The sequence below is a fragment of the Streptomyces albicerus genome (genome assembly GCF_008905045.1).
Classification (GTDB): Bacteria; Actinomycetota; Actinomycetes; order Streptomycetales; family Streptomycetaceae; genus Streptomyces; species Streptomyces albicerus.
The window spans coordinates 57,672-107,313 of sequence record NZ_VWMY01000038.1 but is presented as its reverse complement, the minus strand read 5'-3'; the positions used below and the strand labels follow the sequence as shown (position 1 = coordinate 107,313).

44 protein-coding genes and 1 pseudogene (1 of these 45 running past the window's edge) are annotated in these 49,642 nt (G+C 70.4%); 17 read left to right on the top strand and 28 right to left on the bottom strand.

What is annotated here, in order from left to right; all coding sequences use genetic code 11:
• Positions 1-151: 151 nt before the first annotated feature.
• From GAS53_RS31875 to GAS53_RS31860, 4 genes are all read right to left on the bottom strand, one after another.
• Positions 152-1,114: a hypothetical protein gene (locus GAS53_RS31875; protein WP_151481200.1), complete on the bottom strand. Its 963-nt coding sequence runs from the start codon at positions 1,112-1,114 to the stop codon at positions 152-154.
• An 11-nt stretch (positions 1,115-1,125) separates the two neighbouring features.
• Positions 1,126-2,607 carry an APC family permease gene (locus GAS53_RS31870; RefSeq protein WP_151481199.1) on the bottom strand — a complete coding sequence of 494 codons (1,482 nt, stop codon included), beginning with the start codon at positions 2,605-2,607 and terminating at the stop codon, positions 1,126-1,128.
• Positions 2,608-3,012: 405 nt separating this feature from the next.
• Complete coding sequence (locus GAS53_RS31865; protein ID WP_151481198.1) at positions 3,013-4,809, bottom strand: bifunctional sugar phosphate isomerase/epimerase/4-hydroxyphenylpyruvate dioxygenase family protein; 1,797 nt, start codon at positions 4,807-4,809, stop codon at positions 3,013-3,015.
• A gap of 172 nt (positions 4,810-4,981) precedes the next feature.
• Positions 4,982-5,857: a shikimate dehydrogenase gene (locus GAS53_RS31860; RefSeq protein ID WP_151481216.1), complete on the bottom strand. Its 876-nt coding sequence runs from the start codon at positions 5,855-5,857 to the stop codon at positions 4,982-4,984.
• A 175-nt stretch (positions 5,858-6,032) separates the two neighbouring features.
• Between GAS53_RS31860 and GAS53_RS31855 the strand changes: the two genes are divergently transcribed.
• Both GAS53_RS31855 and GAS53_RS31850 read left to right on the top strand, forming a co-directional pair.
• Complete coding sequence (locus GAS53_RS31855) at positions 6,033-6,698, top strand: TetR/AcrR family transcriptional regulator (RefSeq protein ID WP_151481197.1); 666 nt, start codon at positions 6,033-6,035, stop codon at positions 6,696-6,698.
• A 209-nt stretch (positions 6,699-6,907) separates the two neighbouring features.
• A complete protein-coding gene (locus GAS53_RS31850; RefSeq protein WP_151481196.1) occupies positions 6,908-8,260 on the top strand; it encodes an MFS transporter in 1,353 nt (450 codons plus the stop codon).
• Between the two features lie 60 nt (positions 8,261-8,320).
• Here GAS53_RS31850 and GAS53_RS31845 read toward each other — a convergent pair whose 3' ends face one another.
• The 5 genes from GAS53_RS31845 to GAS53_RS31825 all read right to left on the bottom strand — a co-directional run bounded on the left by GAS53_RS31845 (position 8,321) and on the right by GAS53_RS31825 (position 14,945).
• Positions 8,321-10,159, bottom strand: a complete 1,839-nt coding sequence (locus GAS53_RS31845) for a hypothetical protein (protein WP_151481195.1) — start codon at positions 10,157-10,159, stop codon at positions 8,321-8,323.
• A 4-nt stretch (positions 10,160-10,163) separates the two neighbouring features.
• Positions 10,164-11,051 carry a carbohydrate ABC transporter permease gene (locus GAS53_RS31840; protein WP_151481194.1) on the bottom strand — a complete coding sequence of 296 codons (888 nt, stop codon included), beginning with the start codon at positions 11,049-11,051 and terminating at the stop codon, positions 10,164-10,166.
• A 26-nt stretch (positions 11,052-11,077) separates the two neighbouring features.
• Positions 11,078-12,055: a carbohydrate ABC transporter permease gene (locus GAS53_RS31835; RefSeq protein WP_151481193.1), complete on the bottom strand. Its 978-nt coding sequence runs from the start codon at positions 12,053-12,055 to the stop codon at positions 11,078-11,080.
• A 172-nt stretch (positions 12,056-12,227) separates the two neighbouring features.
• Entirely contained in the window at positions 12,228-13,559 is a 1,332-nt protein-coding gene (locus tag GAS53_RS31830; protein ID WP_151481192.1) for an ABC transporter substrate-binding protein, read from the bottom strand.
• Between the two features lie 264 nt (positions 13,560-13,823).
• Complete coding sequence (locus tag GAS53_RS31825) at positions 13,824-14,945, bottom strand: ROK family protein (protein WP_151481191.1); 1,122 nt, start codon at positions 14,943-14,945, stop codon at positions 13,824-13,826.
• 305 nt (positions 14,946-15,250) lie between these two features.
• Here GAS53_RS31825 and GAS53_RS31820 point away from each other — a divergent pair, with 305 nt between their 5' ends.
• Together GAS53_RS31820 and GAS53_RS31815 are read left to right on the top strand one after the other, a co-directional pair.
• A complete protein-coding gene (locus GAS53_RS31820) occupies positions 15,251-16,168 on the top strand; it encodes an N-acetylglucosamine kinase (protein WP_151481190.1) in 918 nt (305 codons plus the stop codon).
• A 232-nt stretch (positions 16,169-16,400) separates the two neighbouring features.
• Complete coding sequence (locus tag GAS53_RS31815) at positions 16,401-18,266, top strand: phosphatase PAP2 family protein (RefSeq protein WP_225859211.1); 1,866 nt, start codon at positions 16,401-16,403, stop codon at positions 18,264-18,266.
• Between the two features lie 152 nt (positions 18,267-18,418).
• Here the strand turns inward: GAS53_RS31815 and tgmB are convergent, their stop codons facing one another.
• Positions 18,419-19,408, bottom strand: a complete 990-nt coding sequence (tgmB, locus tag GAS53_RS31810; protein ID WP_151481188.1) for an ATP-grasp ribosomal peptide maturase — start codon at positions 19,406-19,408, stop codon at positions 18,419-18,421.
• A gap of 16 nt (positions 19,409-19,424) precedes the next feature.
• A complete protein-coding gene (gene tgmA, locus GAS53_RS31805; protein WP_033325990.1) occupies positions 19,425-19,616 on the bottom strand; it encodes a putative ATP-grasp-modified RiPP in 192 nt (63 codons plus the stop codon).
• Between the two features lie 434 nt (positions 19,617-20,050).
• On the opposite strand from tgmA, the gene GAS53_RS31800 reads away from it, so the two are divergent.
• Entirely contained in the window at positions 20,051-21,271 is a 1,221-nt protein-coding gene (locus GAS53_RS31800) for a serine hydrolase domain-containing protein (RefSeq protein WP_151481187.1), read from the top strand.
• Between the two features lie 224 nt (positions 21,272-21,495).
• On the opposite strand, the gene GAS53_RS58060 is transcribed toward GAS53_RS31800, so the two are convergent.
• Positions 21,496-21,639, bottom strand: coding sequence for a hypothetical protein (locus GAS53_RS58060; RefSeq protein WP_192583360.1), 144 nt, complete (start codon positions 21,637-21,639; stop codon positions 21,496-21,498).
• 189 nt (positions 21,640-21,828) lie between these two features.
• Here GAS53_RS58060 and GAS53_RS31790 point away from each other — a divergent pair, with 189 nt between their 5' ends.
• Positions 21,829-23,127 (top strand): UDP-N-acetyl glucosamine 2-epimerase, encoded by a 1,299-nt coding sequence (locus GAS53_RS31790; protein ID WP_151481185.1) that lies wholly within the window; start codon positions 21,829-21,831, stop codon positions 23,125-23,127.
• Here the strand turns inward: GAS53_RS31790 and GAS53_RS31785 are convergent.
• The 6 genes from GAS53_RS31785 to ribA form a co-directional block, all read right to left on the bottom strand.
• A complete protein-coding gene (locus GAS53_RS31785) occupies positions 23,114-25,237 on the bottom strand; it encodes a tetratricopeptide repeat protein (RefSeq protein WP_151481184.1) in 2,124 nt (707 codons plus the stop codon). The genes GAS53_RS31790 and GAS53_RS31785 overlap by 14 nt on opposite strands.
• An 83-nt stretch (positions 25,238-25,320) precedes the next feature.
• A complete protein-coding gene (locus GAS53_RS31780; protein ID WP_151481183.1) occupies positions 25,321-26,496 on the bottom strand; it encodes a saccharopine dehydrogenase family protein in 1,176 nt (391 codons plus the stop codon).
• Positions 26,489-27,550, bottom strand: coding sequence for a saccharopine dehydrogenase (locus GAS53_RS31775; protein WP_151481182.1), 1,062 nt, complete (start codon positions 27,548-27,550; stop codon positions 26,489-26,491). The genes GAS53_RS31780 and GAS53_RS31775 overlap by 8 nt, the downstream gene beginning before the upstream one ends.
• A complete protein-coding gene (locus GAS53_RS31770; protein ID WP_151481181.1) occupies positions 27,547-28,701 on the bottom strand; it encodes an NAD(P)/FAD-dependent oxidoreductase in 1,155 nt (384 codons plus the stop codon). Before GAS53_RS31770 ends, GAS53_RS31775 begins: the two co-directional genes overlap by 4 nt.
• Positions 28,698-29,687: an ornithine cyclodeaminase family protein gene (locus GAS53_RS31765; protein WP_151481180.1), complete on the bottom strand. Its 990-nt coding sequence runs from the start codon at positions 29,685-29,687 to the stop codon at positions 28,698-28,700. Before GAS53_RS31765 ends, GAS53_RS31770 begins: the two co-directional genes overlap by 4 nt.
• 103 nt (positions 29,688-29,790) lie before the next feature.
• Entirely contained in the window at positions 29,791-30,450 is a 660-nt protein-coding gene (gene ribA, locus GAS53_RS31760; protein ID WP_151481179.1) for a GTP cyclohydrolase II, read from the bottom strand.
• A 39-nt stretch (positions 30,451-30,489) separates the two neighbouring features.
• Between ribA and GAS53_RS31755 the strand changes: the two genes are divergently transcribed.
• Positions 30,490-31,281, top strand: coding sequence for a creatininase family protein (locus GAS53_RS31755; RefSeq protein ID WP_151481178.1), 792 nt, complete (start codon positions 30,490-30,492; stop codon positions 31,279-31,281).
• A gap of 206 nt (positions 31,282-31,487) precedes the next feature.
• Here the strand turns inward: GAS53_RS31755 and GAS53_RS31750 are convergent.
• From GAS53_RS31750 to GAS53_RS31730, 5 genes and pseudogenes are all read right to left on the bottom strand, one after another.
• A pseudogene (locus GAS53_RS31750) lies at positions 31,488-32,534 on the bottom strand (lysylphosphatidylglycerol synthase transmembrane domain-containing protein); the annotation flags it as partial.
• A complete protein-coding gene (locus GAS53_RS31745) occupies positions 32,534-33,610 on the bottom strand; it encodes a class I SAM-dependent methyltransferase (protein WP_225859209.1) in 1,077 nt (358 codons plus the stop codon). The gene GAS53_RS31745 and the pseudogene GAS53_RS31750, both read right to left, overlap by 1 nt.
• Positions 33,607-34,710 carry a glycosyltransferase family 4 protein gene (locus tag GAS53_RS31740; RefSeq protein ID WP_151481215.1) on the bottom strand — a complete coding sequence of 368 codons (1,104 nt, stop codon included), beginning with the start codon at positions 34,708-34,710 and terminating at the stop codon, positions 33,607-33,609. The genes GAS53_RS31745 and GAS53_RS31740 overlap by 4 nt, the downstream gene beginning before the upstream one ends.
• 23 nt (positions 34,711-34,733) lie before the next feature.
• On the bottom strand, positions 34,734-35,132 hold the full coding sequence (locus GAS53_RS31735; RefSeq protein WP_151481177.1) for a 6-pyruvoyl trahydropterin synthase family protein: 399 nt from the start codon (positions 35,130-35,132) through the stop codon (positions 34,734-34,736).
• Between the two features lie 208 nt (positions 35,133-35,340).
• Entirely contained in the window at positions 35,341-36,339 is a 999-nt protein-coding gene (locus GAS53_RS31730) for a dehydrogenase (RefSeq protein WP_151481176.1), read from the bottom strand.
• 144 nt (positions 36,340-36,483) lie between these two features.
• Here GAS53_RS31730 and GAS53_RS31725 point away from each other — a divergent pair, with 144 nt between their 5' ends.
• Entirely contained in the window at positions 36,484-37,266 is a 783-nt protein-coding gene (locus GAS53_RS31725; protein WP_151481175.1) for a CDP-alcohol phosphatidyltransferase family protein, read from the top strand.
• 223 nt (positions 37,267-37,489) lie between these two features.
• Here the strand turns inward: GAS53_RS31725 and GAS53_RS31720 are convergent, their stop codons facing one another.
• Positions 37,490-38,227 carry a VOC family protein gene (locus GAS53_RS31720; protein WP_151481174.1) on the bottom strand — a complete coding sequence of 246 codons (738 nt, stop codon included), beginning with the start codon at positions 38,225-38,227 and terminating at the stop codon, positions 37,490-37,492.
• Positions 38,228-38,366: 139 nt separating this feature from the next.
• Here GAS53_RS31720 and GAS53_RS31715 point away from each other — a divergent pair, with 139 nt between their 5' ends.
• Entirely contained in the window at positions 38,367-38,747 is a 381-nt protein-coding gene (locus GAS53_RS31715; RefSeq protein WP_151481173.1) for a VOC family protein, read from the top strand.
• A 140-nt stretch (positions 38,748-38,887) separates the two neighbouring features.
• Here the strand turns inward: GAS53_RS31715 and GAS53_RS31710 are convergent, their stop codons facing one another.
• Positions 38,888-39,583, bottom strand: coding sequence for a VanZ family protein (locus GAS53_RS31710; protein ID WP_151481172.1), 696 nt, complete (start codon positions 39,581-39,583; stop codon positions 38,888-38,890).
• A gap of 428 nt (positions 39,584-40,011) precedes the next feature.
• On the opposite strand from GAS53_RS31710, the gene GAS53_RS31705 reads away from it, so the two are divergent.
• The gene (locus GAS53_RS31705) at positions 40,012-41,124 is read left to right on the top strand and encodes a lipid II:glycine glycyltransferase FemX (protein WP_151481171.1); all 1,113 of its coding nucleotides are present in this window, start codon (positions 40,012-40,014) and stop codon (positions 41,122-41,124) included.
• Between the two features lie 152 nt (positions 41,125-41,276).
• On the opposite strand, the gene GAS53_RS31700 is transcribed toward GAS53_RS31705, so the two are convergent.
• The 3 genes from GAS53_RS31700 to GAS53_RS31690 form a co-directional block, all read right to left on the bottom strand.
• The gene (locus GAS53_RS31700; RefSeq protein ID WP_151481170.1) at positions 41,277-42,620 is read right to left on the bottom strand and encodes a UDP-N-acetylmuramoyl-tripeptide--D-alanyl-D-alanine ligase; all 1,344 of its coding nucleotides are present in this window, start codon (positions 42,618-42,620) and stop codon (positions 41,277-41,279) included.
• A 276-nt stretch (positions 42,621-42,896) separates the two neighbouring features.
• A complete protein-coding gene (locus tag GAS53_RS31695) occupies positions 42,897-43,160 on the bottom strand; it encodes a hypothetical protein (protein ID WP_151481169.1) in 264 nt (87 codons plus the stop codon).
• 598 nt (positions 43,161-43,758) lie between these two features.
• Positions 43,759-44,589: a helix-turn-helix transcriptional regulator gene (locus tag GAS53_RS31690; protein ID WP_151481168.1), complete on the bottom strand. Its 831-nt coding sequence runs from the start codon at positions 44,587-44,589 to the stop codon at positions 43,759-43,761.
• Positions 44,590-44,692: 103 nt separating this feature from the next.
• Between GAS53_RS31690 and GAS53_RS31685 the strand changes: the two genes are divergently transcribed.
• The 7 genes from GAS53_RS31685 to vanX all read left to right on the top strand — a co-directional run.
• Positions 44,693-45,364, top strand: coding sequence for an NAD(P)-dependent oxidoreductase (locus tag GAS53_RS31685; protein ID WP_192583359.1), 672 nt, complete (start codon positions 44,693-44,695; stop codon positions 45,362-45,364).
• A 5-nt stretch (positions 45,365-45,369) separates the two neighbouring features.
• The gene (locus GAS53_RS55395) at positions 45,370-45,537 is read left to right on the top strand and encodes a hypothetical protein (protein WP_192583358.1); all 168 of its coding nucleotides are present in this window, start codon (positions 45,370-45,372) and stop codon (positions 45,535-45,537) included.
• A 105-nt stretch (positions 45,538-45,642) separates the two neighbouring features.
• Positions 45,643-46,194 (top strand): nuclear transport factor 2 family protein, encoded by a 552-nt coding sequence (locus GAS53_RS31680; protein WP_225859208.1) that lies wholly within the window; start codon positions 45,643-45,645, stop codon positions 46,192-46,194.
• Positions 46,191-46,970 (top strand): SDR family NAD(P)-dependent oxidoreductase, encoded by a 780-nt coding sequence (locus GAS53_RS31675; protein WP_151481166.1) that lies wholly within the window; start codon positions 46,191-46,193, stop codon positions 46,968-46,970. The genes GAS53_RS31680 and GAS53_RS31675 overlap by 4 nt, the downstream gene beginning before the upstream one ends.
• A gap of 536 nt (positions 46,971-47,506) precedes the next feature.
• Positions 47,507-48,547, top strand: coding sequence for a D-lactate dehydrogenase VanH (gene vanH / locus GAS53_RS31670; RefSeq protein ID WP_151481165.1), 1,041 nt, complete (start codon positions 47,507-47,509; stop codon positions 48,545-48,547).
• Positions 48,540-49,580, top strand: a complete 1,041-nt coding sequence (gene vanA-Sc, locus GAS53_RS31665; protein WP_151481164.1) for a D-alanine--(R)-lactate ligase VanA-Sc — start codon at positions 48,540-48,542, stop codon at positions 49,578-49,580. The genes vanH and vanA-Sc overlap by 8 nt, the downstream gene beginning before the upstream one ends.
• A protein-coding gene (vanX, locus tag GAS53_RS31660; RefSeq protein WP_151481163.1) for a D-Ala-D-Ala dipeptidase VanX crosses the window boundary here: on the top strand, positions 49,577-49,642 show its 5' portion. Its footprint extends 543 nt past the window's final position; 66 of the gene's 609 nt are visible here — the first part of the coding sequence; its start codon is at positions 49,577-49,579; its stop codon lies beyond the right edge, outside the window. Before vanA-Sc ends, vanX begins: the two co-directional genes overlap by 4 nt.

Sequence of the window (49,642 nt, the reverse complement as noted above, 5' to 3'; positions counted from 1 at the left end):
CATCCCCTGGGGCTCCGCCCCAGACCCCGTCGGGGGCCAGCCCCCGAACCCCCGCTCCTCAAACGCCGGAGAGGCTGATTTTCAGCGGCCACGGACCGTCAACCGCCGCGGCGGACACTCCCCGGCAGGCTTCGCCCAGACCTGCAGGAACTCACGCGCGGTGCTTCGGGTTGTTGCGCCACCTGACGATCTGCTTCTCGGGATCGCCCGTGTAGGACCAGGGCGTCCGGGTGGCATGTCGGCCCAGCAGCCGGAACAGCGGGGCGGTGATGTCCGGCAACCCGGCGTAACAGGCGGCATGGGTCAGGTAGTTGAGGTGGTGCACCTCGCCGGGCTCGACGGGTGCGTCGGGGCGTTCCATGATCCAGCGATGCCAGGTGCGGTGTACGTCGTTGACGGCTCCGTCGTGGTTCCAGTGCTGGCTGATCCCGGCCATGGCGCCGTGCTGCCCCTTCGCCCCGTCGAGGATGTAGCGGTACTCCTCCACACGGGCGAACTGCACCAGGACGGGCAGCGCGGAGCCGGGCGGTGCCACGCCGGCCGTGTCCCGTGCGAAGTCGTACATCAGGCCGTGCGTGCCGTGCCAGCGCGCCGCGTAGTAGTGCAGCACCTGGAGGTGACCCTCCACGCTGTACGGGTCACGCCCGTGCAACTCGTCCCACCAGCGGCCCAGTTCCTGGCGGCGCACCCCGGCCGGATAGAGCCGCGCGACGGCGATGAGGGAGATCCACGGCGTGGGGTCGTCGGGATACGCCCCGGCCGCCTGGAGGCAGGCCATCACCGCGTTGTCGACACGTTTCTGGTCGATGGGGACGCCCCGGCCCGCGGCGATGGCCAGGTTGAAGGCCCGCGCCGTCTCGGTCGCGGCCCACAGCACCAGCGCGTCGGCGCTGCGGGGCTCGGCGGCCAGCCAGGACTCGGCCGTCGAGGTGCTCGCGCAGGCCTGCGCGAGCAGCCGCATCCGGTGGCCCCGCGGCTGCCACGCCGGACCGGTGTCCCGCAGCAGCTGTCGCAGGCCCTGCCAGCGGCCGATGACGATGTCCTGCTTGGCGGAGGTGAGGGCCGCGTCCCCGCAGTCGGGGTCGAAGTCGGGGGTGAAACGGTCTCGCGCCATCGGGGTCCCTCTCAGAAGTCGGTGGGGAGACCCTCGTGGACGCTGGACCGCTCGGCCGCCGCGGCGGCGTAGCCGTCGGGTATGTAGTCGGTCTCGACGACGCGGCTGGCGTCGAGCTTCGCCGGCCGGTAGTAGTCGCTGCCCTGGCGCCAGTACCAGAGCATGGGGATCAGGCCGACGGCCAGGCCGCCGATGCCGATCGCGATCGACGCGCTGCTGAGGTCGCCCAGCGACTCGACGAAGATCCAGAACATGAACAGGGCGCCGAGGAACGGCCACAGCCCGCCGAAGACGAAGTTGGACAGCGACTTCATGAGCATCTTGCGGTAGGCGACGACCACGGCGAGACCCGCGAGTCCGTAGTAGACGGCGATCTGCAGGCCGATCGCGGCGATGGCGTCCGAGAGGATGTCGCCGACCGAGCCGAGGGCGTTGGAGGCCACGAACATGCCCAGCGCGACCGCACCGACCACGGTGATCGCGACCCACGGGGTGTTCCACCTGGGGTGCACCTTGCCCAGGGCGCTGGGCATCGTCCGGTCGCGTCCCATCGCGAACAGCGAGCGCGTGACCTGGATGAGCGTGGTCTCCAGGGTGGCGATGGTGGACAGCATCACGGCGACGATCAGCAGTTTGCCGCCCCAGCCCGGCCAGATCTCCTCGCCGAGGACCGCCAGTACGTTGGAGTCGTTCTCCTGGATCTGCTGCGAGGAGAGGATGACGTTCACCGCGATGGTGAAGAGCTCGAAGAGGAGGAAGACGATGCCCACGCCGATCAGGCCCGCGAGGCCCGTGGTGCGGCGACTGTCCTTGGTCTCCTCGCTGAGGTTGGAGGTGACGTCCCAGCCCCAGTAGTAGAAGGCGGCGATGAGCGCGCCGGACGCGAAGCCGCTCACCCCGTCGAAGTGACTGAAGCCGAGCCAGGACCAGTCGAAGGGCCGCGCGTTGTCGGTGTGCAGGAGGGCGCCGACGGCGAAGACGGCCAGGATGACGAGCTCGACACCGGACATGATGAGCTGGGCGCGGACGGTGAGCCGCGCGCCGCCGAGCACGACGAACAGCATGACCAGGAACCAGGCCGCGCCGACCACGGTGGCCAGCGCCGTGTTGTCCGCGAGCCCCTCGTCGAAGAGGGAGAGCGTCATCGAACCGGCGGGCAGCGAACCGGCGACCATGAAGATCGTCGCGGAGATCACCAGCGCCCAGCCGCTGATGAAGCCGAGGAACGGGTGGAGCGTGCGGCCGACCCAGGAGTAGCTGGCGCCCGCGTTGGTGTCGATCCGGCTGAGATAGCTGAATGCCAGCGCGATGCCCAGCATGGGTATCGCGCAGTACAGGAGCGCCGCGGGGCTGGCCAGGCCCACGGCGCCGACGAGGACCGCGGTGGTCGCGGCGAGCGAGTACGCCGGGGCACTGCCCGCGACCGCCATCACAACCGTGTCGAACGTACCGAGGACATTGGCCTGAAGCCCTCTGCCCCTGCTGTTGCTCATGGATGCGCTGCTTTCCGTCCTGCACGAGGCGCGGGCAGGCAGGCATGCGCGACCGCGACAGGCGTAAGTGGGGGTGCGGCCGATGCCGTGCACGCTTGGTGATCGGTGCACGATCGCTCCGTAGTCGGATGATGATAGCGGTGGTGTTTGAGTGCTCAGGGTCAACTCGTAGGTAATGTCCGCCTGTTTGCAACGCGCCGAGGAACGGTGATAGAGCGCAGCAGCCCAGGTGAGGGCCACAACCGGGCCGGAACACGGACGGCCGGAGGATCAACTACCGTTTGATAACGGCCAGTTGGGCGTGAGGGCATACCGCTGGCCGGACTCGCGGAGTGCGGCCCGGCCACGTCTTGGGGAAGTTGAGAATCCAGTAAGAGCTCAACAGGCGTTGGCTCGCGCCCGGTTTCAGTGCACCGGACGCCGTATGTGCTGGGCGGCCAGCCGCACCGGAGCGTTCTGCGCGCCATAGCCGCGGTAGCCGGCGTCGCGCTGGACCAGTTCGAAGAAGACGCGGCCGATCGTCTCCGTGTAGCAGTGGCGGAAGGCGCCGTCCGCGTCGCGGTCGTAGAGGATGCCGAGCTCGCGGTACGTCTCCAACTCGTCGTCGGTGAACTCGTACTTGGCCGCGAGGTCGTCGTAGTAGTTCGCGGATATCGGCAGCAGACAGCCGCCCGCGTCCCGGAAACGGCGCGCCGCCGTCACGAGGTCGTCGGTGGCGAGCGCGATGTGCTGCGCACGGCCGCCCTGGTCGGCGGTCGGGGCGGGGCCGACGCCGAGGGCGATGCGTACGCTGCCGTCGGCGTTGGTCACGGCACGGCTCCGCAGCAGCCCGTACGGATCCGCGACGTCCACACTCTCCTGGGCGCCGAGCCCCAGGACGCTGCGGTGGAAGAGGGCCGCCTCGTCGAACTGGTGCCAGGGCTGGGTGAGTGCCAGATGGTCGATGCGGTAAATGCCGTCGCTGGTGGGTGACTTGTGTGCGACGGGCTCGAAGTCGCTTGTCCAGCTGGGGAGTTCGGGGCGGTCCGTCGCGCAGAAGAACAGCCCCGTGCCGTCGGGTGCCGCGACCGCGTCCAGCGGGGCGTCCTCGGGGGCGCGGCGACGTGGCAGTACGGGCGCGAGGAGGGACTCGGCGCGCCGGGCCGCGCCCGCCGGGTCCGGGGATTCCAGGCCGACGGCAGCGAGCCCGGTGCCGTCGCGGCGGGCGGCCGGACCCGTGTTGAGCAGCACCCGGGCCTCGCCCTGCTGCCACAGGTCGACCGGCTTGCTGCGGTGCCGGGCGGTACGGGCGAAACCGAGCGCTTCAAGGACCTCCGAGACCGGTTCGACGTCGGGAGTGACCAGTTCGGCGAAGGCGATGCCGGTCGGCACGACGGGCGCGGGCGGCTCGGTGAGGCCGACGCTCTCCTGGAGCACGAGGAGCGAACGCAGGGCGTCAACGGCGGTCGGCCCGGCCTCGGCCTGCCGGAACACGTCGTTGAACACCTCGAGCGAGAGCGGTCCTCGGTATCCGGCACGCATCACATGCCCGACGAGCCCGGCGACGTCGAAGCCGCCCTGCCCGGGGAAGCAGCGGTAGTGACGGCTCCACTGCAGCACGTCCATCGCCATCAGCGGAGCGTCGGCCAGTTGCAGGAAGAAGATCTTCTCACCGGGGATGTCCTCGATGCCCTTGGGGTCGGAGCCCCGGGCGAGGATGTGGAAACTGTCCAGACAGGTGCCGAGCGCCGGATGGTCGGCAGCCTCGACAATGCGCCAGGCATGGTCGTACGTACTCACATGGCGTCCCCACGCCAGCGCCTCGTACGCGACACGGATACCGAAGTCCTGGGCCAGTTCGGCAAGTCGGCGCAGATGAAAGGCGGCGAGCGCGTCGTCGTCGACGGCGAGCGGCGACACGCTGGAGCACACCAGCACGGTGTCGACGCCGAGCCGCCGCATCAGCCGGAACTTGTGCTCGGCCCGCCGCAGATTGCGCCCGAACTCGTCCGACGGCACGGCCTCGATGTCACGCATCGGCTGATAGAGATCGATACTCAGCCCGAGATCGGCACAACGGGCACGGATCTCCTCCGGAGAGAGGGGGCTGGCGAGCAGATCGTTCTCAAAGATCTCCACACCGTCGAACCCGGCCCGCGCCGCAGCGGTGAGCTTCTCGGTGAGGGCCCCACTGAGGGAAACGGTGGCAATGGACGTACGCACGTTGATTCTCCTCGGTCTCACTTCACGGCTAGGGACAAATCGGGGGCGGCCCTCGTCAGCCGCGCTCGGGCTGACGGGGGGCGCCCCTTAAGGGGCGCGGGGAACTGCGCGATCAACCCCCCACCACCCGCGCCCGCCCCACAACCCGAGCCAGCCCACCCATAAGGCGCCCTCAGCTCCGGGCACCGGCAACACCGGCCAACTCGGAAATATCTGCAAGCATCCGCACACTGTCCGGCTCACGCCCCGTGAAGAGCCGGAACGCATCCGCGGCCTGAAAAACGGCCATACCCCCACCGTCCAGCACCGCACAGCCCATCGCCCGTGCGGTACGCAACAACTCGGTCTCCAGCGGCCGATACACGACTTCGGCCACCCACAGCCCGGGGTGCAACAACGCGGCGGGAAGCGGCATCCCGGGATGGGCGACCATTCCGGTGGGCGTGGCATGCACGATGCCGTCCGCGCCACCGAGCAGACCGGCCAGTCGATCCGGCGTCGCGGCGGCCGCGCGCCCGTCGCCGAAGTGCCGGTTCAGCCCAGCGGCGAGCGACGCCGCCCGCTCGGGCAGGGCATCGACGACGGTGACATGCCCCGCACCCAGCGTGAGCATGGCGTGCGCGACGGCCGCCCCCGCACCACCGGCCCCCAACTGCACCACCCGCTCCAATGGAGCATCCGGCAGCCCACGGGCGAAGGACGCCGCGAACCCCGTGACATCCGTGTTGTGGCCCACCGCGCGCCCACCGTCGAAGACGACGGTGTTCACCGCACCGAGCGCCTCGGCCTGCGGGGCGAGCGCGTCCAGGTGCTCGATGACGAGCTGCTTGCAGGGATGCGTGATGTTCAGTCCGTCGAAACCCAGGTCGCGAGCGGCGCGCACCAGGTCCCCCACCGCCTCGGGACCGACGCCGAGCGCGTCGATGTCGATGAGCCGGTACACATAGCGCAGGCCCTGCCGGTCCGCCTCCCGCTCGTGCAGTGCCGGACTGAGCGACGGGCCGATGCCCGCGCCGATCAGTCCGACGAGATACGAGTCCTTGACCACGGCGACCACGGCGGACCTCCAGAGCGGCTTACTAATGTACGAACTAGTACGTTAGCTATATCAGCATCCAGCTCCCCCGGGAAGGGCCGGCCGGGAACGAGCCGGGAACCCGGAACCGCATACGGGAGCCTGCTTCTAGAATCTCGGGCACTGGCCCCTCGCCCGAAGGAACCCGATGACCAGCGTCGAAGAACCGGCACGACCGAACGGGCGCATCCGTGACGCCGCCCGCACCAAGGCCGAGATCCTCGACGTCGCGACGCAGGAGTTCGCGCGGGCCGGCTACGACGGGGCCCGGGTCGACGAGATCGCCGCCCGCACCCGGACCACGAAGCGGATGATCTACTACTACTTCGGCGGCAAGGAACAGCTGTTCACGGCGGTCCTGGAGCGGGCGTACACCGTGATCCGGCAGGCCGAGCAGGAGCTCGACGTCGAGCACCTGGACCCGGTCGCGGCCATCCGGCGGCTGGTCGAGCTGACCTTCGACCACCACGAGGCGCACCCCGACTTCATCCGCCTGGTCAGCATCGAGAACATCCACGGGGCCGAGCACATCGCCGCCTCCGAGAAGCTCGGCAAGATCGGCTCGCCCGCCCTGGACGTGATCAGCCGCATCCTGGAGACGGGGCAGAAGTCCGGCCTGTTCACGGCAGACGTCGACGCCGTCGACCTGCACGCCATGATCAGCTCGTACTGCTTCTTCCGGGTCTCCAACCGGCACACCTTCGGCGCCCTGTTCGGCCGCGACCTGGTCGACCCCGGCCGGCGCGAGCACTACCGGAACATGCTGGGCGACATGGTCATCGCCTATCTGACGGCGGACCGCTCCGAGGACTGAGTCCTTCCGTGGCCGGAAAAGATCCTTCGGCGTGACCTCTTGACACCCGGGAAACGTGAGCGCAACATCCGTAGCCAACCGCTACTAACTATCCAGTGGGTTAATTAGCCGGGTAGCCCCCGGCGCGGCCGCCCCGTCACCCCAGGGATCCGGCACTTCTCCCCTCCGCTCACTCCACTTACGTTGGAGTTCCCCCGAAGGAGCACGCCGTGTCTGTCCCCGCAGCACCCCACGACGTCCCGCCCGGTCAGCCGAAGAAAGCCGCGACGGCCGCCTGGATCGGCAGCGCCCTGGAGTACTACGACTTCTTCATCTACGGCAGCGCGGCCGCGCTGATCTTCCCCGAGGTCTTCTTCGACGAGTCGGACCCGGCCACCGCGACCCTGCTCTCGCTGGCCACGTTCGGCGTCGCGTACGCGGCCCGCCCGATCGGCGCGCTCTTCCTCGGCCACTTCGGCGACCGGGTCGGCCGCAAGAAGATCATGGTCTTCACGCTGATCCTGATGGGCCTTTCGACCTTCCTCATCGGCTGTCTGCCGACCCGTGACCAGGTCGGCACGCTGGCCCCCGTGCTCCTGGTCCTGTGCCGGATCCTGCAGGGCATCTCCGCCGCGGGCGAGCAGGCCAGCGCCAACTCGATGTCCTTGGAACACGCGCCACCGAACCGGCGCGGCTTCTTCACCAGCTTCACCCTCAGCGGCACGCAGGGCGGCCAGCTCCTCGCCACACTGGTGTTCATCCCGATCGCCGCGCTCCCCGAGGACCAGCTGCTCTCCTGGGGCTGGCGCGTCCCGTTCTGGATGAGCTTCGCGGTCGCCGTCGCCGGCTACGTCATCCGCCGCACCCTCCAGGAGACGCCGACCTTCACCCAGCAGGCCGCCACCGAGGGCGTCGCGAAGATGCCGCTCGCCGTGCTGCTGCGCGACCACTGGGCGGACGTCCTACGGGTGGTCGCGGCCGCCCTCGTCGCCTCGGTCAGCACGATCTTCACGGTGTGGGCGCTGGCGTACGCGACCAGCGACTCGGTGGGCATGGACCGTACGTCCATGCTGTGGGTGGGCGCACTCGCCAACCTCGTCGCCCTCGGCGCGATCCCGCTGTGGGCCACCCTGTCCGACCGCATCGGCCGCCGTCCGGTCTTCCTCCTCGGCGCCGCGGGCAGCGCGGTGATGATGTTCGCCTACCTGTGGGCCATCTCCACGGGCTCGTACCCGCTGGTCCTGATCCTCGGCATCGTCACCTTCGGTGTCGTCTACAGCGCCGCGAACGGTGTCTGGCCGTCCTTCTACGGCGAGATGTTCTCCACCCGGGTCCGGCTGTCGGGCATGGCCATCGGTACGCAGATCGGTTTCGCGGTCGCCGGGTTCGCGGTGACCTTCGCCGCGCAGATCGCCGGCCCGGACGGCGACGACTGGGCGAACGTGGCCCTGTTCACCGCCGCGCTGTGCGTCCCGCCGGTGATCGCCGCACTCACGGCACGCGAGACGCACAAGGTGCCGACGGAACGGCTCGGCGAGCCGGACCTGCAGAAGTCATCCGGACGGGAGAAGGTGTCGGCCTGAGCCGCCCCCCGCACTCATGCAGCTCGGCGCCGACCGCACCCGCGGCCGGCGCCGAGCCCTTCAGCGCCCGGCGTCCCGCAGAGTGAGCTGCGGTTCGCCGTGCGCGTCGGGTCCGCCGAGCATCGCCGTGAAGGACTCCGTCCGCAGGACGAGCCCCTCCTCCGAACGCTCACAGACCACGTTCACCTGCCCGTCCGCTTCCCCATAGCGCACGGCGAAGACGTCCAGCCCCTCCGGTGCGTCGGGGGAAGGCCCCACTTCCAGGGCGGTCGTCGTCCGTACGTGCCGCCAGCCGGCGTCGGGGTCGCCGTACCCGCGCGGGTCGGCGGCCAGCGCGAACGCGGCCTGCTCCTGGGTGAGTTCGTCCCGGGCGTCGAAGGAGTCCGGGCTGCCCTCCCGCGGGTGCGTCAGGCGCAGTTCCCCGGTGGAGGCGACGAGCGGGAAGTCTGCGACCCGGCGGAACCGGTCGCCGTCCGCGGCGACATACGGCATTCCGACGAGCAAGTACCGTTCCCCGTCGAGCTGTTCGACAACGACGGTCATCCACAGCCGCGTGCCGTCCGTGACGTACAGCGACTGGACATGGCGCAGGACATGGTCCCGGCCGACGACGGGCTTGCTCACCAGCTTGGCGGCAAGGCCGCCGACGCGGTGGTCCGCCACCCGCACCGCTCCCATCGGCCGGCACAGCAGGAAGCCGTCCGTGACGGGCCCGAAGCCGTGCTGCCGGTTGACCGCGGCGGCCACGAGCGCCGTGCCGCCCGCCTCGATCACGGACGGCGTCATCCGGTCGTCGAACGACACCGTGACCGTGCCGGCACGCAGCTGGTGGCAGGTGGGTGCCGTGCGCGGGGTGCGGTGCCAGCTCGTGGTGTCCTGGATCTGCCAGACGAGCATGAACGCGAAGTGCCCGTCCACGCCTCCGTCGGCCCCGACCGCGTGCCGGCCCCAGCTTGTGTCCCCGGCGTAGCGGCCGAGGTCGGCGCCGATGCGGCGGCTGAAGTACCGCAGCCCGAGGACGGATTCGAAGCCGGAGTGCTGCTCGCTGTAGCGCGGCCCACCGATGTCGAAGCCGCTCCCGCAGAGCCGCGCGTCGATGTAGCGGGCGAGCGTGTCGCCGTCCTCCGCGAAGATCTCCTCACCGCTGACCCGGTGGGCCTGGGCGAGGAAGGAGAGGGAGATCGGCCCGTAGTTGTTGTCGTACGCGCCGCCGTGCTCGGGAGGCAGCGGGGCGCCCCGGTCCCGCACGCGCCGGGCCCGGATCTCGTCCGCGTACAGCCGAAGGGCTCGCTGCCGGACCAACTCCCCTTGAGCGTAAGGGAGATGGCGGGCGAGCATCAGGCCGCCGACCACGCATCCGATGGCCTGGTTCGCGGCGTCCTGCGGATTGAAGACCGTGGCCTCGGTCAGCCAGCGCCAGTAGCCGTGCCCCAACTCGACGACCTCGTGGCGCAGTTCGTCGTTGAGGAGCCCATCGGTCGTCTCGATGACGTTGACCAGTTGGAGCAGCGCCCACACCGTGCTCGGCCAGTCACCGATGGGGTGCGCACCGGGCGCGAGTACGTAACGGGCGTACGGGAGGCCCGAGTTGCGTGCCGTCAGGTTCGGGTAGCCGGGGTTGTCCTCCGTGAACACGCGCTCGCGCAGATGGAAGCGGAGGCTGCGGAGCACGGCCTCCGGCAGGCGCGGGTCCTTCGTTCGCTGCCAGGCGAGCCCCAGCAGCGACGTGATACCGAGGGAGGTGTCGCCGATGTCGTCGCCGGCGGCCGGGTTCTCCAGGCTGCCCTCCGGGGTGAGACGGCTCAAAGCCGTCTCGGTGACACCGGCGAGCACGGCGTCGTACGCGGCCGGATCGTCCGGCAGGTGGTGCAACTGGCCGCGCTGGCGCGGGAGATACACGTACTCAGCCCTTCATACCGGTGGTGGACAGGCCTTCCACCAGCCTCTTCTGGAAGATGAGGAAGCAGATGAGCGTGGGCAGGAGGGCAAGCGTCGACATGGCGAACATCGCCCCGTAGGAGGAGCCGCTGGTCTGGTCCAGGAACAGGGTCAGGCCGAGGGGGACGGTGAACTTGTCGTTCTGCTGGAGGTAGACGAGCTGGTGGAGGAAGTCGTCGTACGTCCAGATGAAGGTGAAGATCGTGGTGGTGATCAGGGCCGGCTTCATCAGCGGCAGGATGATCTTCCAGTAGATCTGGAAGGGGTTCGCCCCGTCCATCATGGCCGCGTGGTCCAGCTCGCGCGGGATGGAGCGGATGAACTGGACCATCAGGAAGATGAAGAAGGCGTCCACCGCGAGGAACTTCGGCACGATCAGCGGCAGGTACGTGTTGATCCAGGTCAGGTTGTAGAAGATCGTGTACTGCGGGATCAGGACGGCCTGGGTGGGCAGCATCAGCGTGCCGAGCATCAGGCCGAACCAGATCTTCTTGCCCCGGAACTCGAAGCGCGCGAAGGCGTAGGCGGCCAGCGAGCAGGAGATCACGTTGCCGATCACGGCGCCGATCGTGACGATCAGCGAGTTGGTGATGTAGAGGGAGAAGGAGTTGCCGGAGCCGCTCCAGCCCTCGGAGTAGTTCTCCGGGCGCAGTGCGTTCGGGATGAGCCCGGGGCTGGTGAAGATCTCGGTGTCGGGCTTGAACGAGCTGCTCAGCATCCACAGCAGCGGATAGAGCATGACGATCGCCACGCCGATGAGCAGGGTGTGGATGAAGATGCGACGGGATCCGGTGGCCGAACGCAGCTTCCGCAACGGCGACTTCAGGCCTCGGGTCGGGGTGATGGCGGACATGGGGTGAAGGACTCCTCGCTCAGACGTCAGTCGTCGTAGTGGACCCAGTAGCGGCTGGCGATGAAGTTGACCGCCGTGAAGCCTGCGATGACCAGGAACAGCACCCAGGCGAGGGCCGAGGCGTATCCCATCTGAAGGTCGGTGAAGCCCTTCTTGTACAGGTAGAGGGAGTACAGCATGGTCGAGTTGAGCGGCCCGCCGGAGCCGTTGCTGATCACGAAGGCGGGCGTGAACGTCTTGAACGCGTCGATGATCTGCAGGACCACGTTGAAGAAGACGATCGGGGTCAGCAGCGGCAGGGTGATCCTGAAGAACCGGGTGACGGGGCTGGCGCCGTCGATCGCGGCGGCCTCGTACACGTCCTTCGGCAGCTGCTTCAGACCGGCGAGGAAGATGACCATCGGGGTGCCGAACTGCCAGATGGCCAGCAGGATCAGCGTGTAGAGCGCGGTGTCCGGGCTGGAGATCCAGTCCTGGCCCTTGATGCCGAACCAGGCGAGGAAGTCGTTGAACAGGCCGTCGCCTCCGAACACCTGCCGCCAGACGATGGCGATGGCCACCGCCCCGCCGAGCAGCGACGGCAGGTAGAAGGCGGCCCGGTAGAGGCCGATACCCCTCAGATCGCGGTTGAGCAGCATCGCCACACCGAGAGCGAGTGCCAGCTTCAGCGGCACGGACACGACGACGTACAGCAGCGTGGCGTGCACCGAGTCCCAGAAGACCGGGTCGTCGGTGAACATGCGGTCGTAGTTGTCCAGGCCGACCCACTTCGCGGGGGTGAGCAGGTCGAAGTTGGTGAAGGACAGGTACAGCGAGTCGAGCATCGGGTAGATCGTCAGCCCGAACAGGCCGACGAACCAGGGCGCCAGGAAGAGGTACGGCCACCAGCCCCCGCCCCGCCGTCTGGCGAGGCGGCGGCGCATGCGGTCGCGCTCCCGCTGGTCGGACGGGGTCACAGGAGCAGGCTGCTCCTTGACGACCTCGTCGGTCTGCGCGGTGGTCATACTCATCTCTCCCTGACCCTCTCCCGTTGTGCTGATGCGCGGCGAGGACTGAGCGCATCCATCGAAGCCCGGCGCGGCACCCACGCCCCGTCAGGGGCGCGGGGAACTGCGCGACCAGCCACGAACGGCCCGCAGCCGAAGTGCCGCACTACCCGCGGAGCTACCGGCGGAGCTACCCGCCCAATATCCCCGACGCCTGGTCGAAGAACTCGCCGAGCTGCCCCTTGATCGACTTCTTGCCGAAGGCCACCGCGAGGTTCGACTGGAACAGCAGGTCCCAGATCTGGTCGGCCCCCTGCGGCGGCGGCGCGGGGGCTGCCAGCGCGTTGGTCGCCTTCCCGACCCGCTGCGAGATGTAGTCCGCGTTCTCCATGTTCAGCTTGTCCGTCTCGGTCAGGCCCGAGGCGATCAGGTTGCGGGCCTTCTCCGTCGGCGGGATGCCGCGCAGCAGCTGCATGTCCTTGATCGCCGTCTCGTCCTGCGCGAAGAACGACATGATCTTCACCGAGTCGGCGACCTTCTTGCTGGCCTTGGTGGCGCTCAGCAGGACACCGCCGTTGACGAAGTTGCCCTCGCGGGCGCCGGAGAAGTCGCCCTGCGGGGTGGGCAGGAAGTCCAGCTGCGCGTCGGTGATGGAGCCGCCCGCGCCGTAGACGCCGGAGTCGAAGGTGAACAGCGCCTTGCCGATGACGACCGCGTTCTTGGTGAGGTCGTTGTGCGCGGCGGAGGTGATCGCCGGCGGCGGGGAGGCGTTGGCCTTGCGCATGTCGGCCCAGTACTCCCACCACTCCTGGAGGGTGTCGGCGGTGAAGCCGAGCTTCTTGCCGTCGTCGGTGAAGAAGGTCTGGCCCTTCTCCCGGGCGAAGATCTCGAAGCACTGGAGGGTGGAGCCGCCGCCGTCGTCGACGCCGTAGATCTTGCCGCCGCTCTTCTTGTAGACATCCTGGGCGATCTTCTTCAGGTCGGCCCAGGTCCACTCGCGCTCGGGCAGCTTCAGGCCCAGGTCCTCCAGGCCGCTGCGGTTGACGGTGAGCTGGTTGACGCCGATGCCGGACGGGACGCCGTAGAGCTTGCCGTCGACGGTGCCTGCCGCGAGGAGCGTCTTGGCGAAGCCGGTGAGGTCCAGGCTCTTGCCGACGTAGGAGTCGAGCGGAGCGAGGACTCCCTTGCGTGCGTACTGCGCGACCAGGGCGGTGTCCATCTGCAACAGGTCCGGGGCACTGCCGCCGGCGATGTTGGTGTTGAACTTGTCGAAGTACCCGTCGTAGCCGGAGTAGGTCTCCCGGATCTTGATCTTCGAGTTCTTCTTCTCGAAGGCGGCGAGCGCCTTCTTGTAGGCCGCGTGCCGGTCGTCGCTGCCCCACCAAATCATGGTCAGGTCGCTGCTGGTGCTGCCGGCGCCGGTTCCTCCGCTGCAGGCGCTGAGCGCGCTGCCGAGCGTGCCGGCGACGGCGATGCCGCTCGTGGTGCGGAGCAGGGTTCTGCGCGAGATCTGGTGACCCACCGGGTCCTCCTGGATGTGCGTGACGGATCCCCTGGCCGTCGAGCGGCTCGGGTCTTTTCCCTGGGGTATGCCTTCCGGCGCGCGGCCTCGCCCGGCCGCGTCGCACTGAGAGGTGGGGGTCCCCGGCCTGCGGGCCGCTGTCGCACGAGCGCGCCCTCGCACGGCTGCCGTACGTCACGTACGGCGGGACGCCTCACCCGGAGCCGGGTCCCGCCGGCCATGGAAAGCGCTTGTCCGGACATTGGCAGACCTACGGCTGACCCGTCAATGCTTCACCCGCATACCACCGGTCACGGTTTGAATTCCACGGTCCACCGCGAAACGGCTCGCGCCCGCCACGGTGCCGCTGTCGCCGACCGTGCTGCTGACCACCTCGGTGGGCCAGCTCAGCCGGGCCAGTTCGGCCCGTACACCGGGCAGGAGCTGGGGGTACGCGCCGGTGCCGCCGCCCAGCACGATCAGTCCCGGGTCCAGTACGGCGGCCACGGCGGCGGCGAGCCGGCCCACGTCGGCCGCATGGCGGCCGACCACGGCGCATGCGGTGGCGTGACCCTCCTCGGCGAGGGCGAAGAGCCGCTCGGCGGTGCGGGGACACGGACCGTCGGCGTCCCGCCAGGCCTCGGCCGCACGGCGCAGGAGGGAACGCGAGCCTATGTGCTCCTCCAGGGCCTCCTGGCGCGGTTCGCGGCCTTCGTCCCACGGGTAGGGCAGCCGGGCCACCTCTCCCGCGGCGCCGTTCGCCCCGCGCAGCACCTGGCCGCCGACGACGATGCCGAGGCCGATGCCCACACCGATCCGCAGATAGCCGAAGGTCTGGCGGCCGCGGGCGGCGCCCTCGTGCAGTTCGGCGAGCGCGGCGCAGTTGACGTTGTTCTCGAGGTGAACGGGCACACCCGGCGGCAGCGCGACGGCCATGGCGTCGAAGGCGGGTCCCGCCTTGGCGGTCGCGGGGTGCATACCGGCGCCTCCCTCGTCCTGTGCGATGACGTCACCCACGGCGACGACGATGGCGCGCAGCGGGGCGCCGGCCGGCAGCGCGTCGAGGGCCTTGCGCACGGTGTCGGCGGCCTCCTCCCGGGAGCCGGTGCCCTGGGCGAGCAGGGTGCTGTCGAGGGCGCAGCCCCGCACCTGGGTGTGGGTGGGCCCGAGATCGACGGCGAGCACGGCGCCCGCGGCAGGACCGAGACCGTAGACGGCGGCGGAACGACCGGTGGCGCCGGAGGCGGTGCCGGAGCAGGCGGCGAGCTCGGCGGCCTCGAGTTCGGCCACGGCCGAGGAGACGGTCGGCTTGGACAGGCCCGCACCGGCCGCCAGCTGGGGGCGGGTGGCGGTACCCGCCTCGGCCAGCACGGCGAACACCGCGCGGGCACTCTCGCTCAGGTTCATGCTCTCCCTCAGGTCGTGCCGCAGCAGTCTGGTGGCAAGGGTTGTACGGCATCGGGTTTCCGTACCCCTTGACCGCACCCTACTTCGTTAGTTAACTTCCTAACGAACTCCTGCGGTACTCGCCTGCCGCAGTCCCCGAAGCCCGTCCCGGGGCTTCCCTACCACTTGTCCTCAGCCACGATTGCCAAGCGGTCTCGGGGAAGTGAGGCACGCCCCCACCTCCCCGAGACCGCTTGGTCCATACCCACGGTTCGCCCGCCGTTCGCTCCGCACGCGCAGTACCGCGCAACGACGAAAGAGGCTCCGTGCAGGACTCCACGCCCATCGCCGTCGGCATCGACGTGGGCGGCACAAAGACGCACCTCCGCGCGGACGCCGGGGAGAACTCCGGCTCCGGGCAGAGTGCTCTCGCCGATCATGTGCGTACGAGCAGTGGCTGGAGGCCGCACGATCCCGGGCCCGCCGCCGCGTGGCTGGCCGCGCTGATCGAGGACGCCATGCCACGGGACGCGCGCCCGGCCGCGGTGGCCGTCGGCGGGCACGCGTGCGAGACGCCTCGCCAGTGCGAGGAGATCCGCTCCGCACTCCACTCTCTCCTCGGTGTCCCCTGCCTCGTCGTGGGCGACGCCGAACTCCTCGTACCCGCGGCCGGTCTGGACAAGGGCGTCGGTCTCGTGGCCGGCACCGGTTCGGTCGCGGTGGGACGGCTGCCCGACGGCGGCGCGGTCCAGGTCGGCGGCTGGGGCGCGGTCCTCGGCGACGAGGGCGGCTCGGCCGGTCTCGTACGCGAGGCCGCGCGGGCCGTCTGGGCGGCGCACGACCGCGGCGATCCGCCGGACGCCCTCGCGGACCGGCTGACGACCGCTTTCGGGGTGCCCGAAGTGCCGTCCCTGGGCGCGGCGTTGGAGAGCGCGACCGATGTCTCCGCCGAGTGGGGGCGGCACGCGCCCAGTGTGTTCGCGGCGGCCGAGGACGGTTCGCCGCTCGCCCGTCGGGTGATCGCCGAGGGCGGCCGCGCGCTGGCGTCGCTGGTCGTACGGCTCGCCGCGCGCGGGGTCCCGGTGGACGACGTCGTGGTGGCCGGCAGCACTGTGCTCGTCCAGCCGCTGCTGTACGAGGCGTTCACCGCCGCGCTGGCGGAGGCGCTGCCGTCGGCACGGCCGCGGCCGCTGCGCGCGCCGCCGGTGGAGGGGGCCGTGGCGCTGGCCCGGTCGCTGCTGTGAGGCGGCCCCGGCCGATCTGTTCCCAAGACCGTTGAGTTCGCCACTCCGGGATGAGCCCACGAGTTCAACTCCCGTTCAGAAGTCCGGGTTCAGCTCACGTGATCCGTTCGAGTTCCACCATTTTCGAACTCATTCCTCCGTCATCACTCTCACAACTCCAGAAGGAGAGGCACCTCCCATGGCCGGTGCGCATCCCCGTCCCCCTCGTGGCAGAGCCGGTATCGACCGGCGTATGTTCCTGCGGAGTTCCGTGGGCGTCTCGGCCGGGCTGGTCGCGGCCCCTGCGGTCGTGGCCTGGCCGGCGGCCACGGCAGCCTCGGCCGCCACGAACGCGTCCGTCGCCTTCGTGGACTCGTACACCACCAACGTCGTCGCCAACCTCACGTCCGAGACCAACGCGGCCGTGCACATCCTCGACGGCTTCGCGCGCATCTGGAAGACGGGCGCGGCCTGGGACTCCGGCACCCCGCTCATGCCCGAGGTCCTGCGCGCCAACATGCGGTACTGCGCGCACGTCACCCGACGCCGCACGGAGGCCGAGGCCCGGACCGCCTTCATCCAGGACCGCCAGCACCAGAGCTACGCGGTGATCGCGGGCCTCGGTCCGCTCGCCGACCTCTACAAGAGCGGGGCGAAGGCCGTCACCGGCATCACCTCGGCGCCGGACGGCATTCCGCCGGGCCGGATCAGCGACACGCTCCCGGCCGACGCGCCTGCGGGCTCCGCACTGGGCGCCGGCTCCCACGACTCGGACCTCGGCAAGGTCGCCGAACTGGTCGACACGGTGCGCGGCCCGTTCGCGTCGAGCAACCCCTCCAAGCTGAGCTACCAGTACCCCCGCCCATGGCGCATGAACGAGGACAGCGAGGTCGTCGACACGGGCAGGACCGACGAACTGGGCTTCCCCGTCTACGAGTCCGACGTCGTGGTCGTCCCGCAGCTGCTGCGGCAGCGGAGCACCGACCCGGCCGACGACGGAGGCTTCACCAGCGGGCACACGAACGCCTTCTATCTGGCGGCGCTGGCCATGGCGTACGCGATTCCGGAGCGGTTCCAGGAGCTGGTGGCCCGCGCCTCCGAGCTCTCCCACACCCGCATCGTGGCGGGCATGCACTCCACCGTCGACGTGGTCGGTGCCCGGGTCCTCTCCACGGCCCTCGCCGCGGCCGCGCTCGCCGACCCGAAGAACGCCGGCCTCAAGGCGACCGCCCGCGCGCAGGCCTCCGCCTACTTCCAGGAGCGGACCGGCACGACCGCCGACACCCTGTACGCCTACGCCCACTCGGCGGGCCGGGACACCGACCCGTACGTGGACCGGGACGCCAACTGGGCAGCAGTCAAGCCCCGGTTGACGTACGTCCTGCCCAAGCGGCACGCGCACAACCGGATGACCGTGCCCAAGGGTGCCGAGGTGCTCCTGGAGACGCGTCTGCCCTACCTCTCCGCGGCCCAGCGTCGCGAGGTGCTGCGCACGACCGCGCTGCCCGCCGGATACGTCCTGCTGGACGGCTTCGAGCAGTGGGGGCGGCTGAACCTCTTCGCCGCCGCCGACGGCTACGGGGCCTTCGACAGGGACGTGCACGTCACGCTGGATGCCGCCGCCGGAGGCTTCGGCGCCGCCGACACCTGGCGCAACGACATCGGCGGCCGGGGCGCGCTCGTCAAGAGCGGCAGCGGCACGTTGGCCCTCACGGGCGGGAACGACTACAGCGGCGGCACCACGCTGGAGGAGGGCGTCCTCGCGACCGGTTCGGAGGAGGCGCTGGGCTGCGGTGACGTACGGGTCGAAGGCGGTGTCCTGCGGGTGGCTGCGCCGCTGCGGGTGCGGGGGGTGTACGCCCAGGCGTCCGGCACGAGCCTCGATGTGACGCTCGCCGGCGACCGCGTGCCGGCTCTGACGGTGAGCCGTCGTGTGCGGCTCGACCGGGGCAGCGCGCTCGCAATACGGCTCGACGGTTCCTACCGCCCGAGGCGGGGCACCGTGGTTCCGGTGATCGAGACCCGGGCGTTGCAGGGGCGGTTCGGCAGCATCACGGTGGACGGCTTCCGCGCCGAGCCGGTCTTCACGGCTCGTGGGCTGTCGGTACGCCTCACGTAGACGCTTCGCGTGGCGCTCCGCTGGAAGCATCGTTCGGGTGCGGGCCGGTGGGGGCTGGTCGCGCAGTTCCCCGCGCCCCTGACGGGGCGCGCCCACACGGCGGAGCCGCATGTGTCACAGCCCCGCGCCCCGTCAGGGGCGCGGGGCGTTTGTCAGTGGCCCTCGATCGCCCACGCCCTGCCGCCGTTGGGCGGTGTGGTGGTCGGGCCGGGGGCGGCCAGCCAGTCGGCGACGGTGTGCGCGATGGGCTGGCCCGATTCGATCTGTATGAATCCGAACTGGCCGGACTGGTTGCACTCGAGGAACCACCACATCCCGTCGGCGTCCTCGGCGAAGTCGAAGGCGCCGTAAGCCAGTCCGGCCTCCCGGAGGTAGGTGTGCACCCCGGCGGCGATAAGCGGCGGTGCCTCGACCGGGCGCCAGGGAGCGTCGGAGGTGGCGAACCGTACGTCCACCTCGTCGGGGTCGGCGCCCGGGGCGACCGCCTTGCGGGCGGCGTGGATCCGGTCGCCGACACAGGTCAGCCTGATGTCGGCCTGCTTGGCGACCCGCCGTTGGAGCAGGGTCGGGCCGAAGGCGACGGCAGCGAAGTCCGCGTCGGGCGCGACCCGGCTGGTGGGCACCGCCCTGGGCGGTTCCTGCGGGTGCGCGCCCGAGACGGGCTTGACCACCAGGTCCGGGAAGCGGTCCGCGAAGTCACGGGCCGCCTGCGGGAACGTGGTGATCAGCGTGGCGGGTACGGGAAGTCTGCTGCGCTGGGCGAGGTGGAGCTGCCAGGGCTTGTGGCGGGCCCGGCGGGCCGCGTCGGGGTGGTTCATCCAGCGCGCGCCGGTGGAGCGCAGCATGCCGTAGAGCGCCTGTGCGGACTCCTCGGTCAGCCAGTCGGAGGGCTCGGCGACACGGGACGCGGGCACACCGGGCCTGCGGACCCAGACGGACCGCAGCCCGCTCATGCTCACCAGCCGGCCGCCGGCGGACAGGTGCCCGCGGAAGGCGCCGTGCACGTACTCGCCCGACAGGGCCACCGGGCCCGGCAGGTCCGCGGGGTCGAGCCGGACGACCGGGACGCCACTCCCGTCGAGTTCCGCCACCACCATGTCCGCGGTCACATCCTGTTCGCACGTCAGGATCAGAACCGTCATCGTTGCGGGTCCGGCTTCAGTCGTCGAAGTGGGTCTTCGAGCCGGCGGTGGACGTGGTGGCTCCCAACTCCCGCAACACGGCGTAGTCATGAGCGGCAAGCCGCCCGTCCGGGAGCACGTTCAACTGCAGTCTGGAGTCATAGGCATACGGAACGCTGACCTCCAACTGCTGGGCCGGACGGGCATAGTTGAGCGCGAACGGTCGCATCGGTTCTCCTTGCTCGGTGCGAACCCGGTCAAGCGGATCGTGACGCTCCGGCATCACGGCGCCTGGCGGGTCTGCTGGGCTTCCACGGAGATATACGAATCGAACAGGCGAATGGTTGCTTCACGCAGCGTAGTCATCGGAGCAGTACGGACCGTGATCGCGTCCGCCTCGGCCGATCCTCCGTGCATAGGGCAGTCATTCCGCCTCCTATGACGTACGTCCCGGGATTACGGATCCGGGGTCGAGCCGCAGTTCAGCGCACTGGCGCACACCTTCGTCCATCGAACGCTTCGCGCGCCCGTCAGGTGCCCCGGGGCCGGCGGCGCCTGAGCGCGCCGGACCACGGGTCGTCGCACATGTGCTGCCGTGGCCATAAATTTCATTCGGAGGACACCTCCTTCGCTCCTCGTCCGACCGTCGATCGGAGGCAGGCCATGGATCAGTTGCGGCAAGAAGTGGATCCGGTCGAGGTCGGCCTGGATCCGGTGGCCCTGGACCGGCTCGACCGGTTCTTCGCCCGCCGTGTGGAGGTCGGTCAGCTCCCCGGGTACCTGGTTTCCGTGGCCCGTCACGGACGTGTCGCGCATCTCACGTCGTACGGGCTCCGCGACCGGGAGGCCGGGGTCCCGGTCACGGCGGACACCGTGTGGCGGCTCTACTCGATGACCAAGCCGGTGGCGTCCGTCGCCGCGCTGATGCTCCACGAGCAGGGCCTGCTCGACCTCGACGACCCCGTCGCCCGCCATCTTCCGGCCTTCGCCGACCCGCAGGTCTACGTGAGCGGGACCGGCGCCGACGTCAGGACCCGCCCGGCCGAGGGCCCCATCCTGATCCGGCATCTCCTGACCCATACCGCGGGCCTGACGATGGGCGCCTACCGCACCCACCCGGTGGACGCCCTCTACCGGGCCGCCGGGATCGAGATCACGACGCCGAAGGACGCGGACCTGGCCGAGGCCTGCGAGGTGTACGCGGGTCTGCCGCTGCAGTTCGAGCCGGGGACCGAGTGGAACTACTCGGTGGCCACCAACGTCATCGGACGTCTCATCGAGGTGGTGACGGGCCGGCCGATCGACGCGTTCCTCGCCGAGCGGGTCTTCGGGCCGCTCGGGATGACGGACACCGGCTTCTGGGTCCCCGGGGAGCGGGCGGACCGGCTGGCCGTGCTGTACCAGGAGGACCAGGACGGCGGGATCGCGCCGATCCCGGGCCCGCCCGTGCACGAACGCCCACGACTGCCGGCCTGCACCGGCGGGCTGGTGGCAACCGCCCGCGACTACCACCGCTTCATGGAGTTCCTCCGCCGACGCGGCGAACTCGACGGCGTCCGCCTGCTGTCCGCCGAGACGGTGGACACGATGACCGCCAACCACATCCCGGGCGACCTTCACACCTTCGGCAGTAAGCCCATCCACGGGCAGCCCGGCAACGCGGGCCTCGGCTTCGGCCTCGGCGTCTCGGTCGTGGTGGACGCGGACCGCACGGAGTCACCGGAGAGCGAGGGGTCGTACGGCTGGACCGGAGCGGCCGGTTCGACGTTCTGGGTCGACCCGCGCAACGATCTGACCGTGCAGTTCATGGCGCAGCTGCGGCCTGCGGGGATGCTGTCCTTCCACGAACTCAAGGGTTTCGTGCGGGAGGCGCTCGGCGGCTGAGCGGGGCGTGTCGACTCATTGACTATCGTTGCCCGATCACATGGATGGTGCCCGAGGGGGCGGTTCTTCGGAGGGCGCGGGATGGATGCGGGGCGGGACGGCTGGATACGGGTGCCTGTCGGGGACGACGCCGCTCGGTGGATCACGCGGGACAGCCTTCCGGTGCTGCTCGTCGTGCACAACGTCACCGCGGCGACTCGGCTGCTGGACATCCTGCCGCTGTTCTACGACGACTTCCGGGTGCACTTCCTCGCGACGACTCCGGGCTCCTCCGCGTTCCGCGCGGGCCTCGCCGAGCTGTTCGCGAAGGTCGACGTGCCGGTCGTGCCGTGGGAACAGGCGGTCCGTACGCCGGTGAAGCTGGCCATCTCGGCGAGCTTCGGCGGCCAACTCGCCGCCCTTTCAGGCAGTTTGACCGTATTGTCCCACGGTGTCGGCTACACTAAAAGGCTGGCAACGCCGGGAGCCGGGAGCCGGGAGCCGGGAGCCGGGAGCCGGGAGCCGGGAGCCGGGAGCCGGGAGCCGGGAGCCGGGAGCCGGGAGCCGGGAGCGCGCCCGTGTTCGGGCTTTCGCGGGAGTGGCTGCTGGCCGAGGACGGCAGGCCTGTCGCGGACGCGCTCGTGTTGTCGCATCCGGAGCAGTTGGAACGGTTGCGGGCGGCCTGTCCTGAGGCGGTGCACACGGCGGTGCTCGCCGGAGACCCGTGCTTCGACCGCCTCCTGGCGGCGCGCGAGCAGCGCGAGCGCTTTCGCCGGGCCCTCGGCACGCACCCCGGCCAGCGGCTCGTCCTCCTCAACTCCACCTGGCACACCGAATCGTTGTTCGGTGACGGCGGTGACGACGTCCTGCCGGCGCTCCTCCCCCGGCTGACCTCCGAACTCCCTGCCGACGAGTACCGCGTCGCGGCCGTCCTGCACCCCAACATCTGGTACGGCCACCGCCCCGGCCAGATCCGCGTCTGGCTGGACCGCGCCCGCCGGGCCGGACTCACCCTGATCGACCCCGTCGACGGCTGGCGCCAGGCGCTGCTCGCCGCGGACGTGGTGATCGGCGACCACGGCTCGGTCACGTACTACGCCGCGGCCCTCGGTACGCCCGTGCTCCTGGGGGCCGCACCGCTTTCGGCTCTCGACCCCGACGCGCCGATCTCGGATTTCGTACGGGACGCGCCTCGCCTCGATCCCACGACTCCCCTGCGTTCGCAGCTGGACGCCCTCCTGACCGAGCACCAACCCCTCGCAGGGCCGGCCGAGTTCACCACGTCGCAGCCCGGCCGGTCGGCTGCCCTGCTGCGCCGCCACTTCTACCGGCAGCTGGGTCTCCCCGAGCCGGAGGAGCCCGCTCTCCTCGAGCCCCTTCCCCTGCCTCCGTACGAACCCCCGTCCCGCACGGCCCCGTTGAGGGTGATGACCTGGCTGCCGGGTGCGGGCGAGGTCGCGGTCGAGCGGTACGCCGACCCGCGCTCCGGCCCGCCCGGCGACGGCGAGACGCATCTGGCCGTACACGAGGACACCAGGGACCCGGCTCAACTCGCCCTGGCCGACGTGGTGTTCCGCGAGGGATCCGCCGCCGACCCCCGCTTCGGCCCACCGGCGCGCTGGACGGCCGAGGTCCTCGTCCGTCACCCGCACTGCGCCCTGGCCGCCTATGTGACCGGTCCCGACTCCTGCACGGTGCGCACGCGTGCGGGCCGACTCCTCTGTCTCACAGCCGAGTCGACGGCCGATCCCGCCGCGTACGCCTCCGCCCTGCACGCCTGGCTGGCGGCGGGCAAGGCGGTGGAGGAGCTGATCGCCGAGGGCCTGACCGTCCGTACCGGCACGGCCGTTCACCGCGTACGGGTCACTCCGGCCTGACGCCGACGCACCGCTCCCGGAGCACCCGCAGATACGCGAGGTGATACTCCGCCTTCTCCTCCGCGAGCGCGGCGATCGCCTCGTCGATCAGCGGCAGCGCCTCCGTGAACTCCTCGCCGTCCAGGCGGGTTTCGGCGAGGTCGGTGAGGGTGCGCGCCGTGTTGTAGGCCTCGCCGCTCTCCCTGAAGAACGCCAGCGCCCGCTCCAGCCGCTCCCCTGCCTCCTCCCGCCGCTGCAGCCCGCGCAGCGCCCGTCCCCGGTGGCGCTCCAACAAGGCGAGGGCACGCGGCAGATCACCGGCGCCCTCGTCCTCGGGACCGATGCCCGCGTAGATCCCGTACGACTCCTCGAAGCAGCCGTACGCTTCCTGGAACCGCCACTGCCGTAGCCGCAGCAGCCCCAGGAACTCCACAGCGGAGGCGTGGCCGCGCGGATGCCCGGCGGCGCGCTCGTCCCGTGCGGCGGCGACCGCCTCGCGCTCGGCCTCGTCCCACAGGCGCAACTCGGTGAGAGTGTGGGCGAGTTGGGCATGAAGGGCCCCGGCCTCGCGCGTGCCGGGGAACCGCTCGTCGGCCACCCGTACGGCGATGCGCAGTGCGGGCAGCAGGACGTCATGGTGACCGGCCTTGAGCTGGAGCGGCCACAGCGCCCGGCCCAGCCGTACGACGGTGTCGCCGTCGCCGAACTCGTCGGCGAGGCCCATCACTCGCACCAGGTTGCCCGCCTCGGCCGCGAGCGCATCGAGTGCCTCACCGCGGTCGGCGTACGGCACCGCGACCGCCCCGGCGGGAAGTTCCGGGATCCGCCAGCTCTCCGGCAGCACCGCCCTCGCCGCGCTCACGGCCCGCAGCAGATACCCCTCGACGGTCCGGTTCATCGCCGCCGAGCAGGCGACGATCCCGTCCTCCCGTGCGGCGACCGCCTCGGCGTGCGCGCGTACGCCCTCGCGGTACTGGTAGCGCCCGTCGTCCACGCGCTCCAGCAGCATGGTGTCGGCGAGTTCCTCCAACCACCCTTCCGCCTCGGCCGGTTGGGTGCCGGCGGCCCGCGCGGCGCCCGCGGCGTCGAGCGCGGGCAGATCGCAGAGCGCGGCCAGCCGGTAGAGCCGCGCCACGCCGGGCGTCAGCATCCGGTAGGAGTCCTCGGCGGCGGCGCGTACGGGATCGGTCTCGGGGGACACCGCCGAGGCCTCCTGTGTGGCCGCGAAGAGACGGGGCGCGGCGGCCTTGATGGCATACGGCGAACCGGCGCACCGGGCCAGCAGGGACGGCATCGTGGCGCGGGCGGCGGCGATCGCGGACTTGTCCACGAGGGCCGCCAGCAGCCGCTCCGAGTCCCGTTCGGTGAGCGGCCCGACGGGGATCGGCAAGGCGTCGAGACCCGTCGGGCGGTGCCGGGCGCCGACGATCGTGAAGACCTCGGGTGCGGAGCCGATCACGGGTTCGACCTGGGCGGCGGATCGCGCGTGGTCGAGGATGACCAGCAGCCGCCGGTCGGCCGCGTACCGCCGGAAGAGCTCTTGCCGCTCGGTGAAGGCGGGCGGCAACTCCTCGTCCGGCAGGCCGAGTTGCCGTAACACCTCGCCGAGCACCCGCGCCGCGTCGAGGGGCGTGCCGGTGCCGCCGCCGCGCAGGTCCACATAGATCTGGCCGTCCGGGAAGCGCTCGGCCGCCCGCACTCCCCAGTGCTTGGCGAGCGTAGTGACGCCCATCCCCTCCGGGCCGTACAGCAGAGCGAGCCGGGGCCGTCCGTCGGCCTTGCGCCGCGCTTCCTCGTCGAGTCGCTTCAACGCGTCCCGCCGGTCGGTGAAGGACCGTATGGAAGGGGGCAGACAAGGCCGGCCGACGACGACGCCAGGGGCCCGCACTCCGCCCGCGAACTCGACCCAGGCCCGCGCGAGTTGGGGATCCCTGCGCACTCCCTCGGACACGACCCGTGCCACGGCCGCCACCTCGTCCGGGTTCCCCGGCGCGGCCACCTCCCGCCCGGCGATCCTCCGCACCAGCCCGCCGGCCGACTCCCAGGCCCACTTCCCGGCCTCGTTGGCCATCCCGGAGCCGACGGCCCCGAGCACGCCCGCCACGGCGGCCACCGACATGGGCTCCAACATCCGCACTCCCCGTCCCCGACACCCTTTGGGATCAACGGTAGCGGCAGCTTTCTTACGTCAAAGGCCCTGACAGGCCCCGGAGTTCACGTACAGCGGGCCTGCAGCGTGAAGTCGATCCCGTTTGCGGCCAGTTCGGTGAGCCACTCCTCCGAACGCGCCGCGGTCTCCGCGGCTCGGTTGAGGCCGGGCGGCAGGCCTCCCCCCAGAATCCGCCGCACGCCGAGTGCCAGCGTTCGCGACACGCAGCGGGCCATCGCGCTCTCCTCGGCGTCGCCCCGCATGTCCAGCAGATAGCGCCCCGACCACGCGCGCCCTGTGCCGTCGCGTACGTCGAGGGAGACGGCCAGGACGACCCGGTCGCGGTCTGCGTCGGTCGTCGGGTAGCGGGTCGCCAATTCCTGGGCCAGCGCGGTGATCCGCTGGTCGTCGCCGTGCCGGAGTTCCTCGAAGACCGGCTGCCAGGCGTCGAGCCACCCGTCGAGGCGGAGCGTGCCGCGGATGAAGGTCTGGGGCTTCCAGGCCGACGGCAGTCCGTACTGGTCGACGAAGGGGATGCTGTCGCGGTTCGGGTAGACCTCGAACGGTTCGCCGTCCACCACATGGGGGCGCGTGACCTCCCAGGGGCGGAGGGCGGTCGTCTCGGCGCCACCCTCGATGTAACGGGCGGGCGAGCGAAGGGCGTTGAGGACGCCGGCCGGGGCCCAGCTGAACCGGTACTTGAAGTCGTTCGGCACGGCCGGAATCCCGCCGCAGTACGAGGTGAGGCCGACCTCGGCGGCTGTGTCGGCGCCGATCTCCTCGCGGGCACGGGCGATGAGGCTGTGCGCGAAGAGATGGTCGATGCCCGGGTCGAGGCCTGCCTCGGTGAGGACGACGATGCCGGCCGCCGTGGCGGCCGGGACCTGGTCCAGGACCGCTTCCGACACGTAACTGGAGCAGGCGAAGTGGGCCTTGCGGGTCACGCAGGCGGCGAGCAGCGGTGCGTGTTCGGGGGCCGGGAGCATGGACACCACCACGTCGCCGGGTGCCAGCTCGGCCGTGAGGGCCGGGAGCGTGTAGGCGCGGGGCTCGGCACGGCCGGCGAGGCCCAGGGCGCCCAGGCTCTGCGCCGCGCGCTCCTCGGTGCGATGCCACAGGCGTACGCGGTCGGCGGCGTCGCACAGCGCGGCGAGACCGCTGCCCGTGGACAGGCCCGCGCCGATCCAGTGGACCGTGCCGGAGGCGGGGACGGCGGCAGGTACGGCGGCGGTCTCAGGCATCTCGGAACTCCCCTTCCACCAGGCCGAGTTCACGGCAGGTCTCGTTGAACCGATCCAGACAGCGCCCCCAGGCACCGCCCACTCCGAACTCCATCAGCAACGGTGCCAGCGACCCCGAGAAGCCCGTGCTCGCCTCCTCCGGGAGCAGGGACGGCAGGTTGTCGATGGCTATGAGGTCGAGGGCGGGCCGCTCGTGGAGGCGTCGTACGGGATTCGTCCAGTCGGTGACCGTGTCGTAGACCGGCAGGACGTTGTAGGGGGAGCCGACGTCGCAGGTCACGTCGCACACCGTGCGCAGTCGGCGGCCCGGTTCGGTCAGGTCCTTGTCCGTGAGGAACGGGGTGACCGGTCCGGTGGTGAGCACGGTGTTCACCATCAGCTCGTGCTGCAGCAGGGCCGGTCGGTCCAGGTCGCGGGTCTCGGCGAGGTCCCAGCAGGTGGGGTCGAGCCCGGCCTCGGCGAGGGCGACCCGCGCACCGCGCCCCGAGCGGCCGAGGGCGCCGATCACGAGCGAGGTGAACCGGTCGTCTCCGGGGGCCGGTTGGAGTGCCTCGTCCAGTTCCTCCTTCGACGTGGGCCGCAGTGGAGCCGTCAGCCTGCCCCGGTGGTGCAGTACCGCGAGGGCCGCGCCCACATAACCCGCCCAGTAGCCGAAGGCGGCGAGCCTGCGCCCGTTGTCGTCCACCAGATACTCGAGGTCGAGCAGCGCCCCGCCCCCGGCGACGAACCGGCGCAGCAACGCCTCGGCCCCGGGCTGCGCCTTGTACGCGTGCCCGAAGAAGACATGACGGTGCCTCAACTCACGTGGCTCGTCCGGGAGTTCCTTGAGGCCGACGATCACCGCGTCCAACGGCGCGACGGCCCAGGAGTCGGCCTCCACGACACGGCACCCCACGGCCGCGTACGCCTCTGCCGGGAAGACCCGCTGCGGGGACTCCTCGACGGTGAGCGTCACGCCGTTCTCGATGAGCCGCCGGGCGTCGGACGGCACGATCGGGGTGCGTCGCTCGGTCGTACGGGTCTCGTGGCGCAGCCACAGGTGGAGCTCGGTCATACGCAGTTGACCTCCGGTCGCAGGGCATCGACGGCGAACCGTTCGGCACGCAGCGGGGTGATGTCGACGAAGGGATCATGCCCCAGGTACAGGTCGCGGACGACCTCGCCGACGGCGGGTCCCTGGAGGAAGCCGTGCCCGGAGAATCCGGTCGCGTACAGGAAGCGGGACACCGAACTCGCCTCGCCGATCAGGGCGTTGTGGTCCGGGGTGATCTCGTACAGGCCGGCCCAGCCGCCCGTCCTGCGCAGGTCGAGCAGGGCCGGGGCGCGGTGCTCCATGGCCTCGCAGAGGCGGGGGATCCAGCGGTCGTGGGTCTCGGTGGCGAAGCCGGTGGTCTCGTCGGGGTCGGACATGCCGACGAGCAGGCCCGGACCCTCGGTGTGGAAGTAGAGGCTGCTGTTGAAGTCGATGGTCATGGGGAGGTCGGGCGGGAGGTCCGGGACCGGTTCGGTGACGGCGATCTGGCGGCGCAGCGGCTCCACCGGGAGGTCCACGCCGGCCATCGCGCCGACGGCCCGCGACCAGGCGCCCGCCGCGCAGACGACGGCCGACGTGTCGATACGGCCCAGGCGCGTGACAACGGCCGTGATGTCGTCGCCGCGCGTCTCGATGCCGGTGACCTCGCAGTGCCGTACGACGGTCGCGCCGTGGCGGCGGGCGGCGGCCGCGTATCCGTGCACCACGGCCTCGGGCGTGCAGTGGCCGTCGTCCGGGGAGAACGCGGCGGCGAGCAGCCCGTCGGTGGTGATCAGCGGCGAGAGACGCTGTGCCTCGGCCGGAGCCATCATGCGGCTGGGCACGCCGAGGCCGTTCTGCAGCCGGACCCCGGCCTCGAACGCCTCGACCTCCTCGGGTGTCGACAGCAGGAAGAGATAGCCGACGCGGTGCAGCCCGATGTCGTGGCCCGTCTCCTCGCCGAAGCGGGCGAACGCCTCCAGGCTCCGCGCGCCCAGCCGGATGTTGAGCTCGTCGGAGAACTGTGCGCGGACCCCGCCCGCGGCCCGCGAGGTGGACCCGGACGCGAGTTCGTCCCGCTCCACCAGCACCACGTCGGGCACTCCGGCCCGCGCGAGGTGGTAGGCGATGCTCGCGCCCATCACCCCGCCGCCGATGATGACGACCCCCGCACGCCCGGGCACGCCGGTCATGGCTGCGACTCCCCTCCGCGGGCGTGTCCCCGCGCGGCGTCGATCACGGCCCAGGCCGCCGCGGCGTCCTGAATCCCGAGGCCGACGCTGTTGTAGTAGACGATGTCCTGCGCGGTCGTACGTCCGTGGCGGCGGCCCGTGAGCACACCGCCGAGCGGGATCAGGTCCTCGTGGGCGAGTGCCTTGGAGTGCAGCGCGTCCACGACAGGGCCGGCGTGTTCCGCCGCGGTCGCCGGGTCGTCGACGACGACGGCCGCGGCCCGCCGTGCGACCTCGGTGTCGACCTCGCTGCGGCTGGGCTCGAAGGAGCCGACGCTGACGACCGTGCATCCCGGCGAGAGCCACTCGCCCCGTACGACGGGCGTGCTGCTGAGGGTGCAGGCCGCGACCATGGGCAGCCCGGCCACGGCTTCCTCCGCCGAGTCGACGGCCTTGACCTGGATGCCCAGTTCGGCCGCCAGTAGCCGCGCCGCCCGTACGCGCCGGTCCGGGGCCGGGCTCCAGATCCGTACGGCCCGCAGATCCCGCACCCGGGCGACGCACCGCGCGTGGGCGAGTGCCTGGGTGCCGGAGCCGAGGAGGCCCAGTTCCGTGCTGTCGGGGACGGCCAGTGCGTCGAAGGCGACGGCACTGGCGGCGGCGGTGCGCAGGGTCGTCACCGCCGTGCCGTCCATGACGGCGACGAGCTGCCCGGTGACCGGGTCGAGCGCGTTGATCACGGCGTGGATGGTGGGCAGCCCGGCGGCCGCGTTGCCCGGATTGACGCTGCCGACCTTGGCGACGGCACCGGTGTCCGCGGACAGCCGCGCGAGGTACGCGAACACGACACTGTCGTCGAACCCGCTGGGATGCATGATCTTCCCGGGCAGTTCGGCGGTGCCGTCGCCGAGTGCGGTGAAGGCGGCTCGCTGGGAGCGGATCGCGGCGTCGGTGTCCAGCAGGGCCGTCACCTGGTCGCGGGAGAGAAAGAGGACGTCGTCGGTCATTCCCCCTTCCCTACCCTGTCCGCGCCGGTGTCACCACGACCGGCGCGTCCAGGTGACGCTCCCGTTCCTCGCACAGCCACCGGCGGCCGGCGGGCGGTGCGGGTCAGACGCGGTGGCCCACGACGGCGTCCAGGTGCGGCAGGTCGTGGTCCAGGCGCTCCCGCTTGGTGCGCAGGTAGGTGATGTTGTCCTCGCAGGGCGGGATCAGCAGCGGGACCTGCTCGTCGACCTTGATGCCGTTGCGCAGCAACGCCTCGCGCTTGCGCGGGTTGTTGGACAGCAGTCTCACCGAGCGGACACCGAGGTCGTGCAGGATGTCCGCGGCCACCCCGTAGTCACGGGCGTCCACCGGCAGCCCGAGCGCGAGGTTCGCCTCGACCGTGTCGAGACCTTCGGCCTGGAGCTTCATCGCCTGGAGCTTGGCGAGCAGACCGATCCCGCGGCCCTCGTGCCCCCGCAGATACACGAGGATGCCGCGCCCCTCCGCCGCGATCTCCCGCAGCGCGGTGGAGAGTTGGGGACCGCACTCGCAGTGCCGGGACCCGAACGCGTCGCCCGTGAGGCACTCGGAGTGCAGCCGGGTGAGCATTCCCTCTTCCTCGATGTCGCCGTAGACCAGGGCCACCTGTTCGTCTCCGCGGGTACGGTCCAGGTAGCCGACGGCCTGGAAATCGCCGTACACCGTGGGCAGCGGGGCATTCACGACCCGTTCGACACCTGAGGGATCGGCTTTCCCGGCGAGTGCACCATCTATTTCTGTCATGATTCTGGTTCCTAAGCAGAGACGAAAGGTCGCGAGAACATGGTCAATTCGGGCGGTTCGGAAACACAGCTCACCGTGTCAGGCCTGTTGCCGACGGACACCACGGAAGACGTACGGGCACGAGGCGCCGGTGTCTCCCGGCAGGTCGCCGTGCTTCCCGTGGGCAGCTTCGAGCAGCACGGTCCGTATCTTCCGCTGTCGACCGACACGCTCGTCGCGTGCGCGATCGCCCGGGAGGTGGCTGCCGCATTCCCCGTTCACCTCCTTCCTCCGGTGACGATCTCCTGCTCGCACGAACACGCGGCCTGGCCGGGAACGGTGAGCATTTCCTCCGTGACACTCCATGCGGTGGTGCGGGACATAGCCGATTCGCTGCGCCGGTCCGGTGTGGACACGCTCGTACTGGTCAATGGACACGGCGGCAATTACGTGTTGGGCAATGTCGTGCAGGAATCGACCGCCGCCGGTGCGCGGATGGCTCTTTTCCCGGCCGCGGAGGACTGGGAAGCGGCGCGGGAGCGGGCCGGGATACAGACCTCGCTGCTCAGTGATATGCACGCGGGGGAAATAGAGGCCTCCATTCTGCTGCACACTCATCCGGAATTGGTCAGGCCGGGCTACGAGACCTCCGACTTCGTCGCCGACGACCGTCGGCAGTTGCTGACGCTGGGCATGTCGGCCTATACCAAGTCCGGTGTCATCGGGCGCCCTTCGAGGGCGTCCGCCGGGAAGGGGAAGGAGCTCCTTGCCTCGTTGGCCGAGTCCTTCGGAGCGTACTTGTCCGCACTGACATCGGAGACCGGGCTTCCTGCGGTCGTCGATCGGCACTGAGCGTCCCCGTTTCCTTCGGCGCGGGCCGAGATCCGGTATTCCGGTGACTCGATGTGCGAGTCCCGGCCCGGCTCGGCGGCCGCGCTCTCCTGCCGCGGGCGCCGGAGCCCCGCGTACCAACGCGCCACCAGTACAGCGACACCGGGCAGGCTCGCGGCGAAGCTGAGCACTCCGTAGACCACGGCCACGGTGAGCCCCTGGGTCGCGCCCAGGCCCGCGGCGCCGAACGCCCAGGCGGTGACGCCCTCCCTGGGACCCCAGCCGCCGACGTTCAGCGGCAGCCCCATGGCGATCAGGGCCAGCAGCGCCAGAGGCACCAACTCGGCGGCGGACGCGGCCGATCCGGCGACGCGGGCCGCGAGCAGGAACATCAGGACGTGCCCCGCGAGGACCACGACGGACGAGATCACCACGCCCGGCCAGCTCCCGCGGGCCAGCAGTGCCCCGCGCGCCTCGGCGAGCCCGGCGCGCACCGCCCGGTAGCGGCGGGACGAGCGCGGCGCCCTGCCCCGGCTGCGTACCGCGCCCACCGTGACGACCCCGCACAGCGAGACGGCGGCCAGCAGCACGGCGAGGTGCCGGGTCTCCGTCAGCACCGGCGAGGGCTGCGTGAGCAGCACCGTCACGCCGACGGCGGCCAGGACCGCCTGTCCCGCGACCCGTTCGAGGACGACCGCGCGCACGCCGCGGCCCATGTCGCCGGCGCTCTGCCCGTGCCGCACCGCGCGGTGCACATCGCCGAGTACGCCGCCCGGCAGCGCCGCGTTGAGGAACAGCGCGCGGTAGTAGTCCGCGACGGCCGGGCCCAGCGGCAGCCTGAGCCGCATCCCCCGGGCCACCACGCACCAGCGCCAGGCGCTGAACACGGTGGTGAGCAGGCCGATGCCGAGCGCCGCCAGCAGCGTCACGCCGTCGATCCGGCGCAGACCGTCCAGGAAGACCCCGGTGCCGAGACGCCAGGTGAGCACGGTGAGGATGACGACGCCGGCGATGGTGCCGAAGTGGGTGCGCAGGACACGGGAGTTGAGGCGGGCGCGGACGGGTCCGGGGACTCGGGCCAAGCCGTTACGAAGACTCGCGGCCGGGCGGGCGGCGGGCGCGGGCGCACTCGGACTCTCGTCGATCCGTGCCCGTACCGCCTGCTCGTCCGCTACCGCCTGCTCGTCCGCGCCACTGTCACGGGCCGTCGGGGCCAGTACTTCGTCCCGGACGGCCAGGGGCCGCTCCTCGTCCACCACCGCCTGCGCGCTCATCAGGCTCCCCCTGTCGGGCGGGCCAGCGCGAGCAGGTCGCTGTGGTGGACCACCACGCTCAACTCGCCCGCCTCGCACGCCGCGAGGCGTTCGCGGAGGTAGGCATCGGCTCGCGCGGCCAGTTCCGGGCGCTGTTCGACTGCCGCGCCGACCCAGCCGCGCAGCCACTCGGTCGTCAGCGCGGACTCGTCAGGGCCGAGGCGCCACGCGCTGGGGTGTACCCGTACGGTCGCGCCGTGCCGGGCGAAGGCGTCGCAGGCCGCGTTGATCGCCTCGGGGCCGAACAGATCGCCGCGTCGCTGGTGGTCGTTGAACGCGGCGGTGATCTCGTCGTCCAGCGGGTGCTCCGGGGTGAATTCGACGCGTCCGACCACCGAGAGCGTAAGGAGCGCGGGGCAGCCGGCCCCGGCGCAGGCCGCGGCCAGCGCCTCGATCTCGTCGGGGCCGAGGACGTCCAGCAGCGCGGAGGCCGTCACCAGCGAGGCGCCTGCCAGGGAGTCGGCGGTCAGCCGGGCGACGTCACCGCGCTGTGTCTCCACGGTGACGCGGCTGCCGTCGGCGGCCGAGCGGGGCGATCCGACGGCGGCGAAGTGCAGCAGGTAGGGGTCGCGGTCGTGCAGCACCCAGTGCTGGGGCCCGTCGAGCCGGGGCGCGAGCCAGCGCCCCATGGAGCCGGTGCCGCAGCCGAGGTCGTGGATGACGAGCCCGTTGGCCCGCCGCGGCAGATTCGCGAGCCGGATCCGCAACGGGTCGAGCAGCTCGGCCGCCCGGGCGGCGGCGTCGGCGCCCTCGCGCAACTCCAGCCACTCGGGGGCGTAACGGGGCGTGTCGTCGGTGGCCTCGCCGCGCGTGCGGTCACCGAGCCGAATCGTTCCTTTGTCCCGTCCCTGCTCCTGCTCCTGCTCCTGCTCCTGCGCCACGGCCCCGGTCGTCATCTGTTCGTCCCGTCCCCGCACTGCGGTGCTCGTGCCCTCGCCACGTCCCAGTGAGGCCGTGGTCGTCTCCTCGTCGAGCTCCGGCTCTGCCGTCGTCGTGCCGGGCCCCGGAACTCCGGGCGGCGTCATGCTCGTACTCATGCCACCGCCCCCCTCCTGGCCTCGGCCTTCATTCGCCCCAGGACACCAGACAGACTCCGGGCCGTGGTGGCCCAGCCGTCCAGGGCGGCCCGGCGGGCGCGCGCGGCTGCCTTCAGACGACGGCGTACGTCGGCCTCGCCGAACCAGCCGCGCAGTTCGGCGGCGAGAGCGGCCGGGTTCTCCGGTGGTACGAGGAGGCCGGGCACCCCGCCGTCGGGTGCGCGCCCGACCGCCTCGGGGAGCCCGCCGACGTCCGTGGCGAGGACGGGGATACCGCGAGCGAGCGCCTCGGTGACGGCCATGCCGTACGTCTCGGCGTACGAGGTGAGGACCATGAGGTCGGCGGAGGCGTAGCTCGCGTCGAGTGCGGCGCCGGACCTGGGTCCTGCGAGGTGCAGCCGGTCGCCGAGGCCGTGCTGGTCGATCAGGGCCCGGAGTTGGTCCACGTACTCCGGGTCCTGGGTCAGGCCGCCGACGATGACGCAGCTCCAGGGCAGGTCGGTGACGGCGGCGAGGGCCTCGACGAGGCGGTGCTGGCCCTTGCGCGGGGTGACCGAGGCGACGCACAGCAGCCGCGAGACACCGTCGGTGCCGGGGGCGAGCGGCGCGATGTCGGCGCCGGGCGCGGCGACATGGACCCGGTCGGGCGCGAGCCCGTGGTGGGCCACGAGCCGGCGGGCCGCCCACTCGCTGGTGGCCACGACGGCGGGCACGGCACGCAGCGTGCGGCGCTCCCGCGAGTCGAGGTCGGCGGCCAGCGCGGGGGTGAGCCCCGTCTCGTCGCCCAGCGGCAGATGCACGAGGACGACCAGGCGCAGCCGTTCGGCCTCCGGGATGACGATCTCGGGGACCGCGCAGGCGACCAGGCCGTCGAGGAGTACGACGGTGTCGTCGGCCAGTTCCGCGAGGGTGCGGGCCAGTTCGGCGCGGGCCGGGGCCGCGGGCTGCGGCCAGCTGCCGGAGATGGCGTGCTTGTGGACCTGCCAGCCGAAGCTCGGCAGGTCGAGGCTGACCCGGGCGTCGTACACGTTGCCGCCGCTGGGGGTGGTCGGGTCGTCCACTCCACCGGGCATCACGAAGTGCAGGGCGCGCAGGGACATGGGGATGATGTCGGCGTGGTGGTTCACAGGCCACGCTCGTAACTCGCCCAGGCGATGTGCGACTCGTGCAGGGTGACGGTGATGCCGGCCAGGCCGCGGGCGCCCTCGCCCAGCGCTCCCTTTTCCACTCGCTCGGCGAGGCGGTCTGCGATGACCTTGGCCAGGAACTCCGTGGAGGTGTTGGTGTCGGCGAAGACGGGCTCGTTGTCGAGGTTGCGGTAGTTCAGCTCGCTCACCACCTCCCCGAGTTCCCTGGTGGCCAGTCCGATGTCGACGACGATGTTGTCGTCATCCAGCTCGGCGCGGCGGAACGTGGCGTCCACGAGGAACGTCGCCCCATGCAGGCGCTGCGCGGGTCCGAAGACCTCTCCGCGGAAGCTGTGAGCGATCATCAGGTGATCGCGGACGGTGATGCTGAACAACGGACGACCCTCCAGGTGCGGCGCGTCTGACCCCTCTGCCGGGGCGTGCCGTGTAGTACGGCCGGTCCGTTCTCCGTGTTCAGGGGGTACGGCTCGGAGTTTCGGACGGGTGCGCTCCGCTGGGTGGGGCGGGTTGGGTTCGGTGGAGTAGGGGGTGAGTTGTTTGACTGCGGGTGATGGGGGGCTGGGCGCGCAGTTCCCCTCGCCCCTAAAGGGGCGCAGCCCCAGTGTCGGTGTTGTACCGCACTAGGTGGCACAGCGCGGTCGTATTGCCTGCGACCAGGTCCGCCATCGCCTCCGGCAGGTCCTCGAAAGCACATTCCCCCGTGATCAGGGCGTCGAAGGCGGGGTCGGCGAGGAGTTCGAGCGAGATGGCAAGCCGGTCGGCGTATGTGCGGCGGAAGCTCCGGGCCGGAGAGACCGTCCCGACCTGGCTGCTGCGTATGACGAGTCGGCGGGAGTGGAAGGCCTCGCCGAGCGGCAGGCTGACCTTCCGGTCGCCGTACCAGCTGAGTTCAAGGACGGTCCCTTCCGGGGCGAGGAGTTCGAGCGCGCGGGAGAGTCCTGCCTCGGTGGCACTGGCGTGGACGACGAGGTCGCGGTCGCCGGCGGCGTCCGCCGGGAGCGCGAAGTCGACGCCGAGCGCTTGGGCCAGGTCGGCGCGCGCCGGGTTGGCGTCGACGAGTTGGACGCGGGCTGCGGGGTACCGGGCAAGGAGCGCGGCCACACTGGCGCCGACCATCCCCGCCCCCACCACGGTGATCCGGTCGCCGATCAGGGGTGCCGCGTCCCACAGGGCGTTGACCGCGGTCTCCACCGTCCCGGCGAGCACGGCGCGCGAGGCGGGCACGGTCTCGGGTACGGGGGTCACGGCGCTCACCGGGACGACGTACCGCGTCTGGTGCGGATAGAGACAGAAGACGGTCCGCCCGACGAGTTCCGACGGCCCCTCCTCCACCAGTCCGACGTTGAGGTACCCGTACTTGACCGGCCCGGGGAAGTCCCCTTCCTGGAAGGGGGCCCGCATGGCGGCGTGCTGGCTCTCCGGCACACCGCCGCGGAAGACGAGCGTCTCGGTTCCGCGACTCACCCCTGAGAAAAGTGTTCGCACCAGAACCTCGCCCTCGGCGGGTTCCGGCAGTTGGGCGTCCCGGAGCTCGCCACGGCCGGGAGAGCGGAGCCAGAAGGCGCGGGCGGAGCGGTCCATTCGGCATCCTCCTGAGTGGTCCATGTGAACGGGCTGAGCGAATCGGCTGAACGATCGGGCGGCGAGCCACGTACCGACCTTTGCGAAGCCGCGCACAAGGTACGCGGCAATGATCGACTCTGTCACCTGGCCGGAGGATGTGCGGTGGCCCTGAACAACACGTACGACGCGAGGCTCTTGCAGCAGGAGACGGCCGTGGGAGCGGGCGTGCAACTGCTTCTGCTGACCGTGCTCGGCACGGCGATCGGCATGGGGCCCGCGGGCTGGCTGACGGGGCTGGCGTTCGCGCTCGCGACGTGGGCCGTGCTCTCGCGCGCCCTGCACCGCACGCGGCCCCGCTCCTTCGGCCCCGCGAACCGCGTGACCCTGGGCCGGGCCACCCTCGTAGGCGGAGTGACCGCCCTGGTCGCGGACTCCTTCCAGAGCCCGCCCCCGGTCACGGTCCTGGTCGCCCTCACCGCGGTCGCCCTGATCCTCGACGCGGTCGACGGCAAGGTCGCCCGCCGCACCGGCTCCTCCTCCGCGCTGGGCGCGCGCTTCGACATGGAGGTCGACGCGTTCCTCATCCTGGTGCTCAGCGTGTACGTCGCCACGACCGTGGGCCCCTGGGTCCTCCTGATCGGCGCCATGCGCTACGCCTTCGTGGCGGCCGCGAGGTTTCTGCCGTGGCTGAACGGCACGCTCCCGCCGAGCACGGGGCGCAAGACGGTGGCCGCGCTCCAGGGCGTCCTGCTGCTGCTCGCGGGCTCGGGGCTCCTGCCGTACGCCCTGACGTTCGGCGTCGTCGCTCTCGCCCTGGCCCTGCTGACGTGGTCGTTCGGCCGGGACATCGGGTGGCTGTGGCGGACGAGGGGTGGCTCCGCCGAGCGAGAGGTGGCTCGGGCGGAGGATGTACGGGAGACGGCCGGTGTGGGTGCGGCGCTGTAAGCAGGGTTGTGTTTCGGCTGCGGTTCTTGTTCTTCGCGGCTGAGCGCGCCCACGCGGCGGAGTTCGCGAGTTGAGTGTTCTGGTCGGCGAGCGAGTTGAACTCGACCCCTACGCGCAAGCTCTCGCCGCCCGAATCGACCGAGACGCCGTAGCCCGACCCACCCGGGGTCATGGCGCATGAGCGCACAAGGCTCACCTGTCGGGGTGTCGACGAGGCTCCGCGTCAGGACCGGGCGAGGACGCAGAACTCGTGGCCCTCCGGGTCGGTGAGGCACGTCCACGGGACGTCGCCCTGGCCTACGTCGAGATCGGTGGCGCCGAGGGTCCGCAGCCGGGCCACCTCCGCTGCTTTGTCGTCACCGGCGTCCGGCACCAGGTCAAGATGGACGCGGTCCGGCACGGTCTTCACGCCAGTGCGGACGAATTCGAGATACGGGCCGACACCCTTGGCGGAGCGCCACACCGCATGATCGTCGGTCACCTCGTGCAGGGTCCAGTCCATCGCCTCGTCCCAGAACCGGGCCATGGCCCGCGGATCCACGCAGTCGACCACCACCCGGGCTATCGGCCCGGTGTCCCGGTAGATCTCCCGAGGCTCCAGCACGCAGAACTCGTTGCCCTCCGGGTCGGCGAGGACCGTCCACGGCACGTCGCCCTGGCCCACATGGGCGGGCGTCGCACCGAGAGCCCGGAGGCGCTCGGCCAACTCCGCCTGTTGGGCCGCAGAGGTGGTGGCGAGATCGAGGTGCACACGGTTCTTCGTTGTCGTCTCGGCTTCCGGGACGCGAATGACGTCGATGCAGACGGTGACCGGGTCCAGCCAATCGAAGCCGGCGGGCTTGGCGGCGGTCGCACCGGCTTCGTTGATGGAAACACCCCAGCCGAGCGCCTCCGCCCAGAACCGGCCGACCGCCACGTCGTCAAGAGCCTTTATGTTCACCAGGACAGGTCGCAGCGTCATGCCGGCGATCCTATGCATCACGACACCTGTGGCTCTTGGGCGCGTCCGAGGTCAGCTGCCCCACTGCGCGGCCTACGGTCCTCGCCCGGTACGGTCGCGATCATCCCGGCAGTTCCCACGCTGAGAGTAGGTTTCGTCAATGGCATGTCGTATCAGTGAGCTTGTGCTCGGTTGCCGCGATCCCGAGGTGCTGGCGCGGTTCTGGTGCGAGGTCCTGGACTTCGTCGTGCTCGATCGCGAAGACGACGGCACCCTTGAGATCGGGCCGCGCGAAGGGTTCGGCGGGCCGCAGCCGACGATCATCCTCAGCCGCAGGGACGAGCCGGAGCAGGGGAAGCCCCGGCTGCACATCGACGTCAACGCCACCGACCGCGATCAGGATGCCGAGCTCGAACGCCTCCTGAAGCTCGGGGCGCGCCGGGCCGACATCGGCCAGACCGGCGAGGAGCAGTGGCACGTTCTTGCCGACCCCGAGGGCAATGAGTTCTGCCTGCTCAGGGCCCGCCTCAACCCGCTCTGACAGCTCTGGGTCCCCGGTGCGGCCCCGGTGCTCGATCCGGTGATCCGGTGATCCGGTGATCCGCTGTGCAGCGACGGCTGTCTGCCTGTGCGCCTCAGCCACCGCCGCCCGGGGCCGCTGACCGGCGTACTGCGGGCGGCTCAGCGTGCCGCGGCCGCGGCCGGTCGAGGTCGGTCCGACGACGCTGCGGCCGTAGCGCGCCACCAGCGGCGCGACGCCAGCGCGGCCAGCCCGGCGCCGGCGGCGTTGAGCAGTACGTCGTCCACGGAGGACACCCGATCCAGCGGCAGGACGTACTGCGCGGCCTCGACCAGCACCGAGCAGCCCGCCGCGAGCGCCAGGACCCGCGGTACCGACGCCAGCGCCGCGAACCGCAGCGGGGCGAAGAACCCCAGCGCCGCGAACACCAGCAGGTTGCCGACGACCTGACCCGTCGGCATCGTGACCAGGTCCCGCAGCGGGACCAGGCTCACGGCGCCGTCCTGGCCGCCCGCCAACATGATCATCCATACCCACGGCACCGTCCCGTAGACGATGCCGACCTCGGCCAGCGACAGCCGCCACGCCGACGTGACGCCGGCGGCACTCCGACGGCGTGCCAGAACCCACACCACCAGCGCGGCCAACGGCAGCGCGATCACCGTGATGAGCGCCACACCGTTGACCGTACCGACCCAGACGTGCCACGTCGGCCTGCGCAGCGGCATGGACAAGATCCTCGGTAGCGCGCCGACCGGGCCGAACGCAGCGATCGCTGCACCGAGGATCGTCAGGCTGACGATCGCGATCCTGCGCGTACGACGGGCTGGGGCTGACGATGATGTGCGGTGGTCCATGCCGCCATTGAAGACCGGACGACTGTTGCCGTGGCGTATGCGATTTTCGATACGCCCGCGATACACGGAATCCCCGGCATCAAGGAAGCGGCGCAAGCGCCGCGAACACCAGGCCGCTTCCAGGGCTCCGGCCGCGAGCCGATGAGGATCATCGGGTGGAAGCCGCGCGCCAGGCACTGTCATCACCAGAGACCCCGTGAGGCGCCGGCCCGGAACATATCGTCGGCATATCGAAAACCGCATACGTGCCGGCAACACCACGCTGCCTTGACTTGAGGCATGTCCCGCAGCGAACCAGCACGAACAGCAGCCCAGACCCGGTGGTACCCGGGGTGCATCAGCGCCCTCTCCGAGAACGCCGACGTGAGGACGGCGGACCAGTGAGCCGAAGCGCGCACCACCGAGGGGCCGGGGCCGGGGCCGCGGGCGTGAGTCTGACCGTCGGGCCGATCAGCGCCACCGAGCACTTGGCGTTCGTGCGGGCACAGCGGTCGGTCAGCTTCCTGCAGACCCCGGCATGGGGCCGCGTCAAGACCGAGTGGCGCAGCGAGTCCCTCGGCTGGTACGACGGCCGGCGGCTGGTCGGTGCCGGGCTCGTCCTGCACCGCCCGGTGCCGCGCCTCGATCGCTTCACTCTGGCCTACCTCCCCGAGGGCCCGGTCATCGACTGGACCGGCGAGATCGACGCGTGGCTCGACCCTCTGGCGGCCTATCTCAAGACACACGGCGCGTTCGCGATCCGGCTCGGTCCGCCGGTGCGCACGGACACCTGGAGCGCCGACCAGGTCAAGGAGGGCATCGCCGACCCGGGCGTCAAGCGGCTCACCGAGGTGTCCAGCCGGCATGCCGACCCGGTCGGGGCCCGTGTGACCAGCCGGCTCAGGGACGCCGGCTGGCTGCCGCAGAGCCCGGAGGACGGCTTCGGAGTCGGGCATCCGCAGTTCAAGTATGAGATTCCACTGGCAGGCAAGGCTGAGGACGACCTGCTCAGGGGCATGAACCAGCTCTGGCGCCGCAACATCAAGAAGGCGGCCAAGGAGGGGGTCGAGGTCACGGTCGGTGAGGAACTGAAGGCGTTCCACGACCTCTACGTCCACACCGCCGAGCGCGACCGCTTCACGCCCCGGCCGCTGAGCTACTTCGAAACGATGTTCGCGGCGCTGCGTGCCGAGGACCCCGAGCGGATCAAGCTCTACCTGGCCCGCCACCAGGGCGACTTGGTCGCCGCCACCATCCTGGTCCGCGTCGGCGCCCACGCGGTGTACGCCTACGGTGCCTCCGCCACCGAGAAGCGCGAGGTGCGCGGCTCCAACTCCTGCCAGTGGGCGATGATCCGCGACTCGCTGGCGGCCGGCTGCGACGTCTATGACCTGCGCGGCATCACCCCCACCCTCGACACCGACGACCCGCACGTCGGGCTGATCCAGTTCAAGATCGGCACCGGCGGTCAGGCGGTGAGATACGTCGGCGAGTGGGACCTGCCACTGCGGCCGATGGTCTACCGGGCCTTCGACCTCTATATGAGGCGGCGCGGGCGATGAGCCGGGATGTCCCAGGTCGCCCAGCACTAAGCCGGCAGTCTGCCCGTCCTCGCCCCTGGCGCCCGTGGACGGCGCCTTCGGCGCTCTGCGGTCTTCGGGCAGCGGCCCCCGAACAGGACGGCGACGCGGATCCCCCGGCTCGCCCCGCCGAACTACCCGAGCACGGCGGCGACCTCGTCGAGGCGCGCCCCGCGGGAGGCCTTGACGAGCACCACATCGCCGGCGGCGAGGTGGCCGCGCAGCCAGTCGACGGCCGCGTCGTTGTCGGCCAGCACCACCGCCCGCTCTCCCGCGCCGTCGGCGATCGACCGGGCGGCTTCGCCGACCGCGACCACCACATCGGCCCGGGAAGCGGCGTACTCCCCTACGGCGCGGTGCTCGGCCGCACTGTCGTCGCCGAGCTCGAGCATCTGGCCGAGGACGGCGATGCGGCGCCCGCCCTCGATCGCCGCCAGCGCGTCCAGGGCGGCGCGGGTCGAGTCGGGGTTGGCGTTGTAGGAGTCGTTGAGCAGCGTCACGCCACCGGTGAGGTCGCGCAGCTCCATGCGCCACTCCGACAGCGAGGCGGTGGCCAGCGCCGCCGCGGCCAGGTCGAGGCGTACGCCGGCCGCCAGCCCCGCGGCCGCGGCCGCCGACGCGTTGAGCGCCTGGTGGGCGCCCACGTGCGGCAGCGCGACGGGAACCGAGGCGTCGGCGGCCCGCAGCGTGAAGGACGGCCGGCCGAGCCGGTCCAGCGCCAGGCCGAGCACCCGCACGTCGGCGTGCTCCGCCCGGCCGAAGGTCAGCACCGGACCGTCGGTGAGCGAGCGCATCGCGACCACCCGGGGATCGTCGGCGTTGAGGACGGCGGTGCCGCCGGGCGCCAGCCCCTGCACCAGCTCGCCCTTGGTCTTGGCGATGGCCGCGCGCGACCCGAACTCGCCGAGGTGGGCCTGGCCGACGTTGAGGACGACGGCGATGTCGGGCGTGACCAGGCCGGTGAGCTCGGCGATGTCGCCGACGCGGCGGGCTCCCATCTCGAGGACGAGGAACCGGGTGGCCGCGTCGGCGCGCAGCATGGTGAGCGGCACGCCGAGTTCGTTGTTGAGCGAGCCGATCGTGGCGATCGTCGGCGCGGCGCTCGAGAGCACGGCGGCCAGCAGGTCCTTGGTGCCGGTCTTGCCCTGGGAACCGGTCAGCCCGACAACGGTCAGCCCGTCGCGCAGCCGGGCCACGACGTGGGCGGCGAGCGCCTGCAGCGCGGCCTGGGCGTCCTCGACGACGACGGTGGGCAGTGCGGTGGGCCGGGAACCGAGGACGGCCACCGCACCGGCCCGGCCGGCCTGGCCGGCGTAGTCGTGGCCGTCGACGTACTCGCCGGCGAAGGCGACGAACAGGCCGCCCGGCTCGGCCTGCCGGCCGTCGAGCACGGCCGGAGCGGTCACCTTCACGGCGCCGTCGCCCTCGACCGTCCCGCCGACGACCGCGGCGATCTCGCCGAGGCTGAGCGGTATCACGACCGGGCGGCGCGGGGGCCGGCGAGCGGGAGCATGCTGCCAAGGCAGAGGTTGACGGAAGCTGGTTCGCTGTAGGTCATGCCTCCAGTCAAGGTGGCGTGGCGTTGCCGGCACGTATGCGCTTTTCGATATGCCGACGATATGCTACCGGCCGGTAGCTTCGAGGCCATACGCGCGCTGATCGTCGAGGACCGAGGACCTGGCAACCACGCCGGACCTCGCCCGGGGCGATCTCGGGGGGTCTCACCGGCGTATCGGCACAGGGCGCGTGCGTTCTCACGTCGTGGGCTTGATCAGGTCGAGTGCGTGGTCGGGGTGGGACCGGTTGTGATCGACGGCTGCTGCGTGGTTGCGCCGGCCGACGAGTTCGGCCAGGGCGAGGGCGGTGTTGCGCAGGGCGGCCATGACGCGGGGTGCGCTGCCCGTGCGGATCTTGGAGGCGTCCTCTCGGAGGGTGACGTCGCGCAGGTGGTGCAGGGCTTCGATGCCCCAATGCTTACGCACGTGCTCGGCAAGCTGGGCCGGGGTGGCCTGGCACATGGTCAGGTCCGTCAGAGCGTAGACGCGTGGGTGTCCACCTGGCGCTGGCGATGACGGTCCGGCTGCCGTGCACCGCCGCCGCGAGCAGATGGACGGCCCGGCCGCCGCGGGCGCGTGAGCCCCGCACGGTCTTACCGTCCACCGCGACCGCCTCCCGCTTGGCCAGGCCTTGCTCCGGCTCGGGGGCGGTGAGCGAGTCGGCGTGCTGGAGTTGGAACCAGGCGCCCAGGGCGTCGCCGTCGAGGCGTCGGAGCAGTCGGGCGACGGTGGTGGCGCGGGGGATGCCGCGGACCAGGCCGATCCGGGCCCGTGTGGCGGGGTCGAAGCCGGCGGCGAAGCGTGTGATCCCGGCCCAGCCGGCGGCCCCGGCACCTTCGCGGGTCCGGGATGGCGTCGAGGACCTCGGCGAGGGAGACGAGCGCGGTGGCGTCGTCCAGGAGACCGCCCGGCATGCGGGCGCGTCGGCGGGCGGGCATGGAGATCAGGAAGGATGGCATGCGGACACGGTTTCGGTTCAATCGGGCCTTCAGATTCCGCATCGCCAGGCGCTCGGCCTGCCTTCAAGGCCCGGCCGATGCGCGGAGGGCTCCCGGGGCGGTTACCGGACGAGGGACTGCGTCCCTACGACATTCAGGAGCGCCAGGCGGTTGGCGTCCTCGGTGCCGGGCTGGGCGGTGTAGACCATGATGCGAAGATCGCTGCCGGCGACGCTGAGCACGTCGCAGTCCAGGGTCAGTGCGCCGACCTGGGGATGGTCGATGGTCTTGCGGGCGGCCTGGTGCTCGCCGACGGCGCCTGACTCCCAAAGGGTGTCGAACTCGGCGCTGCGGCAGCGTAGTTCGGCGATGAGGGACTTGAGGTTCGGGTCGTCGGGGTAGCGGCCGGCGGTGCGGCGCAGGTCGGCAACGTGCGCCACCTGCAGGGCGCCCATGGATTCGGGGGTGTGGCGCACGCGGCTTCGGGGGTTGACGAAGTTGCGCCAGACCGCGTTGAGGTCAGCGCCGTGCCATTCACCCATGAGTGCCGTGTAGAGGGGGTTGGCGAGCAGCTGGGTCCAGGCGGCGTCGAAGACGGCGACGGGTGTACCGGTCAGGCGGTCCAGCATGCGGTGGACGCCAGGGGTGATGTGCCGCGGGACCGTGCCGGGGCCGGGCGGGACGAGGCCGGCCAGACGAAAGAGGTGGGCTCGCTCGTCCTGGGTGAGTCGCAGAGCGCGGGCCAGGGCCCCGACGACCTGGGGTGAAGGGCTGGCGGCTCGTCCCTGTTCCAGCCGGATGATGTAGTCGGCGGAGATACCGGCCAGCTGGGACAGTTCCTCACGGCGCAGACCGGCGGCGCGCCTGCGTCCGCCCGCGGGCAAGCCGACGGCCTGGGGCGAGACCCGGTCCCGCCAGTGACGCAAGGCTGCGCCGAGTTCTGTGGTCGCCATGCCCTTGATTGTGGCAAGAGAGGCGTTTGCCTGTCCTGGTACCGCCATTCCCAGGAAAACGGGTCTACTACCTGACCAGGCATTTCCCGCTGACCGTGGAAGCATGACACCAACGCGAACTCCTGCACGACCCGTCGTGGGGTTCATCGGACTGGGTGACCAGGGCCTGCCCATGGCCACGGCGATCGCCGAAGCAGGAGTCCCCCTGCACGCCTGGGCCCGGCGCCCCGCATCCCTGGACGGCCTGGGCAAGGTCCCCCACCAGCGGCACGACACGGCCGGGGAGCTGGCTGCCGCCTGCGACATCGTCTGCCTGTGCGTGCGCACCGACGCCGACGTCCTGCAGCTGGTCGACCAGATCCTTCAGGATCTGCGTCCCGGCACAGGCGTCGCCAACCACGGCACGGGGCTGCCTGGCAACGCTGTCCGACTGGCCCAGCTGTGCGCGAAGCGCGATGTCGAGGTGCTGGACGCACCGGTCAGCGGCGGCCGTCCAGCCGCCGAGGAGCACCGGCTGACCACCATGGTCGGCGGTCCGCTGTCGGCGGCCGAGCGCTGCACGCTCGTGTTCCGGTCCTTCTCCCGCCACGTGGTGCATCTGGGCGGGGCCGGCACGGGGCAGACGGCGAAGCTGTTCAACAACGCGCTGCTGATGATGAACCAGGCCGCGATCGGGGAGATCGTCGAACTGGCCGCCGAGCTGAAGCTGGACGCCGACCGGCTGGCGGAGGTCTCAAGCTGGGCGGTGCCGCCGGCGCGGCGTTGTCCCTGCTGAACACCATGGTGCGGCCCGACAACGTGGACCCTCTCTCCGCCGTGGAAGCACTGGACATGGAGCTGTTCGACGAGGCCATGCGCGAGGCCGGAATCGACTCCACCGCCGTCACCGGCCGTGGCCTGGCCGGCGCCCGCGGGCTCGCCCAGTTGCTGCACCGCCTCAACGCATGAACGACGACTCGTTCCCCTCTCCCGAGGAAGCCCCATGTCCGCTGAGGACGTGACACAGCTGGTGCTGCGCGAACGCCAGAGCGGAACCGCGGCTGGTACGAGGAGATGGCCACTTGCTTCGCCGACGACTCGATCGTCCAGATGAGCTGGTTCACCGGCAGCGGCGCCGACTTCGTCCGCCAGACCCGCGCCATGGCCGGGCGCGACGACCACGCGGTGCACCGGCTCAGCCCGCCCGCCGTCCGCATCGACGGTGACCGGGCCCTGGTCGAGCTGCCGCTGGTCATCGAGTGGCGCATCAACATCGATGGGGTGGAGGCGGACCTGGCCTCCGCCTGTCGCTCTCAGTACCGCGCCCAGGGCGGCACCGACGGACTGTGGCGCATCGCGCAGATCACCTCGATCTACGAGAAGGACACCCTCGTCCCGGTCCTGCCGGGCACCCGGCTCGCCGTCGACCCGGCCGGCTACCGGCCGTCCTACCGGTTCCTGGCCTGGTACCCGAACCGCAAGGGCTACACCGTCGGCGATCACCACCTCGGTGACGACCAGCCCGACGCCGTCGCCGCGCAGTACCGCACCGAACACACCTGGCTCCACCAGAGCCCCACCACTCCGGCCACGTCGGCCGACCCCCGAAGGGAACAGCACTCATGAGCAAGCTCGCCCTCGTCACCGGCGCCACCTCCGGCATCGGCAAGGCATTCGCCGAGCGCTTCGCCGCGGACGGCTACGACCTGATCGTCGTCGGCCGCAACAAGGACCGCCTCGAGGAGTTCGCCGCCGCCCGCCCCGACGTCACGGTCCGCACCGTCGCCACCGACCTGTCCACCGACGTCGGCATCGACACCGTCGCCGAGATCTGCGCCAGTGAGCCGCTGACGATGCTCGTCAACAACGCCGGCGTCGCCCACTACATGCCGCTGGCCCAACTGCCCGCCGACAAGGCCCGCGAACTCGTCCACGTCAAGGTGGTCGCCCCCACCATGCTCACCCGCGCCGCCGCCGCCGGGATGCAAGAACGCGGCGACGGAAAGATCATCAACGTGGCTGGGATGATCGCTTTCAGCGGCCCCGCCGACAAGTCCGTCATGCCCCGCCGCGCCGTCTACGCCGGCTCGCTGGCCCACCTCGTGGCCATGTCGCAGACCCTCAGCGCTGAACTGGAGGACACAGGCGTCCAGATCCAGGTGCTGTGCCCCGGCGTCGTCGCCACCGAGTTCCACACACGTCAGGGCCTCGACCTGAGTGCCGTGCCGCGCATGAGCGCCGAGGACGTCGTCACCGCCGGGCTGCGCGGCCTCCAACTCGGCGAGGTCGTCTGCGCCCCCGGCGTCGAGGACGCCGGGCTCCTCGACGCGGTCTTCAAGGCCGACCTCGCCGCCTTCGGCGGACAGAGCCCCGAACTCGCCTCCCGCTACCGGGCCGGCTGACCGCGACTCCAGTCGTCCGGCACCGGCCAGACGGCCGATGCCGGGGAAGTCCGGAGCTCCGTCAGAGATCTTGTTGTGCCAACTTGTCCAGACCGGCCACGGCCGGGTCGGGGCGTGCCCAGCTTCAGACACCTTGATGGTCCCGAGAGCGCGTCCCGCTTCACCCATCCAGCAACACCACAAGCCAGACATCCAGTAACGAACGCGACTTCCCACCACCCGGGAACGCACGCGCCCTGCGTATCGGCAGCAGCTGCGGCCACGACGGGAGGGAAGGGCTTCCGTGCGACGGTCCGGCATGAGTCGCGAGTGCCGCTCGAGCCCGCGGAGGGTTCGACCCGGACGACAGCGACCTTGCCGACGACAGCGACCTTGCCAACCAGGTGCGGACTGACCACAGGTTCGAGGATGCGCGAGAGTCGCCCCTGCGCGATCAACGCGTGCGCACCCTCTCGATGTTACCCGATAGTAATATATCGTCGGCATATCGAAAACCGCATACGTGCCTGCAACGCGACGCCACCTTGACTGGCGGCATGACCTACAGCGAACCAGCCCGGACAGCGGCCCGCCGCACCCGATCGCCGGCGACCTCGTCCTCCTCGTCCGTCCCGGTAACAGGAATCACAATTTATGGATGCGGGCAGGATGAGGCAGTTTTGTTCCGGGAGCTGGCACCCCGCTTCGGCGTAGTACCAACCATCACGGAGGCGGCGGTATCCGAAGCCAATATTGAACTGTCCTTCGGAAACCGGTGCATCAGCGTAGGCCATAAAACCCAGATCGCAAATTCCGCTCTTCTTGCACTCAGCAAAGCCGGCGTAACGTACATCTCCACAAGGAGCATCGGCTACAACCACATCGACGTGGAATACGCGGAGAGTCTCGGCATTTCCGTTGAAAATGTCGCCTATTCGCCCGACAGTGTGGCCGACTACACGCTCATGCTGATGCTGATGGCGGTACGGAATGCAAAATCCACTGTCCGCCGCGCGGACATGCACGACTACAGGTTGAACGATGTGCGTGGGAAAGAACTACGAGACCTGACCATCGGGGTAATCGGGACAGGACGCATCGGCACAGCAGTCGTGGACAGGCTGCGAGGTTTCGGCTGTCGAATACTGGCCCATGACAATCTCCCCAAGATCGCCGCCGATTACCTTCCTCTTGATGAGTTGCTGCAGCTGAGCGACATCGTAACGCTCCATGCACCGCTCAACGCGGATACGCACCATCTCCTCAATCGTCAACGTATCGAGCAGATGAAGCACGGTGCGTTCATCATCAATACCGGGCGCGGCCCACTGCTCGACACCGAGGCCCTTGTTCCGGCATTGGAAAGCGGCAGATTGGGCGGTGCGGCGTTGGATGTCCTCGAAGGAGAGGAAGGAATATTCTACGCCGACTGCAGAAACAAACCCATCGAAAGCAAACAGCTGCTGCGGCTGCAAAAGCTGTCGAATGTGCTCATCAGTCCGCACACCGCCTACTACACAGACCATGCCCTGAGCGACACGGTCGAAAACTCCATCACCAACTGCCTGAAATTCGAAAGCAGGAATCAGCATGGATAGGTTGAAGGTCGGAATCATATTCGGAGGCTGCTCCGAAGAGCACCCCGTCTCCGTCAAGTCCGCGCAGGAGGTCGCACGGAACCTCGATATCGCGAAGTATGAACCGTTCTATATCGGGATTACGAAGAGCGGTGCCTGGAAGCTCTGTGACGGGCCTGACGCAGATTGGGAGAACGGCGGGAGCCGTCCGGCAGCGCTGTCACCGGACAGGAGCGTCCGCGGATTGCTCGTTCTGGATCAGGGAAAATACGAAACGATCAGTTTGGACGTCGTGTTGCCCGTTCTGCACGGCAAACTCGGCGAGGACGGTGCGATGCAGGGTTTGCTGGAGCTCTCCGGCATTCCCTACGTTGGCTGCGATGTCCAAAGTTCTGCTCTGTGTATGGACAAGTCCCTTGCCTACATCGTCGCCAGAAGCGCGGGAATCGCTACGCCGAATTTCTGGACCGTCACGGCGAACGAGAACATTGATCCCGACCGGCTCACCTATCCCGTCTTCGTGAAGCCGGCCCGTTCAGGGTCATCTTTCGGCGTCAGCAAGGTATCCCGAAAAGAGGAACTGCTGAGTGCGGTGGAGACCGCAAGACAGTATGACTCGAAGGTGCTGATTGAAGAGGCTGTCGTCGGCAGCGAGATCGGATGCGCCATCCTGGGGAACGATCTGGATTTGGTCGCGGGCGAGGTGGATCGAATTGATCTCTCTCACGGATTCTTCAGAATCCATCAGGAGGACGAGCCTGAAAGCGGTTCCGAAAACTCAACGGCAATCGTTCCCGCCGACATTCCGGCGGAGTCGCGATCGCTCGTTCAGGAGACAGCAAAGGCCATATACCGCGCCTTGGGATGCAGGGGGCTGTCGCGGGTGGACATGTTCCTCAAGGACGATGGAGAAGTAGTCCTCAACGAGGTCAACACTCTGCCTGGTATGACCTCGTACAGCCGTTATCCGAGGATGATGGCAGCCGCAGAGTTGCCGCTTGCCGAAGTGCTCGACCGAATGGTGTCGTTGGCATTGACGGGGAAAATCCGATGAAAGATGATTTCGTCTTCGTGGACGAGCTTGTATCCGGCATACGCTGGGATGCCAAGTACGCC

Bases quoted from the DNA above. Each gene is read 5' to 3' on its own strand.
- GAS53_RS31835 (WP_151481193.1), bottom strand. From the start codon at position 12,055: ATGACCACCGCGCAGACCGACGAGGTCGTCAAGGAGCAGCCTGCTCCT.
- GAS53_RS31775 (WP_151481182.1), bottom strand. From the start codon at position 27,550: ATGACCGAGCTCCACCTGTGGCTGCGCCACGAGACCCGTACGACCGAG.
- tgmA (WP_033325990.1), bottom strand. From the start codon at position 19,616: ATGCGACCGTTCGCGCTCAACTATGCCCGTCCGGCCCAGCAGTTGGAG.
- GAS53_RS31785 (WP_151481184.1), bottom strand. From the start codon at position 25,237: ATGTTGGAGCCCATGTCGGTGGCCGCCGTGGCGGGCGTGCTCGGGGCC.
- ribA (WP_151481179.1), bottom strand. From the start codon at position 30,450: ATGACAGAAATAGATGGTGCACTCGCCGGGAAAGCCGATCCCTCAGGT.
- GAS53_RS31720 (WP_151481174.1), bottom strand. From the start codon at position 38,227: ATGACGCTGCGACCTGTCCTGGTGAACATAAAGGCTCTTGACGACGTG.
- GAS53_RS58060 (WP_192583360.1), bottom strand. From the start codon at position 21,639: ATGGCCAGCTTCACCGGCGTACGGACCGCCTGTTCCCACGGCACGACC.
- GAS53_RS31710 (WP_151481172.1), bottom strand. From the start codon at position 39,583: ATGGACCACCGCACATCATCGTCAGCCCCAGCCCGTCGTACGCGCAGG.
- GAS53_RS55395 (WP_192583358.1), top strand. From the start codon at position 45,370: ATGGTGCGGCCCGACAACGTGGACCCTCTCTCCGCCGTGGAAGCACTG.
- GAS53_RS31875 (WP_151481200.1), bottom strand. From the start codon at position 1,114: ATGGCGCGAGACCGTTTCACCCCCGACTTCGACCCCGACTGCGGGGAC.
- GAS53_RS31745 (WP_225859209.1), bottom strand. From the start codon at position 33,610: ATGAGTACGAGCATGACGCCGCCCGGAGTTCCGGGGCCCGGCACGACG.
- GAS53_RS31780 (WP_151481183.1), bottom strand. From the start codon at position 26,496: ATGCCTGAGACCGCCGCCGTACCTGCCGCCGTCCCCGCCTCCGGCACG.
- GAS53_RS31675 (WP_151481166.1), top strand. From the start codon at position 46,191: ATGAGCAAGCTCGCCCTCGTCACCGGCGCCACCTCCGGCATCGGCAAG.
- GAS53_RS31690 (WP_151481168.1), bottom strand. From the start codon at position 44,589: ATGGCGACCACAGAACTCGGCGCAGCCTTGCGTCACTGGCGGGACCGG.
- GAS53_RS31755 (WP_151481178.1), top strand. From the start codon at position 30,490: ATGGTCAATTCGGGCGGTTCGGAAACACAGCTCACCGTGTCAGGCCTG.
- GAS53_RS31695 (WP_151481169.1), bottom strand. From the start codon at position 43,160: ATGTGCCAGGCCACCCCGGCCCAGCTTGCCGAGCACGTGCGTAAGCAT.
- GAS53_RS31870 (WP_151481199.1), bottom strand. From the start codon at position 2,607: ATGAGCAACAGCAGGGGCAGAGGGCTTCAGGCCAATGTCCTCGGTACG.
- tgmB (WP_151481188.1), bottom strand. From the start codon at position 19,408: ATGACGGTTCTGATCCTGACGTGCGAACAGGATGTGACCGCGGACATG.
- vanA-Sc (WP_151481164.1), top strand. From the start codon at position 48,540: ATGGATAGGTTGAAGGTCGGAATCATATTCGGAGGCTGCTCCGAAGAG.
- GAS53_RS31800 (WP_151481187.1), top strand. From the start codon at position 20,051: ATGGATCAGTTGCGGCAAGAAGTGGATCCGGTCGAGGTCGGCCTGGAT.
- GAS53_RS31740 (WP_151481215.1), bottom strand. From the start codon at position 34,710: ATGTCCCTGCGCGCCCTGCACTTCGTGATGCCCGGTGGAGTGGACGAC.
- GAS53_RS31825 (WP_151481191.1), bottom strand. From the start codon at position 14,945: ATGAACCTGAGCGAGAGTGCCCGCGCGGTGTTCGCCGTGCTGGCCGAG.
- GAS53_RS31765 (WP_151481180.1), bottom strand. From the start codon at position 29,687: ATGACCGACGACGTCCTCTTTCTCTCCCGCGACCAGGTGACGGCCCTG.
- GAS53_RS31815 (WP_225859211.1), top strand. From the start codon at position 16,401: ATGTTCCTGCGGAGTTCCGTGGGCGTCTCGGCCGGGCTGGTCGCGGCC.
- GAS53_RS31840 (WP_151481194.1), bottom strand. From the start codon at position 11,051: ATGTCCGCCATCACCCCGACCCGAGGCCTGAAGTCGCCGTTGCGGAAG.
- GAS53_RS31680 (WP_225859208.1), top strand. From the start codon at position 45,643: ATGGCCACTTGCTTCGCCGACGACTCGATCGTCCAGATGAGCTGGTTC.
- GAS53_RS31715 (WP_151481173.1), top strand. From the start codon at position 38,367: ATGGCATGTCGTATCAGTGAGCTTGTGCTCGGTTGCCGCGATCCCGAG.
- GAS53_RS31730 (WP_151481176.1), bottom strand. From the start codon at position 36,339: ATGGACCGCTCCGCCCGCGCCTTCTGGCTCCGCTCTCCCGGCCGTGGC.
- GAS53_RS31855 (WP_151481197.1), top strand. From the start codon at position 6,033: ATGACCAGCGTCGAAGAACCGGCACGACCGAACGGGCGCATCCGTGAC.
- GAS53_RS31685 (WP_192583359.1), top strand. From the start codon at position 44,693: ATGACACCAACGCGAACTCCTGCACGACCCGTCGTGGGGTTCATCGGA.
- vanH (WP_151481165.1), top strand. From the start codon at position 47,507: ATGACCTACAGCGAACCAGCCCGGACAGCGGCCCGCCGCACCCGATCG.
- GAS53_RS31770 (WP_151481181.1), bottom strand. From the start codon at position 28,701: ATGACCGGCGTGCCCGGGCGTGCGGGGGTCGTCATCATCGGCGGCGGG.